This is a genomic window from Faecalibacterium sp. An58 (assembly GCF_002161515.1).
In the GTDB taxonomy this organism is placed as follows: Bacteria; Bacillota; Clostridia; order Oscillospirales; family Ruminococcaceae; genus Faecalibacterium; species Faecalibacterium avium.
In genome coordinates, this window is the sequence record NZ_NFHX01000008.1 from 1 (window position 1) to 57,367 (window position 57,367).

48 protein-coding genes, 1 tRNA gene and 3 riboswitches (1 of these 52 cut by a window edge) are annotated in these 57,367 nt (G+C 63.0%); of the genes, 29 read left to right on the plus strand and 20 right to left on the minus strand.

The features are described 5' to 3' along the window. Positions 1-387 precede the first annotated feature (387 nt). A complete protein-coding gene (locus tag B5G12_RS07100; RefSeq protein WP_087324407.1) occupies positions 388-2,637 on the minus strand; it encodes a glycoside hydrolase family 3 N-terminal domain-containing protein in 2,250 nt (749 codons plus the stop codon). A 368-nt stretch (positions 2,638-3,005) separates the two neighbouring features. Here B5G12_RS07100 and B5G12_RS07105 point away from each other — a divergent pair, with 368 nt between their 5' ends. The 12 genes from B5G12_RS07105 (at position 3,006) to B5G12_RS07155 (ending at position 16,487) form a co-directional block, all read left to right on the plus strand. Next, entirely contained in the window at positions 3,006-4,301 is a 1,296-nt protein-coding gene (locus B5G12_RS07105; protein ID WP_087324408.1) for a helix-turn-helix domain-containing protein, read from the plus strand. 53 nt (positions 4,302-4,354) lie between these two features. Beyond that, a tRNA-Thr gene (locus B5G12_RS07110) sits at positions 4,355-4,430 on the plus strand. Positions 4,431-4,561: 131 nt separating this feature from the next. Continuing rightward, a riboswitch (cyclic di-GMP riboswitch) is annotated at positions 4,562-4,658 on the plus strand. A gap of 112 nt (positions 4,659-4,770) precedes the next feature. Then, complete coding sequence (locus B5G12_RS07115; protein WP_144064112.1) at positions 4,771-5,490, plus strand: hypothetical protein; 720 nt, start codon at positions 4,771-4,773, stop codon at positions 5,488-5,490. Continuing rightward, positions 5,444-5,725, plus strand: coding sequence for a PqqD family protein (locus B5G12_RS07120; protein ID WP_242955967.1), 282 nt, complete (start codon positions 5,444-5,446; stop codon positions 5,723-5,725). Before B5G12_RS07115 ends, B5G12_RS07120 begins: the two co-directional genes overlap by 47 nt. Further along, the gene (locus B5G12_RS07125) at positions 5,709-6,167 is read left to right on the plus strand and encodes a S24/S26 family peptidase (protein ID WP_087324409.1); all 459 of its coding nucleotides are present in this window, start codon (positions 5,709-5,711) and stop codon (positions 6,165-6,167) included. Before B5G12_RS07120 ends, B5G12_RS07125 begins: the two co-directional genes overlap by 17 nt. 226 nt (positions 6,168-6,393) lie before the next feature. Next, positions 6,394-6,558: a hypothetical protein gene (locus B5G12_RS14620; protein WP_158099689.1), complete on the plus strand. Its 165-nt coding sequence runs from the start codon at positions 6,394-6,396 to the stop codon at positions 6,556-6,558. A 132-nt stretch (positions 6,559-6,690) separates the two neighbouring features. Beyond that, positions 6,691-8,055 (plus strand): radical SAM/SPASM domain-containing protein, encoded by a 1,365-nt coding sequence (locus B5G12_RS07130; RefSeq protein ID WP_158099690.1) that lies wholly within the window; start codon positions 6,691-6,693, stop codon positions 8,053-8,055. Between the two features lie 18 nt (positions 8,056-8,073). After that, positions 8,074-9,807, plus strand: coding sequence for an ABC transporter ATP-binding protein (locus B5G12_RS07135; protein WP_087324411.1), 1,734 nt, complete (start codon positions 8,074-8,076; stop codon positions 9,805-9,807). A 123-nt stretch (positions 9,808-9,930) separates the two neighbouring features. Then, a riboswitch (cyclic di-GMP riboswitch) is annotated at positions 9,931-10,039 on the plus strand. Between the two features lie 85 nt (positions 10,040-10,124). Further along, a complete protein-coding gene (locus B5G12_RS07140; protein ID WP_158099691.1) occupies positions 10,125-11,678 on the plus strand; it encodes an EAL domain-containing protein in 1,554 nt (517 codons plus the stop codon). Next, positions 11,675-13,363 (plus strand): MSCRAMM family protein, encoded by a 1,689-nt coding sequence (locus B5G12_RS07145; protein ID WP_087324413.1) that lies wholly within the window; start codon positions 11,675-11,677, stop codon positions 13,361-13,363. Before B5G12_RS07140 ends, B5G12_RS07145 begins: the two co-directional genes overlap by 4 nt. Before the next feature lie 28 nt (positions 13,364-13,391). Beyond that, positions 13,392-15,257 carry a polysaccharide biosynthesis tyrosine autokinase gene (locus B5G12_RS07150; RefSeq protein ID WP_087324414.1) on the plus strand — a complete coding sequence of 622 codons (1,866 nt, stop codon included), beginning with the start codon at positions 13,392-13,394 and terminating at the stop codon, positions 15,255-15,257. Positions 15,258-15,281: 24 nt separating this feature from the next. Beyond that, complete coding sequence (locus tag B5G12_RS07155; RefSeq protein WP_087324415.1) at positions 15,282-16,487, plus strand: nucleotidyltransferase family protein; 1,206 nt, start codon at positions 15,282-15,284, stop codon at positions 16,485-16,487. A 148-nt stretch (positions 16,488-16,635) separates the two neighbouring features. Here B5G12_RS07155 and B5G12_RS07160 read toward each other — a convergent pair whose 3' ends face one another. Together B5G12_RS07160 and B5G12_RS07165 are read right to left on the minus strand one after the other, a co-directional pair. Next, the gene (locus B5G12_RS07160; protein ID WP_087324416.1) at positions 16,636-17,199 is read right to left on the minus strand and encodes a chromate transporter; all 564 of its coding nucleotides are present in this window, start codon (positions 17,197-17,199) and stop codon (positions 16,636-16,638) included. Beyond that, complete coding sequence (locus B5G12_RS07165) at positions 17,196-17,768, minus strand: chromate transporter (RefSeq protein ID WP_087324417.1); 573 nt, start codon at positions 17,766-17,768, stop codon at positions 17,196-17,198. The genes B5G12_RS07160 and B5G12_RS07165 overlap by 4 nt, the downstream gene beginning before the upstream one ends. A gap of 279 nt (positions 17,769-18,047) precedes the next feature. Between B5G12_RS07165 and B5G12_RS07170 the strand changes: the two genes are divergently transcribed. Continuing rightward, positions 18,048-19,832 carry an aryl-sulfate sulfotransferase gene (locus B5G12_RS07170; protein ID WP_087324418.1) on the plus strand — a complete coding sequence of 595 codons (1,785 nt, stop codon included), beginning with the start codon at positions 18,048-18,050 and terminating at the stop codon, positions 19,830-19,832. Between the two features lie 64 nt (positions 19,833-19,896). Here the strand turns inward: B5G12_RS07170 and B5G12_RS07175 are convergent, their stop codons facing one another. From B5G12_RS07175 to B5G12_RS07185, 3 genes are all read right to left on the minus strand, one after another. Continuing rightward, positions 19,897-21,870 (minus strand): oleate hydratase, encoded by a 1,974-nt coding sequence (locus B5G12_RS07175; RefSeq protein WP_087324419.1) that lies wholly within the window; start codon positions 21,868-21,870, stop codon positions 19,897-19,899. Positions 21,871-22,041: 171 nt separating this feature from the next. Then, positions 22,042-22,605, minus strand: a complete 564-nt coding sequence (locus tag B5G12_RS07180; protein WP_087324420.1) for a TetR/AcrR family transcriptional regulator — start codon at positions 22,603-22,605, stop codon at positions 22,042-22,044. A 34-nt stretch (positions 22,606-22,639) separates the two neighbouring features. Continuing rightward, complete coding sequence (locus B5G12_RS07185) at positions 22,640-23,050, minus strand: NifB/NifX family molybdenum-iron cluster-binding protein (protein ID WP_087324421.1); 411 nt, start codon at positions 23,048-23,050, stop codon at positions 22,640-22,642. Positions 23,051-23,226: 176 nt separating this feature from the next. On the opposite strand from B5G12_RS07185, the gene B5G12_RS07190 reads away from it, so the two are divergent. Both B5G12_RS07190 and B5G12_RS07195 read left to right on the plus strand, forming a co-directional pair. Then, a complete protein-coding gene (locus B5G12_RS07190; RefSeq protein WP_158099692.1) occupies positions 23,227-24,243 on the plus strand; it encodes an alpha/beta hydrolase in 1,017 nt (338 codons plus the stop codon). Positions 24,244-24,359: 116 nt separating this feature from the next. Then, a complete protein-coding gene (locus tag B5G12_RS07195) occupies positions 24,360-25,688 on the plus strand; it encodes a C1 family peptidase (RefSeq protein ID WP_087228235.1) in 1,329 nt (442 codons plus the stop codon). Between the two features lie 80 nt (positions 25,689-25,768). On the opposite strand, the gene B5G12_RS07200 is transcribed toward B5G12_RS07195, so the two are convergent. Further along, positions 25,769-27,895, minus strand: a complete 2,127-nt coding sequence (locus tag B5G12_RS07200; RefSeq protein WP_087324423.1) for a PTS sugar transporter subunit IIABC — start codon at positions 27,893-27,895, stop codon at positions 25,769-25,771. 133 nt (positions 27,896-28,028) lie between these two features. Continuing rightward, positions 28,029-28,895, minus strand: coding sequence for a BglG family transcription antiterminator LicT (gene licT, locus B5G12_RS07205; protein ID WP_158099693.1), 867 nt, complete (start codon positions 28,893-28,895; stop codon positions 28,029-28,031). A gap of 497 nt (positions 28,896-29,392) precedes the next feature. Here licT and B5G12_RS07210 point away from each other — a divergent pair, with 497 nt between their 5' ends. Next, on the plus strand, positions 29,393-29,707 hold the full coding sequence (locus tag B5G12_RS07210) for a rhodanese-like domain-containing protein (protein WP_087324425.1): 315 nt from the start codon (positions 29,393-29,395) through the stop codon (positions 29,705-29,707). A 48-nt stretch (positions 29,708-29,755) separates the two neighbouring features. On the opposite strand, the gene B5G12_RS07215 is transcribed toward B5G12_RS07210, so the two are convergent. The 6 genes from B5G12_RS07215 to B5G12_RS07240 form a co-directional block, all read right to left on the minus strand. Then, on the minus strand, positions 29,756-30,436 hold the full coding sequence (locus tag B5G12_RS07215) for a sigma-70 family RNA polymerase sigma factor (RefSeq protein ID WP_087324426.1): 681 nt from the start codon (positions 30,434-30,436) through the stop codon (positions 29,756-29,758). 136 nt (positions 30,437-30,572) lie between these two features. Continuing rightward, entirely contained in the window at positions 30,573-32,321 is a 1,749-nt protein-coding gene (gene ilvD / locus B5G12_RS07220) for a dihydroxy-acid dehydratase (RefSeq protein ID WP_522731429.1), read from the minus strand. A gap of 79 nt (positions 32,322-32,400) precedes the next feature. Beyond that, on the minus strand, positions 32,401-33,726 hold the full coding sequence (locus tag B5G12_RS07225; protein WP_087324428.1) for a 6-phospho-alpha-glucosidase: 1,326 nt from the start codon (positions 33,724-33,726) through the stop codon (positions 32,401-32,403). A gap of 19 nt (positions 33,727-33,745) precedes the next feature. Beyond that, positions 33,746-35,341 (minus strand): PTS transporter subunit EIIC, encoded by a 1,596-nt coding sequence (locus B5G12_RS07230; protein WP_087324429.1) that lies wholly within the window; start codon positions 35,339-35,341, stop codon positions 33,746-33,748. A gap of 192 nt (positions 35,342-35,533) precedes the next feature. Then, on the minus strand, positions 35,534-36,304 hold the full coding sequence (locus tag B5G12_RS07235) for a MurR/RpiR family transcriptional regulator (protein WP_087228215.1): 771 nt from the start codon (positions 36,302-36,304) through the stop codon (positions 35,534-35,536). After that, entirely contained in the window at positions 36,301-36,741 is a 441-nt protein-coding gene (locus B5G12_RS07240; protein ID WP_087324430.1) for a MerR family transcriptional regulator, read from the minus strand. Before B5G12_RS07240 ends, B5G12_RS07235 begins: the two co-directional genes overlap by 4 nt. Positions 36,742-36,999: 258 nt before the next feature. On the opposite strand from B5G12_RS07240, the gene B5G12_RS14625 reads away from it, so the two are divergent. Next, entirely contained in the window at positions 37,000-37,167 is a 168-nt protein-coding gene (locus B5G12_RS14625; RefSeq protein ID WP_158098302.1) for an NADPH-dependent FMN reductase family protein, read from the plus strand. 98 nt (positions 37,168-37,265) lie between these two features. Here the strand turns inward: B5G12_RS14625 and B5G12_RS07250 are convergent, their stop codons facing one another. Continuing rightward, positions 37,266-38,129, minus strand: coding sequence for a MurR/RpiR family transcriptional regulator (locus tag B5G12_RS07250; RefSeq protein WP_087324432.1), 864 nt, complete (start codon positions 38,127-38,129; stop codon positions 37,266-37,268). A 193-nt stretch (positions 38,130-38,322) separates the two neighbouring features. Here B5G12_RS07250 and murQ point away from each other — a divergent pair, with 193 nt between their 5' ends. The 4 genes from murQ to B5G12_RS07270 all read left to right on the plus strand — a co-directional run bounded on the left by murQ (position 38,323) and on the right by B5G12_RS07270 (position 42,600). Further along, a complete protein-coding gene (murQ, locus tag B5G12_RS07255; RefSeq protein WP_144064114.1) occupies positions 38,323-39,222 on the plus strand; it encodes an N-acetylmuramic acid 6-phosphate etherase in 900 nt (299 codons plus the stop codon). Between the two features lie 67 nt (positions 39,223-39,289). Continuing rightward, a complete protein-coding gene (locus B5G12_RS07260) occupies positions 39,290-40,732 on the plus strand; it encodes a PTS transporter subunit EIIC (protein ID WP_087324433.1) in 1,443 nt (480 codons plus the stop codon). Further along, positions 40,725-41,786, plus strand: a complete 1,062-nt coding sequence (locus B5G12_RS07265) for a MupG family TIM beta-alpha barrel fold protein (RefSeq protein ID WP_087324434.1) — start codon at positions 40,725-40,727, stop codon at positions 41,784-41,786. Before B5G12_RS07260 ends, B5G12_RS07265 begins: the two co-directional genes overlap by 8 nt. Beyond that, positions 41,776-42,600, plus strand: coding sequence for an HAD hydrolase family protein (locus tag B5G12_RS07270; RefSeq protein ID WP_087324435.1), 825 nt, complete (start codon positions 41,776-41,778; stop codon positions 42,598-42,600). The genes B5G12_RS07265 and B5G12_RS07270 overlap by 11 nt, the downstream gene beginning before the upstream one ends. A 55-nt stretch (positions 42,601-42,655) precedes the next feature. Here the strand turns inward: B5G12_RS07270 and B5G12_RS07275 are convergent, their stop codons facing one another. The 4 genes from B5G12_RS07275 to B5G12_RS07290 all read right to left on the minus strand — a co-directional run bounded on the left by B5G12_RS07275 (position 42,656) and on the right by B5G12_RS07290 (position 47,439). Continuing rightward, entirely contained in the window at positions 42,656-43,423 is a 768-nt protein-coding gene (locus B5G12_RS07275; protein WP_087228208.1) for an ABC transporter ATP-binding protein, read from the minus strand. Beyond that, positions 43,423-44,484, minus strand: coding sequence for a FecCD family ABC transporter permease (locus B5G12_RS07280; protein WP_087324436.1), 1,062 nt, complete (start codon positions 44,482-44,484; stop codon positions 43,423-43,425). Before B5G12_RS07280 ends, B5G12_RS07275 begins: the two co-directional genes overlap by 1 nt. After that, positions 44,484-45,509: an ABC transporter substrate-binding protein gene (locus B5G12_RS07285; protein ID WP_087324437.1), complete on the minus strand. Its 1,026-nt coding sequence runs from the start codon at positions 45,507-45,509 to the stop codon at positions 44,484-44,486. Before B5G12_RS07285 ends, B5G12_RS07280 begins: the two co-directional genes overlap by 1 nt. A gap of 242 nt (positions 45,510-45,751) precedes the next feature. Next, positions 45,752-45,969: riboswitch (cobalamin riboswitch) on the minus strand. 57 nt (positions 45,970-46,026) lie between these two features. Further along, the gene (locus tag B5G12_RS07290; RefSeq protein ID WP_144064115.1) at positions 46,027-47,439 is read right to left on the minus strand and encodes a GGDEF domain-containing protein; all 1,413 of its coding nucleotides are present in this window, start codon (positions 47,437-47,439) and stop codon (positions 46,027-46,029) included. Between the two features lie 138 nt (positions 47,440-47,577). Between B5G12_RS07290 and B5G12_RS07295 the strand changes: the two genes are divergently transcribed. From B5G12_RS07295 to B5G12_RS07325, 7 genes are all read left to right on the plus strand, one after another. Then, on the plus strand, positions 47,578-48,489 hold the full coding sequence (locus B5G12_RS07295) for an amidohydrolase family protein (protein ID WP_087324439.1): 912 nt from the start codon (positions 47,578-47,580) through the stop codon (positions 48,487-48,489). Further along, on the plus strand, positions 48,486-49,781 hold the full coding sequence (locus B5G12_RS07300; RefSeq protein ID WP_087324440.1) for an MBOAT family O-acyltransferase: 1,296 nt from the start codon (positions 48,486-48,488) through the stop codon (positions 49,779-49,781). The genes B5G12_RS07295 and B5G12_RS07300 overlap by 4 nt, the downstream gene beginning before the upstream one ends. A gap of 12 nt (positions 49,782-49,793) precedes the next feature. Next, positions 49,794-51,182, plus strand: a complete 1,389-nt coding sequence (locus B5G12_RS07305) for an alginate O-acetyltransferase AlgX-related protein (RefSeq protein ID WP_087324441.1) — start codon at positions 49,794-49,796, stop codon at positions 51,180-51,182. Positions 51,183-51,206: 24 nt separating this feature from the next. Continuing rightward, the gene (locus B5G12_RS07310) at positions 51,207-51,821 is read left to right on the plus strand and encodes a hypothetical protein (RefSeq protein WP_087324442.1); all 615 of its coding nucleotides are present in this window, start codon (positions 51,207-51,209) and stop codon (positions 51,819-51,821) included. Positions 51,822-51,823: 2 nt separating this feature from the next. Beyond that, positions 51,824-53,953 (plus strand): M15 family metallopeptidase, encoded by a 2,130-nt coding sequence (locus B5G12_RS07315; RefSeq protein WP_144064116.1) that lies wholly within the window; start codon positions 51,824-51,826, stop codon positions 53,951-53,953. Positions 53,954-54,032: 79 nt separating this feature from the next. Further along, the gene (locus B5G12_RS07320; protein WP_087228199.1) at positions 54,033-54,476 is read left to right on the plus strand and encodes a YunG family protein; all 444 of its coding nucleotides are present in this window, start codon (positions 54,033-54,035) and stop codon (positions 54,474-54,476) included. Between the two features lie 3 nt (positions 54,477-54,479). Beyond that, positions 54,480-54,686 (plus strand): hypothetical protein, encoded by a 207-nt coding sequence (locus B5G12_RS07325; protein ID WP_087228198.1) that lies wholly within the window; start codon positions 54,480-54,482, stop codon positions 54,684-54,686. A gap of 193 nt (positions 54,687-54,879) precedes the next feature. On the opposite strand, the gene B5G12_RS07330 is transcribed toward B5G12_RS07325, so the two are convergent. Then, positions 54,880-56,331: a hypothetical protein gene (locus B5G12_RS07330; protein WP_087324444.1), complete on the minus strand. Its 1,452-nt coding sequence runs from the start codon at positions 56,329-56,331 to the stop codon at positions 54,880-54,882. A gap of 197 nt (positions 56,332-56,528) precedes the next feature. Between B5G12_RS07330 and B5G12_RS07335 the strand changes: the two genes are divergently transcribed. Next, positions 56,529-57,367, plus strand: the 5' portion of a protein-coding gene (locus B5G12_RS07335) for a glycerate kinase type-2 family protein (RefSeq protein ID WP_087324445.1). Its footprint extends 394 nt past the window's final position; 839 of the gene's 1,233 nt are visible here — the first part of the coding sequence; it begins with the start codon at positions 56,529-56,531; the stop codon falls past the right edge of the window.

Genomic DNA, 57,367 nt, shown 5'->3' on the forward strand with positions numbered 1-57,367 from the left:
CAAAGTAGAATTTAAAAGTTTCTTGATCAGCATTGGTCAGGTTGCTGTAAATGTTGATCGTTTTACTATTGGAGCCGGCACCATTAAATGCATTAGGGTCTATGTTTGAAAAATTATACAAAATGAAAGATCGGATTTACTGTTTTTTACAAATTTAGTATACAGGAAAAAGCGCCGCCAATCAAGCGTTTTACCGCAAACGGGACGATTTGTCCGCAAACTGGAAAGGTATACCTTCCCAAACCCCCAAAACGAAGCGGCCCCCGGCTCTGTACAGGCAGAGACAGGGGCCGCTTTTTGCGGGTGTGGGCGCCGAAAAAGCCCTGCCCGGCCAGCGGAGGGCGCCGGCCGGGCAGGTATACGGAAGGGAATCCGCAGAGGAAGAAATCAATAACGCAGGCCGAAGTTCAGCTCGTAGTAATTCCCGGCGGCGTCGCGGTAGGCGTAAGCCTTGCCGTTCTCGTCCTTGAGGGAATCGGCCATGTACTGGTCTTTGTCGTAGCCGGGCACATCGTTGGGGCTGGCGCAGATGCCGTCGGCATTGACCGCCAGGACCTCGTCCCCGCGGGGCAGGGTGATGGGCAGCCGGCCGATGGGCTCAAAGCGGCCGAAGATGACATCCAGGGTGGCGGAGGGGTAGGTGTCGAAACCGGCGGTGAGGGCGTCGGCGTAGGGCTCCACGTTGCCCACCATCCAGGCCAGAGGGAAGTTGATGTTGGTGATCACCTTGCCGCCGTGGGCATGGACCGCCGCGGCGATGGCAGGGATCCGCTTGGCGCCGGACAGGGTGGTCTCGACGTGGGTCTGGGCCAGAGGCTTGCCGTCGGGGCCGACGTCGCAGACGGTCTTATCCTCGCAGATGTCCAGCTCCAGATAGCCGGGGGTGGCGTTGAAGTAAGCGCCCGAGGAGGGGCTGACCATCAGGATGGCGTAGTCGGCCTGGGCGGGATCGTCGGTGAGGTGGTAGTGGGCCAGCATCTCGCGCAGGGCCTTGGTGGCAGCCTCGCCCTTTTCGGCCTCCTTGGCAAAGGCTTCGGCGTAGATCTTGGCGCCCGACAGCTTGTCGCTGGTCAGGGGCAGGGTGTGATCCTGGTTTTTCAGCAGGACGACGCTCTCACGGTGCACCAGGGAAGCCTCGTTCCAGTCTTCCTCGTTGGCCACCACTTCGGCGGCGTGCTTGGGATCGGCGTAGGGGTTCTCGAACATACCCTGCTGGAACAGCTCGGTCAGGGTGCGGGTGACGGCGCGGTCCAGGCTCTCGTCGGTGAGGACCAGGTCCTCTTTGCGGAATCCTTCGGGCACCGGGTGGGTGTCGTAGTAGCCGTTGGTGGCGCGGTCGTAGGCTTCACGGCCTTCGGCGTTGTCGAACAGGCCGCTGATCAGGTCCACGCCCGACTGCGTGACGGCAAAGCCGATCCGCTCGGGCACATCCAGGGCCTCCACGCCCCAGCTCATGTTGTGGGTGATGCCGGTATCCGAGTTGATGTAGCCCGCAAAGCCCATCTGATGGCGCAGGATACCGTCGATGAACACCTTATTGTAGGCGAAGCCGTAGGGGTCCATCCGCAGGGCGTTGCCCTCGCAGTCGGTCTGGGGGCCGCTCTTGGCGGCTGCCGGCTTGGAGTAATAGGGCATGATGGAAGCCGCATGGTACTGGATGGCGGGACGGAAGGCGGGGATGTGGTATTTCTGCAAAGAGCCTTCGGTGGCGTAGACGTTCCACTGGCCGGCGGCATAGTGGGGGTCAAAGCCGTTCTCGCGGGCGCCGCCGCCGGGGAAGTGCTTGACGGTCATGGACACGCCGTCTTTGGTGACGCCGTCGGCGCTGCCCTGGATGCCGGGGATCAGATGCTCGAAGATCTTTTCGATCAGCTCGGGGTCTTCGCCGAAGGTGCCGAAGGTGCGCTGCCAGCGGGGATCGCTGACGCAGTCGGCCATGTACATATAGCCCTTGCGCAAGCCGCAGGCGGACCACTCGCGCCGGACACAGTCTGCGAACTTGTCGATGATGGCCATGTCGCCGTCCTCGCCCCGGACGGCGGCGGCAATGCCCATGGTGCCGGGCCAGGTGGCAAAGACGCCCGAAGCGTCGTTCATGCCAAAGACCACCTCGCCGTTTTCGTTGCGGGAGTTGGAGACCACCTGCACGGGAACGAAGTGCTCGCACTCCTCGGCCACGGCGTGCAGCTGGTTGAGCCAGTCGGCCATGTAAGAGGGGGTGGGGTTGGCCCGGAGGATCAGATGGCGGTTGAACCAATCCTTGATCAGGGTGGTGGTGCCGGGCAGGTGCTGTTCGCCAAAGATGGTCTTGCCGTTGAACTCGGCGTCATCCAGAACACCGGACTCATCGGGGACCACCGTGTGGCTGGCGCCGGGGGCGGGGCAGGCGGGGCCCATCCGCCAGTCCGAGATGAACAGCTGGGCGATCTTCTCGTCCACCGTCAGGGTCTTGACATAGGCGGCGGCGCGGTCGGCGGGGTCCAGACGCCAGTCGTTGACGGCTGTCAGCTGGCCGGTGCCGTCGATATCCTTAAAGGTGAGGCCGTCCTGCTCGATGACCCGGCGGGACACCGTGCCGATGGTAGGGCCGTTGGGATTGTGGTAATATGTAAGGTTGTCGGATGCTTTTTTTGCCATGAAGCGTTCCTCCTTCTGGGGGTATGGGCCGGCCGGACACAGCCGGCGGCGGGCGATATATCACTATTCCTATTATGGCACAAAAGAAGCCCAAAAGGAAAGGATTATTTTTGGAGGAATCCGTATAATTTTTTCATTCTGCCCGATTTTACCGGCTTTTGGGCAAAGAAATCGTATACTTCAGAACAAATTCGGGCCTTTGAAGTGTGAAAAATGCCCGCGCGCAAAGCCGCCTGTCTTTTCTCAAATGAACTTTTGTGCTATAATAGGGCCGTATTTACAGAAACTTGAGAGAACAACTTCCGCGGCGGAAGGGGCAATACGGAAAAGCATCGAGATCAAAGACTGAGGAAACGGAAGGTGATTGGATGAAGGTCGAGATCAGCCGCGTGCTGGAAAAGCTGACCGGCGCGCAGAATGTGGGCTTGACCAGGATGACCCCGCCCTTCGAGGGGATCGAGAACTTTGATTACGGCCTGCGCCGGGCCCTGGATGCAAAGTTCGACTGGCCGGACTTCGGGGACATGATGCTCCATCAGGTGCCCGAAAAACGGCTGGTTTTTGTGCGGGGCGTGTTCGAGCTGCGGTTCGCGTTTTTCCTTTCGCCGGACGAAAAGGATACCCTGTACTGCATTGGGCCCTGGGCCTCGGGGCCGCGCAGCAAAGAATCCATCGCCTGGTGCAGCGCTTACCTGGACGAAAAGGCCCAGAAGGTGGTGGAGGAATACCACAACCGGGTGCGGCAGATCGACGACAACGCTATCAAGACGCTCCTGTTTGCCATCATCTCTCTGCTTTTTCCCGAGGGGGAGCTGCGCACCGAGGAGTGGCGGGAGTTTATGCCCCTGCATTTCCGGCTCAGCATCGAAAGTTTCAGCGACACGTCCTTCACCGAACAGCTGCCTGCCGAGCTGATCGCCGAGCGCTATGCCAGCGAGAACCGGATGCTGCAGGCGGTGACCAAAGGCGACAACGAGGAGGCTATGGCCGCCTATGAGAATTTCCGGCGGTTCCAGCTGACGCCGCGCCTGCACAGCCCCCTGCGGGACTTCAAGAACTTTTCCATCATCCTGAACAGCCTGCTGCGCAAGGCCATCGAGCAGGCCAGCGTCCACCCGTATTACATCGACCGGATCTCGTCCCGGTTCGCCATCGAGATCGAGGCGCTGGCCAGCCTGGAGGAAGGGGAACGGCTGCGGATGCGGATGGTGAAGGAATACTGCCTGTATGTAAAGAAATACTCCCTGCAGCAGTACAGCCCCCTGATCCAGAAGGTGATCAACGAGGTCAACCTGCACATGGACTCCAGCCTTTCCCTCAAGAGCCTGGCGGCCCAGTGCTACATCAGCCCCAGTTACCTGTCCAATGTGTTCAAGCAGGAGACGGGCCAGACCCTGACCGACTACATCAGCAGCCGCCGGATGGAGCGGGCCGCCCGCCTGCTGCTGACCACCAACGCCCGGGTAGCCGTGGTGGCCGAAAAGGTGGGCATCCTGGATGTGAACTACTTTACCAAGATGTTCAAGAGTGCCACCGGCCAGACCCCCACCCACTACCGCAGGGATCAGCGGGCCAAGGCCGCTCTGGAGGTGGCTCCCGACGGCGCGCCCCCGCTGCCCCAGACCCCGGAGCGGGAAAAACGGGAAAAAACCAGAAAATCTTGAAATTCCCTCTTGCAAAGCTGCGCCCGGTGTGCTATAATACACCTCGCAGCTGTGCTGCTATAGCTCAGTTGGTAGAGCGCATCCTTGGTAAGGATGAGGTCTCCAGTTCAAATCTGGATAGCAGCTCCATATGCAATGCAAAAAGCCTCGAAGGTAGGAACCTTCGGGGCTTTTTGGCGCAAAAGCGGCGTTTGCCCTTGACAACCGGCCCGGGAAAGATTAAAATGGATACAAAGAAGTGACATACTTCTGTAAAAAGAATATCTGTTTGGCAAACCTGTAGAAATGCAGGGGCGCAAAGCATGAAGCCTGACGTGTCCGCAGCTGGCTGCGGCGCAAGGTGGTTCGGCTGCAATGACCTGGTTATCCGGGTGCCATTGCAGCCTTTTTTCATCCGCCGGGCCATGTGCGCCGGCCAGGAAGTGGAGCGTGTGGGTTTTTGAAGTTCTGTATCAAGCTGGCGGGCGTTGTGGTGGAGATCCGGTGCAGGTATTCCTACATTTGGCAGATGTGCGAGGGATATCGTGTAGAAGAAGCTCCGGCTTTTGCCGTATGTGCCAGTGCAGACGAGATCGAAACGGAGCGTGCTTCCATGCCGGCGGCTTCGCTGGGATACTGTGAAAGCCTCTGCATCTACCGGGCTATTTGCTGCCGGATGCCGCAGTATGGCGCATTTCTGATGCACGCGGCGGTGGTGGCTGTGGACGGCGAGGCATATATTTTTGCTGCACCCAGTGGTACAGGCAAGACGACCCACATCCGGCTTTGGCTGGATCTGTTTGGTGACCGCGCCCAGGTGGTCAATGGCGATAAGCCGTTGATCCGTGTGGAGAAAGAGGGGGTCTATGCGTGCGGTACCCCCTGGCAGGGAAAAGAAAGGCTGGGCTGCAATATCATGCTGCCAGTGCGGGGCGTTTGCTTTCTGGAGCAAAGTCCCCAAAACAGCATCCGCAGGCTGACCATGTCGGAGGCGGGCAGGCGTATTTTCCAGCAGGTGCTGATCCCCAAAAAGGAGCCTTGCTTCGATTGCTTCTGGACCTTGCTGGAGCGTATGATGACGACCGTGGACTTTTACCTGCTGCAATGCAACCGTGAACCGGCGGCTGCACAGCTTTCTTATGAGACGATGAGGAGGAAACAAGATGCTGAAAACCAAAAAGGGGTTTTTGCTGCGTCATCTGGGGGATGAGGCCATGGTGGTGGCCATCGGCGAGGCCAGCAAGAGCTTCAACGGGATGATTCGGCTGAATGAGACCGGCGCTTTCTACTGGAAAGAGCTGGAGCAGGGCGCCACCCCCGAGGAGCTGGTGGCCAAGACCCTGGAGCGCTATGAGGGCGTGGACGCAGAAACGGCCCGCCGGGACGTGCAGGCGTTCCTGGAGAGCATTGAGGTGGCACTGGAGAGCGATGGAGCGGACCATTGAACAGCAGCTGGCCGCCGGAGACCGTGCCCTGTCCTGGACGGTAGGGGTGAGCATGGAGCCGCTGCTCCACGCCCGCAAGAGCACCGTGGTGCTGGAACCGCCCAAAGGACCGCTCAAGCGGGGAGACGTGGTGCTCTACCGCCGTCCGGCGGGGGAGTATGTGCTGCACCGCATCGTCAAGGTACTGGACGGCGCTTACCGCATCCGGGGCGACAACTGTTATCGGTCCGAGAAGGTGCCTGCCGGCTGGGTGATCGGCGTGATGACCGGCTTCTATCAGGATGAACGGGATACATACACCAGCTGCGACAGCCCGGCTTATCAGAAATATGTCAAAACCGTCCCTTTGCGCTACACGGCCTTGTGGCTGCGGGCCTTTCCGGGACGTGTTTATAGAAAACTGCAACGCATTGTCAACCGAAGGAGGGGTGAAGGCATATAGATAAGAAAAGGAATACCGCAAAGCGGCTGCCGAGCTGATCTTATTTGACAACAGCGATGTGGTGGTGACCTCGGATGGTGAAAATGGCGGTTGCACACATGGACAGAGTAATGGTATGTGCAACAATGCAGTGGGAAACCAGTACGGGCAACACTAAAAATGACATGCTGCTGACACAATACAATGCTTTGGATGATTCTATTTCGATGAGTAAGGAGGAATTGCAATGGATTCGAAAAAGGGTTATACGCAATATGAGCCGGCCGCTGCTGAGTTGGTGTTATTTGATAACAATGATGTAGTGGTGACCTCGGGTAGTGAAAATGGCGGTTGCGTAACGTGGTCTAACCAGAACAATGTGTCTTGTCATTATGGTTTGACAGTATCATAAAAACAAACAAATAAATGAATCGGCAAACAGATTTTTGATCTGTTTGCCGATTTTTGTAAACTGCATTTACGAAAGGAACGACCTATGTTTTATAGACTAAAATCCCCCTATGCGCTGCGTGGCTGGGAGGGAATGGCCTGGGTGCTGGTCAAACAGCCCGAAAATCAGGTCGATCAGCTGTCACAAGAAGCATTTCAGACCCTGCTGCTCTGCGATGGAGAAACAGAGCTGCCTGGCGGCCTGTTGGATGACGCAATGGAAAAGGCGCTGAAACAGTATGAGGAAAACGGCGTTGTGGAATCTTGCGAAGAGCCGCAGCCAATAGAAAAACGACAGTATTACAAATATTACCATAACCGGTATGTACGAAGCATCTTCTGGTCCATCACAGGAAAATGCAACTATCGCTGCCGTCACTGCTTTATGGATGCGCCGGAGGGAGCGCTGGGGGAGCTGTCCACCCAGCAGGCTTTTGACCTCATTGACCAGATGGCGGAATGCGGTGTGCTGCAGGTCGATATCACGGGCGGCGAGCCCTTTGTGCGGAAGGATTTCTGGCAGCTGGTGGACCGGATCCGTTCCTATGGGATGGTAATAGGAAAGATTTATACAAACGGCTGGCTGTTGCATGAAGCGATTCTGGATGCATTTGAGCAGCGCGGGATAAAACCTGCTTTTTCCATCAGTTTTGATGGGGTAGGCTGGCATGACTGGATGCGGGGTGTTCCCGGTGCAGAGGAAGCAGCGCTGCGTGCACTGCGCTTGTGCAGCCAGCGAGGATTTTATACCGATGTTGAAATATGCATTCATCGTGGCAATGTGGATACCTTGCCGCAGACGATCGAAGCACTGAAAAAAAGCGGTGTCCAAAATGTAAAAGTGGGCAATGTTGCAATGACAGACCTTTGGTGCCGCAACTGTGATGGCAATGCCATGACAGACCAAGAATTCGTCGAAGCGATGATTCCTTATATCACCTGGTATTATCAAGCAGGACAACCTATCGAGCGTTTGGTTCTATGCAATGTGGCAGACCTTGGTCGGAATAGGCCCTATAAAATTGTTGCAGAACCTCATGATGGAACTGAAAAATGCTTGAACTGCTATATGTGCGGTGCGGCCCGGATGTCCTGCTATATCACCCCGGAGGGCAGACTGCTGCCCTGCATGCCCATGACGGCCAGTCCCCAGCAGGAAAAATTCCCGCTGGTGCAGGACATTGGTCTGAAGCAGGGCCTGAGCGACAGCTATTATATGCAGTTTGTGAACGGGCGCATCAGGGACCTTCTTGCAGAAAATGCAGAGTGCAACGCCTGCCAGTATCGCTATAAGTGCGGCGGCGGGTGCCGGGCAACGGCATTATTGGACGGAAACCGCCAGCTCATGGGCTGCGACCGTACTATGTGCCTGCTGTGGAAAGGCGGCTATGTAGACCGTATCCGGCAAGTGGCGGACGAAGCCGAAGCCAAATACGGCGCTGCACAGAACACACTATAATAAGGTAGGGGACGGGGCATGGAGCAAAACCACAACAGGCGCAGCCAGGGGGCTGCACGGTGGCTGTGGCGGGTGGCCGGAAAATACAGAGGCTGTGTTGCGGGCCTGATGCTGATGGAAGCGGCCCTGGGGGCCAGCGGGGTGGCCTATGCCATGCTGTTTCGGGAGATGATCGACGGGGCGGCGGCAGGGCGGATGCGCACCTTCGTGTGGGCGGCCGTGCTGCTGGCCGGACTGACTCTGGCGCAGATGATCCTGGACGCACTGGGAAGCCTGCTGGCCGAGTGGACCCGGGCCACCGTGGAAAACCGGCTGAAAAGCCGGCTGTTCGACTGCCTGCTGCACAAGGACTTTGCCACCGTAAAGGCCAAGCATTCGGGGGAGTGGGTGTCCCGGTTGACGTCGGATACGGTGGTGGTGGCAAACGGCCTGGTGAACATCCTGCCGGGGCTGGCAGGGATGCTGGCCCGGCTGGCGGGGGCACTGGGGATGCTGCTGTACCTGCAGCCCGCCTTTGTCTATGTCGTGCTGCCGGCCGGGCTGGCGGTGCTGGCGGTGACCACCCTGCTGCGAAAGGTCCTCAAGCGGCTGCACAAGCAGATCCAGGAGGCCAGCGGGGCGGTACTGTCCTTCCTGCAGGAGCGGCTGGAAAGTATGATGATCGTCCATGTTTTTGCCATGGAGGAGCGCACCGGCCGGCAGGCCGCCCAAAAGATGGAGGCCCACAAGGCCGCCCGGCTGCGGCGCAACCATTTTTCCAATCTGTGCTATTTCGGCTTTGGAGGGATCGTCAACGGCGGGTATCTGCTGGCGGCGGTCTACTGCGGCTATGGGATCATGCAGGGGACCATCTCATACGGCACCTTTGCGGCGGTGCTGCAGCTGGTGGGACAAGTGCAGTCCCCGGTGGCGGGCATCACCGGAGTGGTGCCCCAATACTATGCCATGACCGCCAGCGCCGAGCGGCTGATGGAGGCTGAAGCTTACCCCGATGACGGCGGAGAGGCGCCGGTCCCCGCCCGGGAGATCGCCCGCTTCTATCGGGAATCCTTTGAGAGCCTGGGCGTGCGGGGCGCCAGCTTCTCCTACCGCACCTTTGAGGGGGAAAGCCACGTCTCGGAGCGGCTGGCCGTCATCGACGGGCTGGACCTGGAGGTGCGCAAGGGGGAGTATGTGGCCTTTACCGGCCATTCCGGCTGCGGCAAGAGCACCCTGCTCAAGCTGCTCATGTGCCTGTATCCCCTGGATAAAGGGCAGCGCTACCTCAAGGCCAGGACCGCCGCCGGCCCGGCGGAGTACCCGCTGACAGCGGCATGGCGGGGGCTGTTTGCCTATGTACCCCAGGGCAATCAGCTGATGAGCGGCACCATCCGGGAGATCGTGGCCTTTGGGGAGCCGGCCGCCATGCGCCAGGAACAGCGGCTGTGGCGTGCTTTGGAGGTGGCCTGCGCCGACGGCTTTGTACGGGAGCTGGAACACGGCCTGGACACCGCCCTGGGCGAACACGGCAGCGGCCTGTCCGAAGGGCAGATGCAGCGGATCGCCATTGCCCGTGCGGTGTTTTCGGAGCGCCCCATTTTGATCCTGGATGAGTGCACCAGCTCGTTGGACGAGGACACCGAACAGAAGCTGCTGACCAACCTGCGCCGGATGACCCAAAAGACCGTGCTGATCATCACCCACCGGCCTGCGGCCCTGTCCATCTGCGACCGGCAGGTGGAGATGGCCCCCGAGGGCCGGAACCATGCATAAAGTTCTCGGAAAATGTATATTTCTGAAATGAGATGCAGGAAACGCTTCCAACCGCTTGACAAAAAAGAAATGACATTATAAAATGTTTTCAGGAATAAGCACAATGGTGCACCCATAAATTGGATATCGTTTTGGCAAACCCATAGAAATGTGGGGACGCAAAGTTGGAAGCCTTAAACGACGCAGATCAAGCGGGACTGGAGATGCGGCGAAAGGTGGTTCGGCCGCAATTCTTGTCTGGATTGCGGCCATTTTGTTTTTTGGTGAAAGGCCTTGCCCGCCAGGGCCGGGGTATGTTGCAGGAGGTGGACGACGTCGTGAGACGACTTTCGTATCTGTTCATTGTTGTGATCATCGTCAGCAGTCTGCTGCTGGCGGGTTATTCCCCCGATCTGTTGTCCTTGATCGTCGTCGGGGGAATGTGCATCATTTCCGTTTTGGGCAGCATCTATTGCCTGGCGCCGGTGATCTCATTCACCAACGGCCTGCGCAACGGGCAGGAGAACATCGCCCAGGCGGCCAGCTCGGAGGGCAACTCCGCCTGGATCGCGGCGTTCCAGATCGACCGGTTCTTCCGCCAGAAGCGGCTGGACCTGCTGTTCCAAGAATACCGCGAGAAGGTGCGCCAGCAGCGGGACAGCGGCCTGATCGTCAGCGACCTGGATGACAGTATGAACGAGGACGTGCTGGGGCTGTACAGCTGGCAGAGCGTGGCGGCCCAGATCCCCGGCGTTATGACCGGCCTGGGCATCTTGGGCACCTTCATCGGCCTGCTGATGGGCCTGCAGGGGGTCAGCTTCACCACGGTGGACGCGGCTTTGAACAGCGTGGAGAACATCCTTTCGGGCATCAATACCGCCTTCTATACCTCCATCGCCGGCGTCATCCTGTCCATCCTGTTCAACATCGCCAACAATATCCTGCGCAATGTCATGAACCGGGAGATGTCCCTGTTCCTGGAGGAGTTCCACAAGACCATCATCCCCACCACCGAGGAACAGAGCCGTTACAGCGACCGGCGGGAGTCCCGGCAGATCGTGGAGCTGCTGGAGCGGCTGCCCAAGCGCAGCACCATGGTCGGAGCGGCGGCGAGCCGCCCGTCGGGCAACGAGCAGATCCTGATGCCCCAGATCCTGGACGGCCTGAAGCGCAACGAGTTCGTATTCTTCCTCCAGCCCCGGTATGAGCTGAACACCCGCAAGGTGATCGGGGCGGAGGCTTTGGTGCGCTGGAACCACCCCGCTCTGGGCGTGATCTCGCCGGCGGTGTTCATCCCTGTGCTGGAGGGCAACGGCTACATCACCAAGCTGGACCAGTACATATGGGAAAAGGTGTGCCAGCAGGTGCGCATCTGGATCAACGGCGGGCTGCACCCGGTGCCGGTGTCGGTGAACGTCACCAAGACCGACGTGCTGGCCATGGATGTGGCGGACTTCTTTTTGGATATGCTCAAAAAGTACCGCATCCCGCCCAAATACCTGGAGATCGATATCTCGGAGCACGCCTATCTGGAAGCCTACGGCGTGCTGACCGACGTGGTGGCCCGGCTGCAGCAGGCGGGCTTCCGGGTCATTTTGGACGGCTTCAACGGGGATTACATCAAGCTGAGCAGCGTGGGACAGATGAGCACCGACCAGCTCAAGCTGGACCTGCGCAGCGAAGGGCTGGACGGCAAGCCCGAGGCCCTGCCCCCGGTGTTTGAACAGGCCAAGACCCTGCATCTGAACCTTCTGGCCGAAGGGATCGAGAGCATGGAGCAGCTGACCATGCTGCGCAAGTGCGGCTGCACCGAAGGCCAGGGATACTTCTTCTCCCAGCCTTTGTCGGTGCAGGAGTTTGAGAAGATGCTGAAAGTGGGGCAGAATCGATGAGGCCCAGAAAGAGACGGGGAGATTCCAGATACAATTTCTGGCAGCCCGCTACCGATATGATGAGCGGCCTGGTATTCGTGCTGATCCTGGTCATCGCACTGCTGGGCCTGTACATCCTCAGCGACTACACCGGTTATCTGGAGGACTACGGCGCCTCCAGCGGCGCTTCCAGCTACCCCAACGGGGACGAATGGGAGGGCGACAGCTGGGACGACTGGGACGGCGGCTGGAACTGGGATGACTGGGACGGCGGCGGTGGCGACGACGAGGAGGAGATCGTCGCCGGCGGCGGAGGAGCCTACCCCGACGAAGGGGTCAAGTCGGCGGTGTATGTGGAACTGGTGGACGCGGAGACCGACCGCCCCATCCAGGAGGAAAACATCCGCTTTGAGCTGTACCGCACCGACATCACCCACCTGCAGGAGGGTTCCCTCCAGATCCTGAACACCTATTACCCCGAAAAGATCTCTTACCGGCTGTACGCCACCCGGGAGGACGGCACCTTCTATCTGCCCGAAAAGATCTGGCAGGGGAACTATTATTTCCACGAACTGAACGCGCCGGAAGGCTATGACCTGGCGGCGGATACCTACTTTGATGTCAATGAGCTGTTCGACTGGCCCGAGCCCTATGTGGTGCAGATCCGCCTGTCCCCGGCCAAAAACATCATCCGGATCCAGATGAACGACGCCGACACCCAGCTGCCGGTGGGCGGCGGCACCTTCTGGGTGATCGCGGCGGAGAACATCATCACCATGGACGGCACGGTGCGCTACACCACCGGCCAGGTGGTGGATACCATCTACTGCGACGAGGAGGGCTACGGGGAGAGCGACGAGCTGTACCTGGGCGCCTATACGGTGCAGCAGGTGGGAGCGCCCGAGTACTACGCCTCGATGACCGAGACCTTCACCGCCGAGGTGGAGCAAAGGACCGGCGCGCTGCCCGAGGTGCACGAGGTGGAGGCCGAAAAGACCCAGATCGTGCTGCACGTGGCGGATGAGCTGTACGCCGACCAGAACATCGGCGGAGCGCGCTTCACCGTCACCAACCAGCGCACCGGCCTCACCCAGCAGCTGACCACCGACAGTGCCGGCAACGCCGTGCTGACCAACCTGGAAAAAGGCGTCACCTACACCATCCAGCAGAGCCAGACGGTGGGGGACTACCGGCCGGACAGTGACACCTATGAAATGGTGGTGACGGCGGACGGCCGGGTCAACGGCGAGAGCAGCGCTCAGCTGGAGATCACCAACCGTGTGCTGCGGGTGGTGATCCACCCGGTGGACGCGGTGCTGCGCACCAACACCCTGGACCAGCAGTTTGCCCTGTACGACAGCCAGGACAATATGCTGGAATCCTGGACCTCCGACGGCCAGGACCTGGTGCTGACCGACCTGCCCGAGGGGGATTACTACATCCTGCACAACGGCGATGCGGAGCAGAGATACACCTTCCGCGTGACCGATACGGCCAGCGTGCAGACCTGGACCATCTCGCTGTTCACCCTGCGCAGCGTCGTGGCTCTGGTGCTGGCGGCCCTGCTGACGGCGGGGGTCATCGTCCTGATGGTGTTCCTGATCCGGCTGGCCGCCCGCAAACACGAGGAGGCCCGCAGGAAAAAGCAGGAGGAGCCCCCCAAGGAAAAGCAGGAGAAGGAAACACCCCCTGCGCCCAAGCATTGACAGGCAGAAAGGACGGAGGTGAACGGATATGAATCAAGACGAGATCCGGATCGGGGATCTGCTGAGTACCCTCCTCAAGCGGTGGAAACTGCTGGTGGGACTGACGGTGCTGGGATTTGTCATCGGCTTTGTGCTGAACAGCATCTCCTTTGTGCGGGGCAATTACACCAGCTATGAGATCTACTGTTCGGTGGCTGTGACCTCAGAGGACGCCACCACCGGCGGCCACGATTTCAACCTGGCCGAGGATATGACCGAGGCCACCGCCTATCTGATGACCAGCTACCGGGTGCTGAGCGCCGCCATCGACGAGGCCGAGGTGATCTCGGTGACGCCCCAGGATGTGGCCAGCAACCTGAGCATCCGGCGCTACAACGACACCCAGATCCTGGAGATGACCCTCTGGTGGACCAACGCCGACGCCGGCGTGGAACTGATGAATTCCATCCTGAACGTCACACGCCGGATGATGCCCCTGACCCTGATGCAGGGCTCCCTGATGGAGATCGACGCGCCCGCGGCCTACTTCACCCCGGGCGGCGGCGGATACGTCAGCATCCGGTGGTGGATCACCGGCCTGATCGGCCTGGTGCTGGGCCTGGGCATCGTAGGCATCGAATTCCTGGTGCGGCCCACCCTGATGGATCCCAAGAGCGTGGAGGATACCCTGGGACTGGAGATGCTGGGCATCATCCCCCGGGATGTGCCCTATTTCCAGAGCACCAAGGAGCTGCTGAGCAGCGAGCCCACGGGCAACTCCTCCATCGAACAGAACTTTGCCGCCGCGGCATACATCCTCTGCAACCGCCTCAGCGGCAAAAACAAGAACCACTGCTTCTATATCACCTCCGCGGAGGATGGTGAGGGCAAGAGCACCGTTGCGGCCAACCTGGCGGTACAGATCTCCAACCTGGAGCGCCATGTGCTGCTGGTGGACCTCAACCTGCGCAATCCCAGCCTGGGCGGGATGTTCCTCCAGACGGTGGACTACAACCGCACCCTGAACGCGCTGTATAAAGGGGAGGCCACCGTACAGGATGCGGTGGTGTCCCTGACGGGGTATCTGGATCTGCTGCCCGCCGTGCTGGAGCGCAACGCGGTCAACCTGGACGGCGCCCTGTTCGAGTTCCTCAAACAGATGATCCCCCATTATGAGTACATCATCGTCGATACGCCCTCCATCGGCCAGTCCTCGGACGTGCTGCGTCTGAACGAGATCGCCGAGGCGGCGCTGATGGTCATCCGCTACGACACGGTGCCCATGCCCGCCATCCAGGAGGCCATCGACAAGCTGGATAAGTCGGGCATCCGGATCCTGGGCTGCATCGTCAACGCTTCCAAGCAGATGCGGGGCTTCCGCTCGTGGCAGTCGCCCCCGCCTCCGCCCCCGGCGGATACGGCCATGGAGGCCGACGAGCAGCGCCCGGCCATTCCCCAGCAGAGCGACGCGGGCTGGTCCACCCCCGGCCAGGCTCCGGAGGAGCCCCGCAGTGTGCTGGATGAGCTGATCGGCGACCAGGACGGCAAGGATAAGGTGCTGTCGGACGACGAGGCCATCGACGCGCTGCTCCAGATGGGCGCCGAGGGCAGCTGGAAACAGCCCCAGGAGGACGCTCCGGCACAGGATGAACCGGAACCGACCGACCGTCCCCAAGAACAGCCCGAAGCCGCCCCGGTGCAGGAGCCCGAGGTGAAGGAGGAACAGCAGGTGTACCAGACCGTGGGCGCTGCCCCCGAGCCGGAACAGGCCCCGCCTGCCGCGCCCCAGCCCGCCCCCGAGCCGGACGAGGAAGCCCGGCGGGCCGAGCGGAAGAACGCCCTGCTGGAAAAGCTGAACGGCACCAAAAAGACCGGCCGGAAAGCCGGCGGCAAGAGCAAGCCGAAGCACGGATGAGGGTATGAAAGGAACGAGGAGGATTTGAAGCATCTCAATGAAACGGGACTGCTGCTGGCTCTGATGCGGGCTGCCCTGCACCAGGACTGGCAGGCGCAGCTGCCCTGGCCCGCAGGGTGCAGCACCCAGAAGCTGGAGGATCTGATCTTGCGGCAGAGCCTGGTGAGCATGATCTACCCGGTGCTCAAAAACCAGAAGGGCGCGGCCTGGGCGCCTTTGCAGCAGAGCATGAAGCGCCCCTATGAAAAGATGATCCAGCTGGGGGTCATGCAGGAATATGAGATCCAGGCCCTGCTGGACAGCTTTGAGCAGGAGGGCATCGACTGTATGCCCATAAAGGGCTGGATCACGCGCACTTTTTATCCCGACCCGCTGATGCGCAGCATGGCGGACCTGGATGTGGTGATCCGGCAGATGGACAGCGGACGGATGCGGACCTGGATGGAAGCCCGGGACTATGTCTACGACGACACCGAAAAGAGATTCCACGATGGATACTGGAAGCTGCCCTTCATGTATGTGGAGCTGCACCAGTGCGCCACCGACCGGCGCAGCCTGCCGGCGGACGAGGCCGCCTGGGTCGAGCAGAAGGAACAGAGGCTGTGGGACCCGGAGAACCTGCTGCCGGGCAAAAAGCACATCTACCGCATGGGGATGGAGGACTTTTATGTCCACAGCCTGCTGCACTTCCGCAAGCACTTCACCGGCTCGGGGGTGGGCATCCGCTTTCTGGCGGATATCTATGTGTTCCGTCAGCAGCGGCTGCCCCTGGATGCCGCCCGCATCCGCAGCCAGCTGGAAGCGGTGCACATGACCGCCTTCGCCCGCCAGATGGAGCGGATCGCCAACGCCTGCTTTGACGGGACGGGTACCCCCGCCCTGGACCGGGACGCCGCACTGGTGGTGGACTACCTCGTCAACGCAGGGGTACACGGGGGCCGGGAGGTGCAGCGGGCCCTGCAGGTACAGCAGAGAGGCCAGAGAACCTATCTGCACAATATGCCCCGGGAGGTGCTGCGCCAGTGCTTCCCCTCCGCCGAGGTGCTGCATAAGCGGTACCCCCGCCTGGAAAAGGCGCCCTGGCTGCTGCCCGCCTACTGGGCTGTCCGGGCCGTCCGGATCGTGGCGCAGGAGCGGTATAAGATCGGCCAGGCCCGCCGCAGCAGCTCCAAAAAAGCCTACGACCAGCTGCGGGAGGTATACCTGGCTGCCGGCGTGCTGGAAAAATAAAAAGAAAGGGACCGCTGCAGAACGAAAGCCGTTGTGCAGCGGTCCTTTTTTGCGGGAAATCGTAAAATGATGCTATACGAATGGTTGTATGCTGTATGACGTAATGCTGTTTGTATAAAAATGGGAGGCCCCGCGCTCCGGAAAGCGGTCAGGAGAGGCCCAGAGCCGCCGTAACCAGCTTGAGCACCCCCGCCAGCACCATGACAAGGATGGGGTCCAGCTTGCACTTCATGAGCAGGAAAACGCACAGCGCGAAGATGGCTGCCATCACCCACTGGGTGGAGGCAAGGGAGATGGCCGAGGAGCCCCAAAAGGCGGTGACCAGGATGGAAATGCCCGCCGAGGCGATCATGGCCACCACCGCAGGCCGCAGGGAACCCAATACACCTTGTAGAACCACCAGGTTGCGATACTTGAGGTAGAGCCTGGCGATGAGGGTGACGATGACGCAGGAGGGCAGGATGCACCCGAGGGTGGCTACGGCCGCCCCCGGCAGCCCCGCGATCTTGATGCCCACAAAAGTAGCCGAGTTGATGGCGATGGGGCCGGGGGTCATCTGGGAAATGGTGATCAGGTCGGTGAATTCGGCCATGCTCAGCCAGCCGTGCTGGTCCACGATCTGGCCCTGGATCAGGGGAATGGCCGCATAGCCGCCCCCAAAGCTGAACAGCCCGATCTGCAAAAAGCTCAGAAACAGCTGAAGGTAGATCATTGCCCTGCGCCCCCTTTCCGGCGGGCCAGCAGGACCCGCAGCACGCCGATGCCGGCGCACACCAGCACCACCGCCACCACATTGACCCCCAGGAAGCAGGTGGCCGCAAAGGCCCCCGCCATGATGGCCATGGAGGAGGCGCTTCTGCTGTGGACCACGTCCGCCCCCATCTCCCACACCACCGAGGCGATGACGGCCCCCACCCCGGCCTGCATCCCCGCCAGCATCTGGCTGACGATGAAGTTGTGCCGGAAAGCCTCATAAAAGACCGAGATCACCGAGATGATGAGGAAAGGCGGGATGATGGTGGCCACGATGGCCACCACGGCCCCCAGCATCCCTGCCAGCTTGTAGCCCACCACGATGGCCCCGTTCACCGCGATGGCGCCCGGGGCGGATTGGGCGATGGCCACCAGATCCAGCATCTCGTCCTCGCCGATCCAGTGGTATTCGTCCACAAATTTTTTCTTGAGCAAGGTGACGATCACATAGCCGCCCCCAAATGTGAAGGCGCTGAGATACAGCGTAGAGAAAAAGAGCCTGGTCAATACCGTTTTTTTATCATTCAATGCGTAACCCTCCCTGCAAAGGCGAATGTGCCAGAGGAATCATAACACGCTCTGCGGGGGAAGTCAAACCCTGTCTGTCCCCAAAAACGGCCCGCCAGGATCAAAAGGGAGCTTTGGGAAGATTTTCCGGTCTTTGGTGGCATGGGCAACGTAAAATATAGGTTTTGGCCATACCGTTGCAAAAATGGAGTGCTATACTTAGGATGGTTTTGGGCGCCCGGCGGCAGCGCGGGGCGCCGGTTTCTGAAAGATTTGGCGATCCAGAAAGGATAGATGCAGATGAATACAAAACCAAAAAAGAAAAGGCGCATTTGGATACCCATTGTGGTAGTGCTGGCGGTGCTGCTGGCCATAGCGGCCCTGGTGCCCGTCGTGGCGCCGGCCGTGGGCAAGTGGTTCACCTCCCAGGAGACTGCCATACGGGACGGCTGGGCCGTGGATGTGGGAGATCTGATCGGCGTGGAGGAAGAACACCAGATCGAGATCCGCACCGCCTCGGCGGATGCCAGCATCACGGTGCTGCAGCTGGTCCCCACCGACATCGACCAGGAAGGTTTTACTTATTATGACACTGCCGTCCAGCAGCGGATCCGGGCTGTGCTGGACAAGGGCCAGACCACCCAGAACCTCAACTGGACCGCAGAGACCCCTCTGGCGGTGCTGAATCCCTTCGGCACCGGTGCCAATGGTCTGTATCTGTATTTTGAGACGGATTTCCCCACCCAGGTGGAGTATACCATCCGGGTGGAGGATGAGCGCATCCCGGATTTCACCGCCGTCGCCGCCGACAGCTCGGGCCGGGAGTATTCCACCCGGCATGAGTTCCAGATGATCGGCCTGGTGCCCGGTGAGGTGAACGAGGTCACCATGACACTGCGGGGCAGCTGGGGCAACGTCCGGCAGACCGTCCGCTTCACCATCGAGATGCCCGAGCCCTATTCCGGCTACGACACCGTCCTGGAGGTGACCGACGGGACGAGTACCGAGCCGCTGGACGAGGGCCTGTTCACCATGATGCGCACCAACGGCCATCTGGGATACGGGTTCCTGTTCGACAACGCCGGCGTCATGCGCTATGAGATGGTGCTGGAAGGCTTTGGCATGGACCGCATCCTGACCTATGGGGATGAGATCGTCACCTGCGTGTCGGCCAACAAGCTGGCCCGGATCAACGGGCTGGGCGAGGTGGAACAGGTGTACCCTCTGGGCGAGTATGAACTGCATCACGACATCAACTATGGCCGGGACGGCACGGTGGTGGCTCTGGTGGAGCAGACCGGCGCGGTGGATGTGGAAGACCTGGTGGTGGAAGTGGACCTGGCCAGCGGCGAGGTGGATCTGCTGCTGGACTTCAAGGACCTGATGGCGGACTACCACAGCCAGACCCGGCCCATCGGCGCCACCGATCCCTTCTTCTGGCAGGCAGGGGAGCAGGACTGGATCCACCTGAACACCATCCAGTACCTGCCCGACAGCGACAGCCTGGTGGTCTCCTCCCGGGAGACCTCCACCGCCATTAAGGTAGGGGACGTCCATGGCCAGGCGGCCATCGACTGGTTCTGCGGCGATCCCGCCTTCTGGGAGGGCACCGGCTATGAAGAATACTGCCTGGAGCCGGTGAACGACTTTACATGGCAGTACGGCCAGCACAGCGTCGAATACGCCCCCGCGGAAGAAGAAGGGGTGTGCTACCTGCGGATGTTCAACAACAACTATTGGGCTCTGTCCTCCCGCAGCGACGGCTACCAGCCCGACCTGCCCGACACGGTCAGCACCGAGATGTACGGCGGGAACGGGGACGCCAGTTACAGCTACACCTACCGCATCGACGAAAACGCAGGCACGGTGGAGCTGGTGGACTCCTTCCCGGTGCCCTATTCCAGCATCGTGTCCAACGCTACCCTCAACCCGGACACCGGGCACTGGGCGGTCAACAGCGGCGTGGCCATGGTGTATGGCGAATACGACAGCCAGGGCAATTTGATCCGCCAGTATGCCTACGAGTGCACCATGCAGGGCTACCGCACCTTCAAGTACGATTATAAGGGCTTCTGGTTCCAGTAAGGACCGGCCCTGGTACCAGGACAGCCCCTCGGCCTGACCGCGGCCGGGGGGCTTTTTGTGTGGCTTATTCCATCATGCCGGGCCGCAGGATGTTGTAGCGGCGCAGCAGCTGTTCGGCCACGGTACCCTGCACCAGACGCAGCAGAGGCTTTGCGGCCATCTGGACCGGCCCGGGCAGGGCGTCCAGCGGGCTGCGCCCGTCCATCAGACAGACGGTGCTCTCCAGCAGGGTGCGGATGTCGTAGACGCTGCCCCAGACCTCGGGCACGCCGCGGTCCACTCCCAGCAGGCCGTAGACGGCCTCCATGGCGGTGCGCACCGAGTATTCGGTGGTGAACACCGTATCCCGGGGGGTGTCGGCAAACTGGCCCAGGAAGGCAAAATTGACGCAGCCGTCGGGGATGACGTCGGGGCGGTCCCCCTTGGCGCGGGGCATAAAGAAAGCGGTGATATAGGGCATCATGGTGGGGACGCAGACGGCGCTGTGGGCAGCCAGCTGGGGGATCTGGTCCACCGGCACCCCGATGTGGTAGAGCCACTCCTGGGTGATCTCACAGCCGGTGCAGTCCTTCATGGGCTTTTGGATGTAGTCCCCGGGCACATCGGTGAACAGGCCGTAGACCCAGACGCAGACCTTGCCGGGGTCCTGCTCTTTGAACTGGCCCTGGCGGTTGATGGTCCAGCTGAGCAGCCAGCTGGAGTCCTGGCAGCTGACGATGCCGCCGGTAACCACACGGCCCGAGCGGGGGTCCCGCTGGCAGATGGCCTCGATGTAGGGCAGGATGCGGCCGTCCAGGGTGGTGATGGTGGCCGACTCCCAGTTGGTCTTGGAGATGTCGGAGCAGAATTTCTCGGGATGGCCAAAGGCGGGGTCCTGCCGGGCGATGTTTTTCCACAGGCTCCAGCAGCCGCTGGTGCGCACCTCGGCGTCCCCGTTGGGGGCGTGGTCCTGGTCGCCGTAGATGGTGCCCTCGGTGCAGCTGCCATTGGTGACAAAGACCAGGTCGTTCTCGGTCAGGGGGATCCCCTGCTCCTTGCCGTCGCAGCGGCATTCCAGGGCGGTGGCCGTCTTTTTGCCGTCCCGGTGCTCAAACAGCACGTTGGTCACCTCCACCCCAAAGCGGAAGTCCACCCCGGCGTCCTCCAGGTATTTCTGCATGGGGAGGATCAGGGACTCGTACTGGTTGTAGCGGGTGAATTTGAGGGCGCTGAAATCGGGCAGACCGGCGATGTGGTGGATGAACCGCTGGAAATAGAGCTTCATTTCCAGGGCGCTGTGCCAGTTCTCAAAGGCGAACATGGTGCGCCAGTACAGCCAGAAGGTGGACTGGAACACCTCGTCGTCAAAGACGTCCTCGATGGTCTTGTCGTAGAGGTCCTGGTCGGGGGTCATGAACAGCTTGACGATCTCCATGCAGCCCTTCTGGCTCAGGTTGAACCGGCCGTCGGTGTGGGCGTCCTGCCCCCGGCGGACGGTGGCCCGGCAGAGGGAGTAGTTGGGGTCGTGCTTGTTCAGCCAGTAGAATTCGTCCAGAACCGAGGCCCCCGGCTTCTCGAGGGAGGGGATGGAGCGGAACAGGTCCCACAGGCACTCGAAGTGGTCCTCCATTTCCCGGCCGCCCCGCATGATGTAGCCCCGGGTGGGGTCGAAGATGCCGTCACAGGCCCCGCCGGCCACGTCCATGGCCTCCAGGATGTGGATGTGGTCCCCCGGCATCTGGCCGTCCCGCACCAGGAAGCAGGCGGCGGCCAGGGCGGCCAGGCCGCTGCCCACGATCCAGGCCTGCTTGTCCTCCACCCCGGCGGGCTTTTCGGGCCGTGCAAAGGCCTCGTAGTTGCCGCTGGTGTAGTAGATGCCCTTGGCGTTTTTGTGCTGTTTGCCCCGCTCGGTGTTGCGGTAGCCGGCCAGCTGCCGGGCCTGGCGGACTGCGCAGGCCCGCTGCTGCTGTTGGTATTTCCGGCGCAGCAGCACGGCGGTGCCGGCTCCGGCGGCCCCCAGGGCTGCGGCTGCGGTGAGCTTGGAGAGATGGTTCGACATAAGATAGACCGTCCTTTCCGGGTGATGTGTAGGTGTTGCCTGAATGGTAGCATAAAAGGACGGCGGGGTGCTATGGGCAGAAAAGCCCCGGTGCGCAAAAACTGCACACCGGGGCGGGTTTGTAAGGGGGCGCAGGCCCGTTCCGGGCCAAAAGGCGCGGCGGACGGGCCGTCAGCGGCCGGCCTGGGCGAAATTCTGGATGGCAAGGGAGACGCTGCCCTGGACCGTCAGGGTGATATCCTGGACCAGGAGGCGGTAGTCCTGGGTCATGCCGCGCTTGATCCAGTCCAGCATCAGGCCCACAAAGCTGTACTTGTAAAAGCCGGCGATGAAGGCTTTCTGCTCCTCGGTGATGGGGACGCCCTGGCTCTTTTCGTCCACCACGCCGCGGATCAGGCCGTAGGTCATCCGGAACAGGAAATTCTCCATCTGCTCCCGGCTGATGCAGCGGTAGGCGTTCATCACAAAGGGCTTGTTTTCCAGCACGGCCTCAAAGACCTGCAGCAGGCCCTCGCTCCAGGTGTCATAGGTCTTTTTGCCCTGCAATGCCTGGGTGGCGTCCTCGATGCAGGACCATTCGATCAGGTCGTAGATGTCCTGGAAGTGGTAGTAAAAGGTCATGCGGCTGATGCCGCAGTCGTCGGTGATGTCCCGTATGGTGATCTTGGCCAGCGGCTTTTTCAGCATCATCTTTTTCAGGGATGCCTCCAGCGCTTTTTTGGTGATATTGGACATAGCCTCCTCCTTGCAGCCCGGGCTGGATAGCGGGTCAGCGGCCGCAGCCGCCGTTGCCGGCGCAGCCGTGCTTTTCCTCGCTGTGGCAGTTGTGCTGGCCGTGCTCCTGGCCGTGATGGTCGCAATGGACGGCGGGGTCATAGGCCAGGGTGCCCGCCAGCAGGTCCTGGACCGCCTGGTCGGCCGGGCCGGACACGCCGCCGTACAGCCGGATGCCCACGGTGGACAGGGCGGCCTGCGCTCCGCCTCCGATGCCGCCGCAGATCAGCACGTCAACGCCCGTCTGCTCCAGCAGGCCGGCCAGAGCGCCGTGGCCCTGGCCGTGGGTGCCCAGAATCCGGGTGGCGGTCACCTGGCCGTTTTCCACCTCGTACAGCTTGAACTGGACCGTGCGGCCGAAATGAGGGAAGATATTGCCGTTTTCATAGGGAACTGCGATTTTCATAGCTCGATTTCCTTTCCTGGTGTTGTGCAGGGCCGTACCCGCAGGCGCGGCGGTGTCCTTTTTCTGTATTGTATCACGCTTTGCCGCAAAGCGCCATCCCCGGCGCGCCGAAACACTGCGTCTTTTCAGATGCGGCCCGGACTGCTATAATGGAAACAGCGAAGGGAGGAACTGCCATGCATCAAAAGATCCGATGGGCGGCGGCCCTGACACTGGGGGCGGCCGCCTGGAAATTCTGCCGGGACCGCAAATATCCTCTGGCCAGGGGCTGCCCGCCTTTGCACCTGTTTGTAGTGCCGGGTGTGCTGCTGGGGCCTCGGACGGCGGCCCTGGGCAACCGGGTACTGGCCCGGATGCCCCTGCCGCCGGTGAGCCCCGGACTGCGGCGGACCAGGCAGACGGCGCGCGGCCGGGACGGACGGAAAGTGCCTCTGACGGTCTATGAGCCGGTGGGGGCGCAGGGGGAGCTGCCCTGTCTGGTCTACTTCCACGGCGGCGGGTTCTGCTTTGCTGACGCGGGCTACATCCACCAGAACGTCATGGATTACAGCCTGGGCGCAGGGTGCAAGGTGGTACTTGTGCACTACCGCACCAGCGAACAGGCCGCTTTCCCGGCGGCCTTTGAGGACTGCTGCGACGCAATGCGGTTCGTCTGGGAACACAGCAGCCGGCTGGGGGTCTGCCGGGACCGCATCGCGGTGGGAGGCGACAGCGCCGGGGGAGACCTGGCCGCGGCCTGTGCCCTCTGGGCGCGGGATACGGGGGAGGTTCGGCTCTGCTTCCAGCTGCTGATCTACCCGGTGACGGACGCCCGGATGCAGACCCTTTCCATCCGGCAGTTCACCGACAGTCCCTGCTGGAACGCCCGTCTGAACCGGAGGATGTGGCGGCTGTACCTGCGCGACGGCTGGGGCAGCCGCCGGGCTTACGCCTCGCCCATGGAGGCGGACAGCTTTGCAGGGCTGCCCGACGCCTATGTGGAGGTGGAGCAGTTCGACTGCCTGCGGGACGAGGGAATCGCCTATGCCGCGGCCCTGGCCCGCGCCGGCGCCAGGGTGCAGCTGGAAAAGGTGGAAGGCACCTTCCACGGTTTCGATTTCTTCCGGGATTCGCCGGCGGCCCGGATGCAGATCGCACGCCGCACCGATGCGCTGCGCAGGGCCTTTGGGGCGACTTTGGCCAAAAAAGATTGACAAGCCCGGCGGGACGTTATAGTATTACGATGGACCGCAGCCGATCCGGTTTGGAACAAAAAAGCACGCCGGCGCTCTGCCGGCTGCGGATGAAAAAACAAATGAGGTAAAAAGCAATGGAACACGCAAGATCGATCACTCCTGCCATGATCGCCGCTTTCAAGGCAGACTATGACGCAGACAGGGAGGCCCGGGTGCTGACGGCAGCCGTCACTCACAGTCCGCTGGGCAAGGCGGCCATGGACCCCATGGCGGCCGCCAAACTGGAGGACAGCTTTTCGGTCGAGGTCAAGACCCGGGGCATCACCGCGCAGCAAAAGAGCGGCCGCTGCTGGCTGTTCGCATCCATGAACGTGATGCGGGAGATCGTGGCGGAAAAGTGCGGCCTGGACAAGTTCGAGCTGTCGGGCAACTGGCTGGGCTTCTGGGACAAGTTTGAGAAGATCAACTTCTTTCTGGAGAGCGTGCTGGACTGCGCCGAACGGCCGGTGGCGGACCGGACCCTCGACTGGGTGCTGAACGGCATCAGCGACGGCGGTCAGTGGGATATGATGGTCAGCATCGTCAGGAAGTATGGCATCGTGCCGGCCAGCGTCATGCCCGAGACGGCGCAGTCCTGCGGCACGGCCGAGCTGATGCGCCTGCTCAACACCAAGCTGCGCAAGGACGCCATCGAGCTGCGGGCCCTGGCTGCCGCCGGCGGCGACACGGCCGCCCGCAAGGACGAGATGCTGGCCGAGCTGTTCAAGGCCCTGTGCATCTGCTTTGGACGCCCGGTAGACCGTTTCGACTTTGCCTACACCGACAAGGAGGGCGTCTACCATGTGGACCGGGATCTGACGCCGGTGGACTTCTATGAAAAGTACATCGGGCTGGAGCTGGAGGACTACGTCAGCGTCATCCACGCCCCCACCCAGGACAAGCCCTTTGGCAAGACCTACACCGTCAAATACCTGGGCAATGTGGTGGAAGGCCGGGTGCGCCATCTCAACCTGCCCATGGAGGAGATGAAAGCCCTGGCGGTGGCCCAGCTGAAGGCGGGCGAGCCGGTGTGGTTTGGCAGCGACTGCGGCAAGTTTGGCAGCCGCGACGACGGCATCTGGGATCCCGACAGCTTTTTGTACGGCGAGCTGCTGGGCGGGCTGGACCTGAGCCTCACCAAGGCCGAGCGCCTGGACTACCGTGACAGCGCCATGAACCACGCCATGGTGCTCTGCGGCGTCAACCTGGACGCAGCCGGCCGGCCCGACCGCTGGAAGATCGAGAACAGCTGGGGTGAGACCGCCGGCCGGAAGGGCTACTTTGTGGCAAGCGACAAGTGGTTCGACCAGTTCGTTTACCAGGCCGTGATCCACAAGCGCTTTTTGAGCGATGCCCAGCGCCAGGCCCTGGAAGGCGAGCCCATCGAGCTGGCCCCCTGGGACCCCATGGGCTCTCTGGCATAAAACCAAAACCGGAAACAAAAGACCGGGCCTCCCTGTAAAAGGGAAGCCCGGTTTCTGGTTTCGGGGTGTAACGGAAGGGGTCACTCGAGATGCACAAGGTCCTGGCCCGGCTGGACGGCGCCGCTGGTCAGGACTTTGACGGCGGCGTAGTCGTCGGTGTTGCAGACGATCATGGGGGTGGTGCACAGATAGCCTGCGGCCTTGATGGCCTGCTGGTCGAAGCTGATCAGCAGATCGCCCTTCTTGACCTTCTGTCCGTTTTGGACATGGGGGGTGAAATACTGCCCATTCAGCTTGACGGTGTCGATGCCCACGTGCAGCAGGATCTCTGCGCCGGTGGAGGTCACCAGGCTGACAGCGTGATGGGTGTCAAAGAGGTTGTCCACCAGGGCGTCGGCGGGGGCGTAGAGCTTGCCCTCGCTGGGCTCGATGGCCACCCCCTCGCCCAAAGCGCAGGAGGCAAAGGCCTCGTCCTGCACCTCGTTCATGGGCACCACGGTGCCGGCCATATGTGCGCCCAGGGTGGCCGGCGCGGCTTTGGCCGGGGCGGCCTTGGCAGGCGCCGGCGCCGGAGCGGGAGCTGCGGCGTAGTCGGGGGCAGCCTCCAGCTTGTCGGCGGCGGGGGTCTCCATGAAGTCCACCAGGTTGGATTTGATCACCGCCACCTGGGGTCCATAGATGACCTGGATGCCGTTGCCCTTGTGGACCACGCCCGAGGCGCCGCTCTGCTTGAGCAGGCCGTCGCTGACCTTGTTGGAGTCCACCACCGTCACGCGCAGACGGGTGGCGCAGCAGTCCACATCCGAGATGTTGGCCTTGCCGCCCAGGCCCCGCAGGATGGTGGCCGAGACGTTGTCGCCGGCGGGAGCAGCGCCGGGGCCGGCGTTCTCCTTCATATCGCTGCGGGTGTAGAGCTTGGGCTCCTCGTCGTCCGGCTCACGGCCGGGGGTCTTGAGGTCCATCAGGCGGATCATCAGGGTGAAGGTGATGTAGTACAGCACAAAGTAGCCCACACCCACGATCACGACCCAGATCCAGTGGGTCTTGGCGTTGCCCTGCAGGATGCCAAAGAGGGTCAGGTCGATCAGGCCGCCCGAGAAGGTCATGCCCACGCAGACGTTGAGAATGTGCATCAGCATATAGGCCAGGCCGGCATACACGCAGTGGACCGCGTACATCAGGGGGGCCACAAAGAGGAAGGTGAATTCCAGCGGCTCGGTGATGCCGGTGACCATGGAGGTCAGGGCAGCCGACAGCAGCAGGCCAAAGACGACCTTGCGCTTTTGGGGACGGGCGGTGCGGTACATGGCCAGAGCTGCGCCGGGCAGGCCAAAGATCATCAGGGGGAACTTGCCGGCCATAAAGCGGGTGGCGTCCACCGAGAACTCGGTGACCGTCTTGGAAGCCAGCTCGGCAAAGAAGATGTTCTGCGCGCCCTGGACGGTGACCCCGTCGATGACGGCGGTGCCGCCCACGGCAGTCTGCCAGAAGGGCATATAGAAAACGTGGTGCAGGCCGAAGGGGATCAGGGCACGCTCGATCAGGCCGTAGATGAAGGTGCCCGCATAGCCCGAGCTGATGACCAGGTTGCCCAGCAGGCCGATGCCGTGCTGCACCACCGGCCAGACATAGAACATGGCGATGCCCACCAGCAGGTAGACCGCAGTACAGACGATGGGCACAAAGCGGGTGCCTCCGAAGAAGGAGAGCACCTGGGGCAGCTGCGTCTTATAAAAGCGGTTGTGCAGAGCCGCCACGCCCAGGCCCACGATGATGCCGCCGAACACGCCCATCTGCAAAGAGGTGATGCCCAGCACCGAGGTGGTGGTGTTGGCCGCCATGGCTTCCACGCCGCCGCTGGCGTTGATCATGGCGCAGATGGCCGTGTTCATGACCAGGTAGGCGATGGCGCCGGAGAGGGCGGCCACTTCCTTCTCCTTTTTGGCCATGCCGATGGCCACGCCCATGGCGAACAGCAGCGCGAGGTTGTTGAAGACCACGCTGCCGCACTGGTTCATGATATCCAGCACCGTATAGGGGATGGTGCCGGGGTGGATGACGCCGGTCAGGCCATAGGCCTCCAGCATGGTCTCGTTGGTGAACGAGCTGCCAATGCCCAGCAGCAGGCCCGCCACGGGCAGCAGGGCGATGGGCAGCATGAAGGAGCGGCCGACACGCTGCAATACGCCAAAGATCTTGTCTTTCATAAAAATCCTCCTTTGGTCTGTCGGTATAAAAAAGACCTGTACACATTGCCGGCGCCGGCAGGGCGCACTGCCGCGGCAAAATGTACAGGTCTAGCCTACATAACAATCGATGCAGTCACTATCCTGTGCGGCTTTACGGGGTGGCTGGCCGCAGGCCCCCGGCCACCCGTTTGAGATGGATGGTCAAATAGACAAGTTCCTCCTGGGAGAGGTCCTTGTGCCAGGTGTTTTTGATGTAGGCCGCAATGCACAGGGCACATTTGTAGTGCTCGGCGCAGCTGCGGGCGATGGTGGCCCGGAAGGCCGCGTCCTCCTCGCTGGAGCTGTCGGGGATCATCTTGTCCTGGAACAGCCGCTGGGCAAAGTAGCGCAGATGCACCACAAAGCGGCTGAAATCCAGAGATTCCCGGTCGAACACGCCCCGGTCGCGATAGAAGTATTCCACCACCTCCACCGCGCCGTCGATGAGCCGGGTGATGTCGTACATCTCACTCATGTCGGTGTTCAGCTCGGCGTTGACGATGTGCAGCGCGATGAAGGCGGCCTCGTCGGGGTTGAGCTCCACACCGCAGGTGTCGCGGATCATGTCCAGACATTTCTGCCCGAGATGGTATTCGGTGGGGTAATAACAGAAGATACTGCCGGCCAGCGGGTTCTTGAACTCGATGCCCTGAGCCTTGCGCTGGATGGCGAAGCTGATGTGATCGGCCAGGGTGATCAGCAGGGACTCGTTCAGCGGCTGGCGAACGGCGGCCCGGATCTCCTCGATCAGGCTCTCGGTCAGGCGCAGATGTTCCAGGGGGATCTGCTCCACCAGCTCCCGCAGACGGTGCTGAACGGTCTTGTCCTCCATCCGGTAGACCTTTTCCACCGCCTCGGGGTCCACAAACTGCCCGACCTTGCGGCCAAAACCCAGTCCCCGGCCTGTGACGATGCTCTCGATGCCTTTTTCGTCGATGACGCATAGGATGTTGTTGTTGATGACCTTTTTGATGCGCACCCCGCTGCCTCCCTTTGCACCGCCAGGCAAAAAGAAAAGACCAAACCCCTCAAACACTCTTTATCCAAAGCCAAGAGCATCCACGGAGTTGGTCTAGCCCGCACGACCGGTAACAATCCAACCAAAAGCCTGCTGTGCAGGCTTGCCTTCTTTTATGTTCGGTTCTACAATACCATGTCGTCTGAATCTTGTCAATCATTTTCCGCACAATGCAGAAAGTTTTGGCACACTGCCGAATTTGAGGGTGTGATTTTAGACAAATTTAAGGATGGGAGGGAAGCGCTCTGGGACGGAAACGCCTGCTTTGCGCCCCGCATACAGCCATAGGATAGCACCGGGGCAGGGAGACTACAAGGCAGGCGGAGCGGCGGAATGGAATCAAATGGCCTTATTGTATAGAATAAAACAGGGATAGAGATCGCAAAGGAATTTGCAAAATGAAACGGATCGTGTCAACACGGTTCACTGCTTTACTTTTATGATTTGGAGGGAAAACCATGGAACATGATCAGAAGATCAGCCAGGAAGAAGCCAGGGAGAGGATGGAGGCCGGGGACGTCATCGTCCTCGATGTGCGGGAGCAGGAGGAGTACGACAGCGGCCATATCCCCGGCGCGGTACTGCTGCCGCTGGGCGCCATCGACGGGGAGAGCGCCGCCGAAGTGATCCCGGAAAAAGACGCTGCCGTGCTGGTTTACTGCCGCAGCGGCAGCCGCAGCAAGAAGGCGGCCAAGGCGCTGGCCGAGCTGGGGTACACGGGCGTTTACGAGTTCGGCGGGATCATGACCTGGCCGTATGACGTGGTGAAATAAACAAGCAAGGGCGGGGCCAGGCGGCTCCGCCCGGTTTGCAGTCCGGGTTCAGGTCTGCCAGTTCTGGCGCAGCAGCTTGAGGGCGTGCGTTTCCAAACGGGACACATAGCTGCGGCTGATACCCATCAGCCGCGCCGTCTCCAGCTGGGTGAGAGGGGGCCTGCCATCCAGGCCGTACCGCAGCCGGATGAGCTGCTGTTCCCGCTGGGGCAGAGCGCAGATCAGGCCGCGCAGCCGGGCGGCCTCGTCCTTTTTCTCGCAGTTCTCCTCCATGCAGGCAGTGTCCTGCAGCAGATCCGACAAAGTCAGCGCCGAGTCATCCTTGCCGGTATCCAGGGCCTCCTGGAGCGAGATGGATGGCCCGGTCTTTTTCTCGCGCCGGAACTGCATACGGAGCTCGTTTTCAATGCACCTGCTGGCATACGTGGAAAAGCGGGCCTGGCGGGAACAGTCGAAGGTGTTGACCGCTTTGATCAGGCCGATGGTGCCGATGCTGATGAGGTCATCCTGGTCGCCGGGCAGGGAATAGTACTTTTTTGCGATGTGGGCCACAAGACGAAGGTTGTGGCGGATGATCTTCTCCCGGGCGTCGGGGTCGCCATCGCGCAGGGCCTGAAAGGCTGCGGCTTCCTCCCGGGGGGTCATGGGACGGGGAAAGCTGCCGGATTCGAGATGCAACGCGAGATACAGAAACTGGGCGGAGAAAAACCGAAGCAGAGCCAACAACATACCAAAAGCCTCCTTGTGCACAGAGCGGAACGCATTCGTTTCAGTCTATGTGCACAGGGAGGCAAATTTGCAGGTCCGAACGGCTGCTGCCTGCGGCAGAAGCCGTCCTTCGGGCTGCGGGCCGGTGGGGTTTGGTTCAGCGGGCGTCGTAGTCCAGATAGGCGCCCTTCATGGGGCTGGCGGCCAGCTCGCTGAACAGGCGCAGCACGCCTTTGGTGTACTTGCGGGGCTTGGGCTGCCAGTTGGCGCGGCGCTGGGCCAGGATGGCGTCGATCTCCTCGGGGGTCCTGCGCTCGCCGCGGACGCCCACGATGTTCAGCTTGCGGGCAAAGACGTCGATCTCAATCAGGTCGTCCTGCTCCACCAGGGCGATGGGGCCGCCGTCCACGGCCTCGGGGCTGCAGTGGCCGATCACCGGGCCGGTGGACGCGCCCGAGAACCGCCCGTCGGTGATGAGGGCGATGCTGCGGCCCAGCTCCTTGTCGGAGGAAATGGCCTCGGAGGTGTAGAACATCTCGGGCATCCCGCTGCCCTTGGGGCCTTCATAGCGGATGAACACCGCGTCGCCTTTTTGCACCTCGTGGTGGAGGACGGCCGCCAGGCATTCCTCCTCGCTGTCGAAGGGGCGGGCCCGCAGGACGGCCTTATACATTTCCTTGGGGCAGGCGGTGTGCTTGATGACCGCGCCCTCGGGGGCGAGGTTGCCCTTGAGGATGGCGATGGAGCCGTCGGTGCCGATGGCCTTGTCGTAGGGGCGGATGATGTCCTCCCGGGTGATATGGATGCCATAGCGCGCGTTGAATTCGTCCAGCCACTTCTGGCAGCGCTGGTAGAAGCCATTGGCTTTCAGCTCGTCCAGGTTCTCGCCCAGGGTCTTGCCGGTGACGGTCATCGCATCCAGGTGCAGGTGGTCACGGATCTCCTCCATGATGGCGGGCACGCCGCCGGCGTAGTAGAAGCACTCGGCGGGCCAGCGGCCGGCGGGACGGACGTCCAGCAGGTACCGGGCGCCCCGGTGCAGCCGGTCGAAGGTGTCGCCGGTGATCTCGATGCCCAGTTCGTGGGCGATGGCGGGCAGGTGCAGCAGGCAGTTGGTGGAGCCGGAGATGGCGGCATGGACCAGAATGGCGTTCTCAAAGCTGTCCATGGTGACGATGCGGCTGGGGCGCATGGCGTCGCAGCCGGCCATTTCGACGGCGCGGCGGCCGGCCTGCCGGGCATAGGCCAGCAGGTCGGGGCTGGTGGCGGGCATCAGGGCGCTGCCGGGCAAAGCCAGGCCCAAAGCCTCGGCCATGATCTGCATGGTGGAGGCCGTGCCGATGAAGCTGCAGGCGCCGCAGCTGGGGCAGGCGTTCTGCTTGGCCCAGTTGAGCCTGTCCTGGTCAATCTCGCCCCGCTCAAATTTGGCGCTGTACATCCCCAGCTGCTCGAGGGTGAGCATCTCGGGGCCGGCGTTCATGGTGCCGCCGGGCACCACCACCGAGGGGATGTCCACCCGCAGGCAGCCCATGAGGTTCGCGGGCATTCCCTTGTCGCAGCTGGCCAGGTAGACCCCGGCGTCAAAGGGGGTGGCGTTCGCGTGGATCTCGATCATGTTGGCGATGATCTCCCGGCTGGCCAGGCTGTAATTGATGCCGTCGGTGCCCTGGCTCTCGCCGTCGCAGATGTCGGTGCAGGCATACCGGGCGCCATAGCCTCCGGCTTCGGCCACCCCCTTGCGCACCTCCTCCACCAGGATGGGCAGGTGGCCGCTGCCGGGATGGCTGTCCCCGGCGGTGCTCTCGATGATGACCTGGGGTTTTGCAAGATCCTCCGGGGCCCACCCGGTGCCGATCCGCAAGGGGTCCAGCTCGGGGGCCAGGGTGCGCATTTTCTGACTGATCAGTTCCATCTTGTTTCCTCCTTTGGTACGCACAAGCCGCCGCAGGGCAACGGGCACACTGCGGCGGCGGGCGATGGATAGTTTAGTGCAGCTCGGGCCAGTAGTCCTTGTTGGCCTCGATCAGATCGTCCAGGATCTCTTTGGCCACCTTGGCGCTGGGCACCGTCTTGCTCAGCGTCAAAGCCTGCCACATCTTCTGGTAGCTGTGCTCGCAGTAAGCCTGCACCACCAGCTTTTCCACGGCCACCTGCTGCTGCATCATGCCCAGCTGGAAGGTGGGGATCTCACCCTGGCACAGGGGCTCGGGGCCTTCGTTGCCCACCAGGCAGGGCACTTCCACCATGGCGTGGGGGTCAAAGTTGGAGATGGCGCCCTTGTTCTCCACGATGCACAGCATCCGCTCGTGGGTGTTGTAGGCGATGGCCCGGGCCAGGTCCACGATGAAGCTGGCGTGGTTGTCGATGGAGAACTCGTCGCCGTTGAACCGGCCCGAATCCACAATGGCCTTGGCGGCGCCGAACACGGTCTTTTCGCGGCCGTTCTCCACCTCATTGGCGCGGGTGTAGTTGGGGTCGCTGTGGGCCACCACATAGTCGGGGTAGAGGTAGTATTTCAGGTAGGTGTTGGGCAGGCAGTCGGGGGTCACCGCCAGCAGATCGGCGGCCTTGCGGTGGGTCTCCTGCCAGCTGGAATCCATGTGCTGGGTCTCGATGGCCTTGGCGGTCAGGTAGCCGTTCTTGCTGACATAGTCGATGAGCTGGGGGGTGTAGTCGGTACCGTCCTTGCCCTTGACGCTGGTCCACCAGCCAAAGTGGTTGAGGCCGTAGTAGCGCACATCCAGGTCTTTGGGGTCCTTGCCCACGATGTAGCTCATCCGCCGCAGGGTGCCCACAGGCATATCGCAGATGTTGATGATCTTTGCGCCGGGACGCAGGACCCGGCAGGCCTCGGCCACGATGGAGGCGGGGTTGGAGTAGTTCAGCATCCAGCAGTCGGGGCTGTACGCCTCCATATAATCGATCAGCTGCATGATGTCGGGGATGCTGCGCATACCGTAGGCGATGCCGCCGGGACCGCAGGTCTCCTGGCCCACCACGCCGTGAGCCAGCGGGATCTTCTCATCCTTTTCCCGCATGGGGTAGCCGCCGCTGCGGATGTGGGCCATACAGAAATCCACATCGGTGAAGGCTTCCTTCGGGTCGGTGGTGTAGGAGAACGCCACATCCGGCGCCACCTTCTGCATGGCCAGCGCGATGGCTTTGGCCAGCTTTTCCTGGCGCTCGGCGTCGATGTCGTACAATTTCAGGCTGCGGATGGGGAAGCGGTCCAGGCTGTTCATCAGCATCATCACGATGCCGGGGGTGTAGGTGCTCCCGCCGCCGGCGATGACGATCGAAAACTTTTTCATCTTCAAAACCTCTTTTCGTTTATTCCTGGTCGGCAAAGCCCAGTTCCTGGTCCACGGCCTTGCGGACGGCATTGACCTTGAGGCCATAGACCACCTGGACGTTCTTGCCCTTGCGGATGACGGCGTTGGCGCCGGTCTGGTTTTTCAGCACGTCCTCCTGCACGAGGTCGGGGTTCGCCAGTTCGGTGCGCAGACGGGTGTAGCAGTTGGTGACCTTGAGGATGTTGTCTTTGCCGCCCAGCGCGCTGACGATGAGGGCGGCGTCCACGGCGCCGTCCGCAGCAGGACCGGCGGACTTGCCCGCGGCCACCTTGGCCTTGTACTCGGCTTTGCTGTGCAGCTTCATCTCCATGCCCTCGCTCTCACGGCCCAGGGTCTTGAGGTTCATCTTGACGATCAGGACGCGGAAGATGACGTAGTACAGAACGAAGTAGATGACGCCCACCAGGATGTAGACGGGCCAGTGGGTCTTGCCGGTGCCCAGGGGCACATTGTACAGCAGAAAGTCGATGAAGCCGTTGGGGCCGATGGCGCGGCAGCCCAGCACGTTCAGCAGCACCATGCTGGAGCCGGCCAGAACGGCGTGGACCACGAACAGGATGGGAGCCACGAACAGGAAGCTGAACTCGATGGGCTCGGTGACGCCCGCGATGAAGGAGGTGGTGGCGGCGGTGATCAGGACGGCCTTGATCTTGCCGCGGTTCTCAGGACGCGCGGTGTGGTACATGGCCAGGCAGGCGCCGATCAGGCCGAACATCTTGGAGATGCCGCGGGCGTCCCAGATGACCGACTGGCTCAGGACTGCCACAGAGGGGTCTGCGATCTCGGCGTAGTAGATGTTGCGGGCGCCCTCGTAGATCTGGCCGCCCACCTCAGCGACGCCGCCCAGGGAGGTGTACAGGAAGGGGGTGTAGACCAGATGATGCAGGCCGGTGGGGATGAGCAGGCGCTCCAGCATACCGTAGACGAACAGGCCCAAGTTGCCGGAAGCCTGGATGAAGCTGCCCAGAGAGTTGATGCCCGCCTGGGCGAAGGGCCACACATAGGTCAGGACGACGGCCAGCACCACCATCAGGGGGATCAGGACGATGAACACAAAGCGGGTGCCGCCATAGATCTGGAAGGCGTTGTTGAACTCGGTCTCACAGAAGCGGTTGTGGATCCAGGCCACGATGATGCCCAGCATCAGGCCCAGAAAGACGCCCATATCCAGCACCTGCACGCCCAGCACGGTGGTCTGGCCGGTGCCGCTCAGGTTGCCTTCCACCAGGATGCCGGTCAGGCCCATGAAGCGGTTCATGGCGTTGATGAACACCAGGAAAGCCAGAAGGCCGATGAAGCCCGCCTCGGACTTCTTCTTGTTGGCCAGGCCCACTGCCAGGCCCACGCAGAAGATGACGCCGAGGTTGGTCATGATGGCGTTCAGCGAGCCGGACAGCAGGGTGCCGAAACCGGTGGTGACGGGGTTGTTGAGGAAGGGCAGCACTTCCATCAGACGGGTGTTGGTGAACAGGTTGCCGACCGCGATCAGAATACCAGCAATAGGCAGGATCAGGACGGGGATGAACATCGCTTTGGAGAAGCGCTGCATGGCGTCCATGACTTTTTCTTTCATGAGAAATGATTCCTTCTTTCCATTGTGTTTTCCGCGGGGCGCGTCCGCCCGGTTTGCGCGACAGCTGTCTTTACACACAATATGCCAAAAAAGTTGCCCTGTGTAAACTCTTTTTGGGCAAAAGAAAACCTGTTACCTCAATCGGTAACAGGTTGCGGCCAGCGCGCGAAAATGGTTGTGCGGAATACACAATCACACCGGAAGGTCGTTGTCGGACTTGCACAAGCGGCGGTATTCATACGCGATCAATTCCATCAGCATCAGGGTCTGGGGGAAAAAGGTGTTGGGCATGACGTTCAGATCGTCCAGCTTCCACAGATCCTCCACCCGGAACCAGATGTCGGCGAACTGGCCCACGCTGTTCTCGTGGTCGCCGGTGATGGCCACCGTAAAGACGCCGTTCTCCTGGGCGGTCTTGATCTTGTCCCGCACCAGGGAGGTCTCGCCCGACTTTGAGATGCCGATGAACATCCCCATCCGGTCCAGGGAGTTCTCGAAGATGCCCACCGAATCGCCGCCGCTGGCAAACAGACAGTGCTTGCCCATATTCAGCAGCTTATGATAGAGGTATTCGCCCGCCGTGCCCGAAAAGCCGGTGCCATAGATGAAGATGGTCCGTTCGGTCTGCCGGATGATCTGCTGGGCGCAGCTCTTGACCTGGGTGTAGGTGTTGTAGTTGAGCAGGGAGACGGTGCCGAAGCTGCTGAGAAAGTCCACTTCCTCCTGCTCGGTCTTTTGGGGCATCTCCACCAGCGAGCGCAGCTTGTAGCACATATCCACAAACCCGCCATAGCCCATCTTTTTGGCCAGCCGCATGATGGTGGAGGTGGAGGTGAAGTTGGCCCGCGCCACCCCGCGCACCCCGTCGCGCAGCACATGGTCCAGGTTTGCCACGATGTATTCCAGCACGGCGGCTTCGGTGCCCGTCAGCCCCTTGTCCTGGATCAGTTTTTCAAGTTTCATAGATTCGGGTCCCTCCCCGTCTTTGTGCATTCTGTCTGGCCGCCGGCCGGGATGAGGTTGCTCTCGTAGGGGCGCTTGCCCGCCAGCACCTCGTCGTAGAAGGTCTGTTTCCAGTCGATGTAGGCGACGCTTTCTTCCAGCTGTTGGATGGTGCTGCGCAGGGCCTCCTGCTTGCGTTCCAGCATCTGCTTGCGCTGGGGGATGCTGGACGGGCCCTGCAAACACAGCTCCAGGTATTCCTTCATCTCCTGGATGCTCATGCCGCACCGTTTCAGGCAGACCAGGTCCTTGATCCATTTCAGATCCCGCTCATCAAAGACCCGGCGGTTGTTGTGGTCCCGCTTGACATAGGGCACAAGGCCTTCGTTGCAGTAAAATTTCAGGGCCTGATAGGTCATATCCGCCTCTTTGCACACCTGCATCATGGTATAGATCATGGCAGCCTCCCGGTTCATTCACAAAAAATTTAAAATGGGGGGCTTGACCGGTTGTTACAACCGGAGTTTATAATCGGAAGCAGCAAACGGTCCTGCCCTCTGCATTATAGCAGGAAACTTCCCGTTCCACAAGTGACCAAACGAGCCGGGCGGGACACAGCTGTTCATTCGAATGTGTACAGGAGGCAGAAACCATGCAAGCATTTACGTATTCGTATCCCACAAAAGTCTATTTATGACCTGAGCGGCAAGACCATCGTGCCCTTTACCGTCCACGGCGGCAGCCGGTTTGCCGGCACCATCCAGACCATCCAGCAGCTCCAGCCGGGCGCTGCCGTTTGGGAGGACGGGCTTTCCATCTCCCGCAGCAGCGTGCTGGACGCCCCGGCCGCAGTGACCGAATGGGTCGGCGGCCTGGAACTGTAAGGCCCGGCCCAAACCGTGACAGGCCGCAGTCCGGACAAGAAGCCTGGCGCGCCCGCCTCTTTGGCGGGCGCTTTTTTCGCCCTGACGCATATACAGCTTTATGGCGCGGCATCTTCCGGCTCGCCGGGCTTGTAGATATGGGTCAGAGTCAGTTTGCGCAGGGTGTCCTCGTAGTGGAGGCTGGCATAAGTGGTGTACAGAATGTCCACCACGTTGAGCTGTGCCAGACGGGAGGACATGGCCCCATTGCGGAAAAGTGACTCGTTGGCCGCAATGTAAAGATTGTAGTCGGCCAGCTTGGCCACTTCGGAGGGGTAATAGCGGGTGACGGCAATGAGGGGCGCGCCGTTTGCCTTCATGGCTTTCATGCACTCGATCACTTCCACCGTCTGACCCGAATAGGAAAAGACGATCCCCACGTCCCGGCTGGTGGCATAGCGGGCCGAAAGGAGCTGGGCGTGCCAGTCCTCGTTGATGACACAGGGCTTGTCCAGCCGCAGGAACTTGAGATAGGCGTCCCGGGCCACACACAGCGAGGACCCCAGCCCAAACAGCAGTACGCTGCGGCAGTTGTCCAGCAACTGTGCGCACTGCTCCACCGTGTCGGGCGCCAGCAGACGCTGGGAATCGGACAGGGACTGGATATTCTTTTGGGTCACCTTCTTGATGATCTCGTGGACGCTGTCCCCGGCGGTCAGCTCCTGCTCGGGGTGACGGCCTGTCTCTCCCAGGGCGGCCAGTTCTCCCACCAGAGCACGGCGCAGCTCCTTGTATCCCTCAAAGCCCACCGACCGGCAGACCCGCACCACGCTGGAAGGGGACGTGAAGGTCCGCTGGGCCAGCTGCCGGACCGAGAGCAGGGTGGATTCCTCGGGATTTGAGATGATATAGCGGGCGATCTGCTGTTCGGCAGGACTGAGGGAGGCGCAGCTCTCCCGCAGCCGGAGCAGTGCATTCTTCATAAAAACCTCCTCGATTATGGCTTTTGCACAAAAAATATCTAAAACATGGAGAAGAATTTCAGAAATCATCCTATCGTGAAACATTATACCACAATTGCCGGAAAATGTGGACATTTTGTTTTCAAAGGTCTATAATGCAGTCACACGAACGCTCCATCAGGGTGTATTTAACAGCAGAAAGGCCGGGTAAGAAATGAAACTGAATCTGAACGGAATGACCACCGAGCGGCGCAACCCCCGTACCATGAATCTGGATACCATGACCGAGCTGGAGATCGTCAGTGCCATCAACGAGGAGGATGCCCGGGTGCCTCTGGCGATCGCCAAAAAGCTGCCCGAGATCGCGCAGGCAGCCCACTGGGCGGTGGAAGCCTTTGAACAGGGCGGAAGGCTGTTCTATATGGGCGCGGGCACCAGCGGCCGGCTGGGCGTACTGGATGCAGCCGAATGTCCGCCCACCTTCGGAGTGGATCCCGGGATGGTGGTGGGGCTGATCGCCGGCGGCGAGAAAGCTTTCCTCAAGGCCATCGAGGGGGCAGAGGACAGCCGTGAACTGGGCCGCAGCGACCTGGAGGCCCATGGCCTGACCGCCAAAGATTTTGTGGTGGGGATCGCGGCATCGGGCCGTACTCCCTATGTACTGGGAGGTCTGGAATACGCCAAAAGCGTGGGCTGCCGCACCGCCGCCATTGCCTGCAATACAGGCAGCGCCGTGGGGAAAGCTGCTGACCTCGCCATTGAGGTGGAGGTAGGGCCCGAGGTGCTGACCGGCTCCACCCGGATGAAATCGGGCACCGCCCAGAAGATGATCCTGAATATGATCTCCACCGCGTCGATGGTGCGGATCGGCAAGGCTTATCAGAATCTGATGGTGGATGTGATGCAGACCAACGAAAAGCTGCACGTGCGGGCCGAAAATATCGTCATAGATGCCACCGGCGTGGAGCGGCAGGAAGCGCGCAGGGCCATCGATGCGGCAGGGGGGAGCGTCAAGTGCGCCATCACCATGCTGCTGGCCGGCTGCGGGGCAGAGGAAGCCGCCCGCCGCCTCGAACAGGCCCACGGCCATGTGCGGGCCGCCATCGAGGGATGATTGTGGACAATGCGGCGCGAGCCGCCTGTCGAATAAAACCATGCGGATCAAAAAGGAGGACTAAGCAATGACCAATGAAGAACTGGTCCGGCAGTCGCTGGAAAACCTGGGCGGCAAACAGAATGTCGTCTCTGCCACCAACTGCATGACCCGACTGCGGATCGAGGTCAAGGATGCAAGCAAGATCAACGAGGAAGCCATCAAGAAGATCGAGGGCGTCCTCGGGGTGGTGCACGACAGGCCCGGCTATGTGGAGATCGTGGTGGGCCCCGGCAAATGCCGCAAGTGCGCCGACATCTGCCGCAGCATGGGCATCCCCGCTGCGGGCAGTGCCGATACCAAAAACGACTGGCAGGCCAACAAGGCGGCTGTCAAGGCGGGTCAGAAGCAGAGCAAGGTCAAGAGTATGCTCAAGACCTTCGGAGACATCTTTGTGCCCCTGCTGCCTGGCGTCATCGCGGCCGGCCTGTGCTCGGGTCTGGCTACCCTGATGACCCAGGTGATGCCCAACTATGCCGAAAGCTCCTTCTGGAGCATCGTTTACAACCTTCTGGCCCTGATCAACGCCGCATTCCTGAGCTACCTGACGGCATGGGCTGGCTACCGGGCCGCCGAGAAGTTCGGCGCTACCCCCATCCTGGGCGGTATGCTGGGCATGATCACCGGCCTTGGCAACATCGACACGATCTCCCAGATCCTGGGTCTGTACGATGAAGTGCAGCCTCTGGATTCCATCCTGCGCGCCGGCCGCGGCGGCGTCCTGGCCGCTGTCATCGGCGTGTGGTGCCTGAGCTATGTGGAGAAGTTCATCCGCAAGTATATGCCCGAGTCGCTGGACATCATGTTCACCCCGCTGCTGACCCTCATCGTCTGCTCGGTGCCTTACATCCTGGTGGTCATGCCCATCACCGGCTACATCTCCACCGGCCTGTGCTGGATCGTGCAGCAGGTCTGCATGAGTGAGAGCCTCATCATGCGCATCGTGGCCGGCTACATCTCCACCGCCCTGTTCCTGCCCATGGTGGCCATGGGCATGCACCACGGCCTGGTGGCCCTGTACTCGGTACAGCTGGAAACGCTGGGCTATGTCACCCTGTACCCCGCGCTGGCCATGGCCGGTGCCGGCCAGGTGGGCGCGGCCATCGCCATCTACCTCAAGGCCAAGAAGGTGGGCAACACCCGGATGAAAGAAGTCATCACCGGCGCTCTGCCCGCAGGTATCCTGGGTGTTGGCGAGCCCCTGATCTACGGTGTCACCCTCCCCATGGGCCGTCCCTTCATCACGGCCGGTCTGGGCGCAGGCTTCGGCGGCGCCTTCGTCATGGCCATGCAGGTGGCTGCCACCACCTGGGGCCCCTCGGGTCTGCTGGCCATCTTCGTTATGACGGCCGGGCCTTCCGGCGCCACCCTCAGTGTGGGCTGCTATGTGGTGGGTCTGCTCATCAGCTATGTGATGGGCTTCCTGATCACCAACGCCATGATCAAGCCCGAGGAGGTTGCCGATGCCTGATTTTCTCGGACGGTCGGCTTACCTGACAGAGTTTGAGAAACAGAAAGCACCGCTTGCCGCCTGCCCGGCAGGCGGTGCGCCTGTTTTTATCTCACTGCATATCGGGGAAGAATTTGCCCCCGACTACCCCACCCGCGTGGGGGAAATGTGCGGCTGGCTGCGCCGGCAGGGCTGGCGCATCCTGGCGGATGTGTCCGAGGTGACGGCCCGGCAGCTGGGCTGCCGGGACATCGCGGAGCTGGCGCAGCGGCTGGGCCTGTGGGGCCTGCGCCTGGATGACGGCTTCACCCTGGAAGAGGCCTGCGCCCTGGCCGCCCGGATGCCGGTGGCGGTCAATGCCTCTACCACCACGGAGCAGCAGGCCAGGGTTCTGGCGGCGGCGGGACCGGATGTCATCGCCATCCACAACTTTTATCCCCGCCCTGAGACCGGCCTGGACCCCGATTTTCTCCGCGAGAGCACCCGGATGCTGCAGGCGGCCGGCATGAAGGTCTATGCCTTTATCCCGGGGGATGAAGGGCTGCGGGGGCCTCTCCACGCCGGATTGCCCACCCTGGAAGCCCACCGCGGGGCCGCCCCGCTGGCCGCCTTTGCCGACCTGGCGGTCAATTATGGAATGGACGGCATTTTTGCCGGTGACCCGGGCGTCAGCGCATACCAGCTGGGCCAGATCGCCCGCTTTTGCACCGAAGGGGTGCTGCCGGTGCCGGTCCGCCTCACAGCGGATTGGGAGGAGCTGTATGGAAAGGTGTTCACCTGCCGGCCGGATTCGCCCCGCTGGCTGGTCCGCTTCCAGGAGTCCCGGGCCTATGCCAAGGCCGGTCCGCCGGTGCAGCCGGACCGCTGTGAGGAGCGCAGGCGGGGGAGCATCACCATGGACAATTGCCTTTACGGCCGCTATTCCGGGGAGGTGCAGCTGATCCGCCAGGACCTGCCCGCCGATGAGAAAGTGAACGTCATCGGCCATATCCAGCCGGGGTATGAGCTGTTGATGGACTGCATCCGCAGGGGCAGCCGGTTCTGCATGGTAAAGGAGGACACCTGTGAACTATAAACTGTTGGCTCTGGATCTGGACGGCACCGCTCTTGGCGGCGACCCAGACCTGTTTGCGCCCGGTCTGGCCGAGGCGGCGGCAGGAGCGGCGGCAGGAGGGTGCACCGTGGTGGTGGCCACAGGCCGGCCTGCCGCCTGTCTGCCTGCAGCGATGGACCCCATGCCGGACTGGGTCGGATGGCTGATCCTCTGCGACGGAGCCGAAATACAGGACGCCCGGACCCGCGCCTGCCTTTGGCGCAGAGCCTTTTCCGCTGCCTCCCTGGCCTGTGTGGAACAGGCCGCAGCGCGCTGGGACCTCCCCGTTGAGTACATAGACCGCAGCAGCTGCTACCACCTGACAGCGGCTGCGCGGCGCTGGGTGGAGGCCTCGGGCCCAAGCGCGTTCCATAAGAATGTGGTGGCCCGGCATGGCCGCCTGCTGGACGCCCCGGCGGCCTCACTGGCCGGCCTGGACGTGCTGAAGATCAATATGCCCTTTGTCCCGCAGGAGCTGCGGCCGGGCTTTGCCGCTGCCGTCGGGGATGCGGCCCTCATCCTGGACTGCGGCCCCGGGGGCCTGGAACTGACCGCTCCCAGGGCAGGCAAGCTGGCTGCGGTGCAGGTCCTGGTCCGGACGCTGGGCCTTGGGATGAAGGATGTGATGGCCCTGGGGGACAGTGGCAACGACGCTGCCCTCCTGCAGGCCGCCGGACTGGGGGTGGCCATGGGCAACGGACAGGCGGAAGTCCTGGCAGCTGCCCACACCGTGACAGGCCGCAACACCGAAGGCGGCGCCGCAGACGCCATCCGCCGATTTCTGCTGAACGGCTGAAACCAAACACAAAGCACCCCCGCTTTTCCTTGTGGGAAAGCAGGGGCGCTTTTATTTATTGTGTGTGTTTGGTGCGGTAGAGCACCGTCAGCTGGCCGTCGATCTCGAGGACCCGGGCCTCCACCTGGTAGACCCTGCGGATGAAGGCGGGGGTCAGGAGGGCGCGGGGCGGGCCGCTGCCCACCAGGCGGCCGTCCTGGAGGGCGTACAGCCAGTCGCAGTAGGCCGCCGCGATGTTCAGATCGTGCAGGGCGGCCAGCACCGTTTTGCCCAGCCCCCGCACCAGGTCCATCATGCCCAGCTGATACTGGATGTCCAGGTGGTTGGTGGGCTCGTCCAGGATCAGGCAGGGGGTCTGCTGGGCCAGGGCCCGGGCCAGGATGACCCGCTGCTGTTCTCCGCCCGAAAGGCTGGAAAAGCTGCGCGTTTCAAACCCGGCCATTCCCACGGCGGCCAGCGCCCGGGCGGCGGTCTGCCTGTCCTGGGGCGTGTCCCGCTCCAGGGCGCGCTTGTGGGGCGCGCGTCCCATCCGAACCATCTCCTCCACCGTCAGATCAAAGGCGCAGGCGTTGTGCTGGGCCACTACGGCCAGCTTTTGGGCCCATTGGCGGGGGGAGCAGCTCTCCTGCGGACAGTCGTCCAGCAGCACGGCGCCCCCGGTGGGCCGGAGGGTGCGGTAGACGCACTTGAGCAGGGTGGATTTGCCGCTGCCGTTGGGCCCGATGATCCCCACGAACTGGCCCTTGTGGGCGGCCAGGTCGATGCCGTGAAGGATCTCCTTGCCGCCGGGCGCGGCTTTCAGTTCCCGGATCTCCAGCTTCATCAGGCGTTCCCTCCAAATCCGTACCGGCTGCGGGCCATCAGACACAAAAAGACCGGCGCCCCCAGCATGGAGGTCAGGATGCCCACCGGCAGCTCGTTGCCGGGCAGCACCACCCGGCACAGCACGTCGGCCCAGAGCAGGAACAGTCCCCCGGTCAGGGCTGTCAGGGGGATCAGCCGCCGGTGGCCGGCCCCGAACAGGATCCGCACCACATGGGGCGCCACCAGACCCACAAAACCGATGATCCCCGCCGCCCACACGGCCAGACCGGTCAGGAGGGCGGACACCGCCAGATAGATCATCCGCAGCCGGTGCAGGTCGGTCCCCAGGGTGATGGCGGCATCGTCTCCCAGCAACATCCGATCGAGGGTGCGGCTCTGGGTCAGGAAAAAGACGGCGCCCGCCAAAGCCGCCGGCACCAGCACCCCGTTGGAGGGCCAGCTGGCCGCGGCCATACTGCCCATGGTCCAGCGGGCCACCTGGCTGGCTGCGTGGTCTGCGTCGGCCTGGTAGATCAGGAAGTTGGAGAAGGCCCCGCACACCGCCGCCAGAGCAGACCCTGCCAAAAGCAGCTTGACCGTATTGGGACGGCCGCCGAGGCCTGCCAGGAACATCACCGCCCCGCAGGCGCCCAAAGCCCCTGCAAAGGCCATGCCGCCCACAAAACCGCCCCCGATGCCCAGCAGCAGGGCCAGAGAGGCTCCCAGGGACGCCCCCGAGGAAATGCCCAGCACATAGGGGTCGGCCAGGGGGTTCTGGACAATGGCCTGCATCACCGCCCCGCTGAGGGCCAGGCAGGTCCCTACCGCCGCCGCCAGCACCAGGCGGGGCAGGCGGATCAGCCAGACCACGTCGTGCAGGGGAGTGCCGGGGCCCCACCCCTCGGGGATGGGGACGCCGGCCAGACAGTGGGCCAGCTCATGCCGCAGGACGGTATAGACCTGTCCCAGCGGCAGGGAAGTGGTGCCCAGGCTCACCGCCGCCAAAAGGGACAGGGGCAAAGCCGCCCCCAGCACGGCCAGTGCGGCCAGGAAGGCCGGGCGGCTGCGCAGCCGGGCCATCAGGCTGCCTCCTCGCCATACATCCCGGCGGCAATGGTGCGGATGCCGTCCAGGGTGCGGGGGCCTGCGGCGTAGATGTCCCCCAGCATGACGGGGTACACCCGCCCCTGCTGCACGGCGGACAGGCTGGCCAGGGCGGGGTCTTCCCGGATGGCCGCCAGCTGGCTGGCGATCACCGTTTCGGGGTCATCGCCGGAGTAGGCCATATACACCACAAAGATCACGTCGGGGTCAGCCACCACCAGCGTCTCTTTGCTCATCTCGCTGCCCTCGGGCTGGACCAGCACGCCCCCCAGCTGGGTGACCATGTCGCCCGCCAGCGAGTTGGCGCCGTAGTTGGTGACGTTCCCGCCGATGGGTTCCACCACCGCCACCCGGACGGGGTCTTTGCCCTCCACGGCGGCCAGGGTGTCCGCCACCGCAGACTTCATCCCGTCCACCAGGGCCTGGGCCCGGTCCTCCACATCAAAGATCCGGCCCAGGCTGAGAATGTCGCTGTACTCGTTCTCCAGGGTGCGGGGATGGCCGCCGGCCCGGGTGTTGGTGTTGAGATAGGTGGCCACCCCCTTGACGTTCCAGCCGGTCACGTCGCCCAGCTTTTTCTCCCCGAACAGCGATCCCCAGGAGAGGATCAGATCGGGCTGCAGCAAAGTGACCGTCTCCTTGTCGGGGGCGAACACGTCCTCCTGGTAGTTCATCCGGGCAAAGCCGTCCTGCCATTCTTCCTTGACGGCATTGTCCAGCCCGTAGGAGGCGATGACGTGGTCCTCCAGGCCCAGGGCGATCATGGTCTCGATGGAGCCCTGGTACACCGCCACCACCCGCTGCGGGGCCTGGTAGTAGGTATAGGCGACTTCGTTGCCGGCGTAGTCGTAGTTGGTGATGGTCACAGGGTAGTGGCCCGTCTCCCGGGCGGCGGGGTCCGCCGGGGCCTGGGATGCGCCGGGGGCCGTGCTGCCGCAGCCGGCCAGCTGCAAAGCCAGGGCCAGGGCCGCAAGGGATGCCAAAAAGCGGGTGCGTTTCATACGTTCATGCTCCTTTCGCCTGCCGGTCCGCTGCCGCGCTGCAAAAAGAAAGCGCCCTCCTCACCCTGTGAGAAAGGCACTTGACAAAGCGTCTGCGAGGGGCCCGGCCCCTCCAAAAAACAGCGCACGACCAAAGCGCAGCGCGCACAACGGCCCTGCGCCATGATTTTCCGCGCCGGCGTTTGGTCCGTCCGCGGCGCGTCTCCTGCCTCCCCGCCGCCCCGGCAGGCAGCCGGGCGGCGCGCAGTATGAACCGCAGGGCAGGTCTTCCGGCTCGGGGATGGGGGCAGACATCTGCCCTGCGCGCCGGCCCGTCTTCCCACGTCATGGACGCAGTGACATCCTTGGCCGGAGCTCTCCCCCTACGGCGGCGGTCCCGCACAGGCTTTGCACCTGTTTCCCTATTCTCCCGGCCGGCCTCTGGCAAAAGGCCCCGGGCACCCTGCGGCGCTTTGTTATGCACAGAATAACACAAATGCAGCCGCAGCGCAAGAACAAAAGGCAGCGTCCGTCGCCTCTACCGTGCCCGCCGGTCGAAGGCGGCGTTCTGGTAGAAGGAGCGTTTGGCCTCGTACATACGCTGTTCGGCGGCCTGGAGCAGCGGCGCAAGGTCCCGGGCGGGGGCGGGCGTCCAGGCGACGCCGGCGGAGATGTAGTAGCCTTTGCGCTCCAGCTCCCGGGTGGCGGTCCGGGTGCGGCGGAGGATCTCCTCCCGGTCCCGGTCCACTGCAAAGATGACGAACTCGTCGCCGCCCACCCGATAGGACCACTGGGTGCCGAAGTCCTGCCGGATCTGCCGGGCTACCTCCTGCAGCATCCGGTCGCCGGTCTGGTGGCCCTGGGTGTTGTTCAGCTCGTGCAGGCCGTTGACGTCCACAAAGATGCAGCACAGTTCCCGGCGGCCCTCCTGCGCCAGGATGGGCAGGTCGTGCTGGTAGCGGTTGCGGTTGTACAGCCCGGTGAGGGCGTCCTCCCACCCCTGGCGCTCCATTTCCCGCGTCTCGCGCCGGATGTAATAGACCATCCAGCACAGGTAGAGCAGGAAGGCCGCGCCCTCCGCCGCCAGCATCCGGTCGAGCAGGCTGCGGACGTACTGCGCCCTTGCAAAGACCAGGTGCTCCGGCACCGACAGCGCCACCCGCCACTGGTTGACCGCGAGGGGGGTGTAGTAAAAATAGAGGTATTCGCCGGTGGTCTGGGAGCGAAAGACCACAAAGTTGCTCTCTCCGTTCACAAGGCCCTGGCGCAGCTGGGCGTCGTTGTAGCCTTCCGCCATCGGGCGGCTGCCCAACGCCCAGATGTTGCCGGGCTGCTGGCCGGTGTGCCAGGTATCCACCAGGAAGTCGCCGGTCGCGCCGTCGATGAGATAGACCGCCGTCTGGCCGCCGTAGGGCTGGTAGGGCAGCTCCTGCGCCAGCTCGCCCAGCTCGATCACCCCGCACAGCAGGGCCGCCGTCTGCCCCTGGCGGACCACCGGCACATAGTGGCGGACCACCGGGCTCTGACCGTCCAGGTCGGTCTCCCGGTCGGTGACGTGGGCCCCCCGGGCGGCCTCCTGCGCAAAGGAGAGCCGGCCCGCCGCGCTGACCTCCTCGCCGTCGGCGGTGACCACCCGGTCCCCGGGCAGCAGCAGTTCCAGCCGGGAAAAGAAGCTGCCGGTGTCCTGGTACAGCGCCAGATATTCCGCCGGAGCCTCCTCGCCCATCGCCAGGATCTCGGCCAGCAGGGTCAGCTTCTCCCGGTCGCTGTCCACCCGCTCCTCGATGCTGCGGGCCAGCTTGTCCGCTTCTTCGGCCAGGGAGGTAAAGCTGGCCTGTTCCTCCTGCCGGTTGACCTGTTCGGTGACCCAAAAGCTGGCGACGGCCACCCACAGCACCAGCACCATCGCCGCAGCCAGCGGCCTGCCCCAATGGACTCGGTCGTTTCGCATCCTGCATTCCCTCCGCCTGTTCGGTTTGCGTTTGTCGAGACTATTGTACACAGCCCGTGCGCCGGCTGTCAAGCGCTGCGGGCTGGAAGTTGCGCCCGGTCCGTTGTATACTATAAGAAAAACCAAAGGAGGACTCTTATGAAGATCATCGACGCCCATGTCCACCTGGTGCAGTGCATTGCCGGCACCGGTGCGGGAGGGGAACTGCGCAGCTGCGGCCAGGGCCGCGGGATGTACGCCGACGGCTCGGTCTGCCAGCTCCTGCCCGCCGCGTGGAATACCGATCAGGCCACCCCCGAGCGCATATTGCAGCTGATGGACGACCACAACGTGGAGCGCGCCGTGCTGCTGCAGGGCGGGTATCTGGGATTCCAGAACCTGTACAGCTGGCAGGCCCAGCAGAAATGGCCCGACCGCTTTCTGGCGGCGGGGGCCTACGACCCTTACAGCCGCAGCCGCGACGGCATCGTCCGGCGCCTGTTTGAGGAGCTGGGGCTGCGGGTGGTGAAATTCGAGGTGAGCACCGGCTCGGGTCTGATGGCAAACCACCCGGTCTTTCCCCTGGACGGGGAAGTGATGGAGCGGGAGGCCGCCTTCGCCCAGGAGCACGGCCTGGTCTTTGTCATCGACATCGGCAAGCTGGGCAGCCCCAGCAGCCAGATCCAGGCGCTGCGCCGCCTCATCCGGCGCCATGCCGGGATGAAGTTCGTGGTCTGCCACCTGCTGGCCCCCAAACAGAACGAGCTGGAAGAAATGTCCGCCGCTCTGGACAGTCTGGCCGGGCCCAATGTCTGGTTCGACCTGGCCTCTTTGCAGCACAACGTCCGCCCCGATGCGCCGCCCTACCCGGTGACGCGGCGCTTTGTGGCCCGCGCGGTGGAGCGAGTGGGGGCGGAGCGGCTGCTGTTCGGCACCGATACCCCCCAGAACCTGTGTTCGTTCCGCTACGAGGACCTGGTGGATACCATCGCCCAGGACCCCGGCCTTGCCGCCGAACAAAAGCAGGCCATCCTTTACCAGAACGCCCGAACCGTCTTTTGGGGAGAATGAGGCGGAGGGCGCGTTTTGCAATCGGCGACCCCTTCAATCTGGTGCTGCTGCTGGCGTCGGTGCTCTGCAACTACACCGCCGGCCTCCTGGTCACCGGCCGCAGGCGCAGGCTGTTTTTGGCGCTGGCGGTGGCGTTCAACCTGGGGCTGCTGGCCTTTTACAAGTATCTGGGGTTCTTTGCCGCAAACCTCAACGCCCTGCTGGGCGCGCAGCTGCCGGTGCCCCAGATCACACTGCCCATCGGCATCTCCTTTTTCACCTTCCAGGGCCTGTCGTACGTCATCGACGTCTACCGGGAGCCCGATTTGCAGACCAGCAGCTTTTTTGACGTGCTGCTGTATATCTGCCTGTTCCCCCAGCTGGTGGCGGGCCCCATCGTCAAATACCGCGACATCGCCCGGGAGATCCGGGTGCGCCGCGCCACATTGCCCGAGACGGCCCAGGGCCTGCGCCGCTTCGTGCTGGGCCTGAGCAAGAAGCTGCTGATCGCGGACACCATGGCGGGGGTGGCCGACACCGTCTTTGGCCTGGACGCGGCTTTTCTGGATATCCGGCTGGCCTGGCTGGGGGCGGTGGCCTATACGTTGCAGATCTACTTCGATTTCAGCGGATACAGCGACATGGCCATCGGGATGGGGTGGATATTCGGGTTCCACTTCAAGGAAAACTTCGACCATCCCTATGCCAGCACCTCGGTCAAGATGTTCTGGCGGCGGTGGCATATCTCCCTGTCCAGCTGGTTCCGGGATTACCTTTACATCCCCCTGGGGGGCAACCGCCGGGGCCGGTGGCGCACCTACGCCAACAAACTGCTGGTGTTCTTCTGCACCGGCCTGTGGCACGGCGCCAACTGGACCTATGTGGTCTGGGGCCTGTGGCACGGGGCGTTTCTGGTGGCGGAGGACCGCCTGCTGCCGGTGCAGCGGCTGGGCCGCCGCTGGCGCTGGGTGGGGTGGCTGTACACCCTGCTGGTGGCGGTGGTGGGCTTTGTGTTCTTCCGGGCCGCCAGCCTGGAACAGGCGGGCGCCATCATCGGGCGGATGTTCACCGGCTTCACCTTTACGGCCCAGAGCAGCGCCGCCCTGGCCGGCCTGATCGACCCGCTGCACCTGGCGGTGCTGGCCCTGGGCTGCGTGGTCAGCCTGCCCGTGCTGGACAAGCTCCGCGCCCTGGCGGCAAAGCATCCTGTGCTGGAGCGCCTGTCCTATCCGGCGACGCTGGCCCTGTACGGGCTGGACGTGATGCACCTGGCGGCGGCCAGCTTCGTGCCCTTCATCTATTTCCAGTTTTAAAGGAGGCGCCCCATGAAACGCAGTGCAAAGCCGGGCCTTGCGGCCTTCATCGGCCTGTTTCTGGCGCTCAGCATCCTGCCCAGCGCCGGGATGCTGGCGGCGCCCACCACCCGGGCTGTGGGCAACGAGCAGCTGGCCCTGTGGCCCCAGCTCCACACCGCCGACGGCGGCTGGAACCGGGCGTATCTGAGCGAAGTCTCGGACTACCTGGCCGACCACATCGCCTTCCGGCATTCGTTTGCCACCCTCTATGCCCGGCTGTGCAGCGGGGTGTTCGGCACCCTGCCCGGGGAGGACGTGGTGCTGGGCCGCGAGGGCTGGCTGTACTACGCCGAGACCCTCCCCGACTACCAGGGCACCGCCCAGCTGACCCCGCGCCAGTGCTGGGCCGCAGCCCGCGCCCTGGCCCTCATCCAGGAATACTGCCAGGGGCAGGGGGTGGACTTTGTGTTCACCATCGCGCCCAACAAGAACAGCATCTATCCCCAGTATATGCCCGCGCGCTACCGCCCCGCTGCCTCTCCCGGCAACGCCAGCCGTCTGGCGGACTGCCTGCGGCAGCAGGGGGTGGCCTATGTGGACCTGTTTTCGGTGCTGCGGCAGGAGGCCGGGCAGACCCAGCTCTACTTTGCCTGGGACAGCCACTGGAATAACCTCGGCGCGGCCCTGGCAGCCGACGCCCTGGCCGATGCGCTGGGCCGGGGTCCGGAGGATGACAGGGGCGGGTACAGCCTCCAGCCGTCCCACCTGGGGGACCTGTATGCCATGGCCTATCCGGCCGGGACCGAGCTGGAGCCGGACGCCGTCTTTGAAAAGGAATTTACCTTCACCTATCCCAACGGCCTGCGCTCGGCGGAGGATATCACCATCCGCACCCAGAACCCCGATGCCGGCGGCAGCCTGCTGCTGTTCCGGGATTCCTTCGGCAATGCGCTGTATCCCTTCCTGGCGCAGCGCTATGGCGCGGCCTGCATCTCCCGGGCCATGCCCTACAACCTGACCTATCTGGAACGGGAACAGGCCGACACCCTGGCAATCGAGCTGGTGGAGCGCAACCTGCGCTGGCTGGTGGAGCGTCCTACCCTGATGCCCGCCCCGGTGCGGCAGGTGGACCAGAGCTGGCAGCCGGGGGACTTTGCCGCATCCGCCGTCTGTACCGAGGCCGCCGGCCTGGAGGGCTATGTCGAGGTGACCGGCAGCATCCGGTGCCCGGGCCTCGACCCCGACAGCCCCATCTATCTCCAGGGAGCCGACGGCCTGGTCTACGAGGCCACCCCCGCCGGGGAAGGGGAGGAGCCCTTCACCCTCTATCTGCCCGCCGCTGCAGCGGACGGCAGGCTGGAACTGGCCGTCCGGGCCGGCGGCGTCTGGCAGGCCGCCCCCCTGGATCTCACACGATAGCAAGACAGAAAGGAAACCAAAACCATGCGCAAACGCAATCCCATCGCCGCAGTCCTGATCCTGGCCTGCGCCCTCAGCGCCTGCGGAGGAGCCGCCGGCACTGCGGCCTCCCCGGCCCCGAGCGCCGCCCCTTCGGCTGTGTCCGCCGCGCCTTCGTCCGAGGCGGAGCCGGCGGCCGAGAACGACGCATCTTCGTCCGAAGCGGAACCGGCAGCCGAGAGCGCCGCACCTTCGTCCGAAGCGGAGCCGGCAGCCGAGAGCGCCGCACCTTCGTCCGAAGCGGAGCCGGCAGCCGAGAGCGCCGCTCCTTCGTCCGAGGCAGAACCGGCAGCCGAGAGCGCCGCATCTTCGTCCGAAGCAGAACCGGCTCCCGCCCCGGCGGCTTCCGCTCCGAGCGAGGCCGCTCCGGCCCCTGCCCCGGCGGCTTCCGTCCCGGCGGCGGACCCCAAGCAGACCGCCCTGAGCTATGTGGGCCGCAGCGCCGCCGAACTGGCGGCTGCCATCGGCCAGCCCAACTCCACCGAGTACGCCTCCAGCTGCATCGGAGACGGGGAGGACGGCATCTGGTATTATGACGGCTTCACCGTCTACACCTATCGGGGCACCGACGGCTCCGAGCGGGTGGAAGACGTCTTTTGATCATGCGGGGCAAACGCAAACGGTGGCTGCTCCTGCTGCTGGCGGTGCTCATCGCGGCGGCAGGAGCGCTGTTGCTGCACCGGGGCAGGCCCCGCTTTGACCCGGACGCCCAGCTCACCGTAACACGCCAGGAGGACGGCTGGCGGCTGGCCTGGCCCCAGGTGCAGGGGGCCGAACGCTACCAGGTCCAGGCGGAAAGCCAGGGCCAGACCCTGCTGGAACAGACGGTGGACCAGCCCGGCTGCACCCTGCCCGCCGTGCAGGACGGGCGGGTGCGCATCCGCATCCGGCCGCTGAACGCCCGGGGCCGGGGCGCGGCCCGCACCTGGCAGGTGGAGGACGCCGGCGCCATCCCCTGGCCCAGCCTGACCGGCTTTGAGGCCAGGGCAAACGACGACGCCTGCGCCATCGACTTTGCCTGGCAGGGCGAGGGGGCCGACCGCTATCTGCTCTACCGTCTGGGCGAGGACGGCACGGTCATGGAACGTCCGATGCCCACCTATACCATGTATCTGGGACAGGAGGGGCAGATGCCCCTGCCCGCCTATGGTCAGCAGATCCAGTTTGCCGGCAGCCTGGGCCGCCTGCAGGGGGATATCCTGTTCTGCTGCTCCGTGTCTGCGCCGCACACCTTTGTGCGGGAGGACTTCCTGGGCACCGAGATCCACCTGAACGCCGTCCAGCAGGAGGACAACTGCTACACCTTCCGCTGGAACGAGGCCAAGGGCAGCGGCTACATCCTGCAATACCAGACCGGCCAGACCCGGCAGTGGACCGACCTGGCCCGGGTGCAGCCCGCCGAACAGCCCAGCTGCCAGGTCAAGCTGCGCAGCGGCACCGATTACAGCCTGCGCGTGGTGGCGGAGGGGGCGGCGTCCCGGTCCGAGCCCATCCGGCTGACCACCGGCCTTTCCACCCTCTACGCCACCGTGTGGCCCATCCAGGACCTGGAGGTGTACGCCGATACCGGCCGCCAGCAGGTGATGGGCACTTTGCCGGCTGTCTGTGCCTGCTGCGTGCTGGAGGAAACGGAGGGCCTGTTCCGGGTCCGCACCCCGGAAGGGGAGGGCTACATCGACGCCGATCTCTGCCTCATCAATCTGCCGGATTACATCGGGGAATTGTGCTTGTACGATATCACGAACAGTTATGACTCCCGGTATATGGTCCACGGCTACGGCATCCCCGAGATCACCGGCACCGTGATCGTGGGGTATGAAAACGTCTGCCTGGCGCAGGGGGAGTACCTGGCGCCTCTGCTCTACCCTTCGGCGCAGAAGCTGGCCCAGGCCGCCCAGGCGGCGCTGGAGGACGGCTACCGGCTCAAGATCTACGATGCCTACCGGCCGCGGCAGGCCACCCTGGAGCTCTACCGCATCACCGGCGAGCACCTGCAGGACCCCATCCCCGAGCAGACCTACACCGGCCAGCCTGTGGACGACCTGCCCGAGGGCATCCCGCTGCTGCATGAACTGCTGGCCGGGCAGGAGGCAGACCCGGCCGGGGCGGACAGCGCCGCGCCTGCGCCGTCCGATGCGACCAACGGCTGGCTGCTGGACTGGGCCGTGGGCGGCGAGACGTCCGCCGGCAGCGAGGCGGCCTCCTCGGAGGCGGCTGCGTCCAGCGAGGCCGTGCCGCCGCCCGTGCCGGAGGAAGCTGCGCCGCAGCCCGACGCCCCCGCCGAAACGCCCCCGCAGCCCGAGAGCTACCTGACCTATTACCAGCTGATGACCGGCGGGCGCTACCATCTGGGCAGCTTCCTGGCGCGGAACGGCTCCACCCACAATCTGGGCATTGCCATGGATCTGACGCTGGTGGATGCGGACACCGGGGAAGAGCTGCAAATGCAGACCGCCATGCACGATCTGAGCTGCTACGCGGTGCTGGCCCGGAACAACCAAGCCGCCGAGCTGCTGGCGGATTATATGATGGGGGCGGGCTTTGCGCCCCTGACCAGCGAGTGGTGGCATTTCCAGGACGACGACACCCGGGACGCGCTGGGCCTGGAAGTGTACCAGGAAAAGGGGGTCAGCCTGGAGGGCTGGCGCCGGGACCTGGAGGGCTGGTATTACTGCGGCAGCGACGGTAGCCGGCTGTCCGGTCCGGCCGCCGATACCGACGGCGGGAACTGAACATGGGCCATGGCACGGCGCGGCGATTTGTGGTATACTGATGGGCAAAGACCGTTTCGTGCAAAAGGAGGCAATACCGATGCAGGAATATCACTTTTATGGGTGGCAGCAGGCGGATGTGCCTGCGGCCGGCGGGGCGTACCCGGGCATCCGCACCCCGCGGGACCTCTACGACAAGCTGCGTGGGATCTGGTGCGCCGAGACCTGTGCGCCCCGGCTGCGGGACGGCTGGTCGCCGGCGAATCCCACCCTGGGCCAGTGCTCCATCACGGCCTTTCTGGCGCAGGACATCTTCGGCGGGCAGGTGTATGGCATCCGCCGCCCCGACGGCAACTACCACTGCTACAATGTGGTGGACGGCCATGTCTTTGACCTGACCAGCGAGCAGTTCGGCGGCGAGAAGCTGTGCTACGAGGGCAACCCGGAGCAGTCCCGGCAGGTGCATTTTGCCAAAGAGGAAAAGCACCAGCGCTATCTGCTGCTGTGCCGGCGCCTGCGGGAAGAATGCGGCGGGGAGGGCTGAACCATGGACCGTCTGGAAGCCTTTGAAGCCATGCTGGCCGGCCTGCAGAAACAGGCCGCCTATGAGAAAGAACAGATGGAAAAGCTGAAGGCGGCCGGCAAAGAGAAGTCGGCCACCTACCGCCAGTACCTGGGCAACCGCCTGGTATACAACCAGATCTTTGGGTGGTATCAGCAATACGGCCTGCTGGACGGCTCCGGCCGGCCGTAAGAGAAGCGTTTCCTCTCCGGCGTGCGGCGCCGGAAAAAGAAAAGGCCCCCGCTCGGAGCACAGCGCACGCTCCAGGCGGGGGTTTTGTGCTGTCTGGTCAGTCTGCGGCTAGCCGGGCTGCGGCCAGCCGGGCTTCGGTCAGCTGTTCTTTTGTGTAGTCCATGGGGGCCTCCCAAAACGCTGCGGGCCAATGTCATGCTTCATCGTCTGCGCCGTCCTCCTCGCCGCTGTCGGGGGGAGAAGTCAGGTTGCCGTCGCTGTCCAGCCACACCTGGAAGAACTGGTCCTCTGCGCCGTCCACCTTGTAGATCAGGCTGACGGTCCGGCCCAGATCGATCAGGACGGTGTCCAGCGTGCCGGTGACGTCCAGCCGGGCGCGGCGGGTCAGCCAGCGGCCATCGTCCAGGCGCTCCTTCTGGAGGCGCAGCCAGTCGGGGTCGATCTTGGAAATGGCCGCCTCGTTCATCCGGAACACCAGGTCCACCGGATACTTCCGCCGCACCTTATAGTGCAGGGTGCAGTAAGGGCAGTTGCGCTCATAGTCGGTGGGCTGGCAGCGGAACAGTTTATAGAACTGCCGCAGCCGCTTGGGGTCGGTGACGATGCAGGAGATGACGCGCATCTTCTCGTCCGCGTCCTCCTGCGGGCCCTGGCCGTCCTGCAGATCGCCGTCCGCGGTGGGATCGATCCAGTGGTACTCCATCTGTTCCAGGCTGGCCCCGGCCAGGATCTCCTGCTGCAAGGTCAGGAATTCGTAGTCCCCGGGCACCAGGGCCAGACCCTTCTGCACCGCTTCCAGGGCCTGCGTCTTGCAGCCGTCGTGCGCCCGCAGCTTGCCCAAAAGCAGCCAGGTCCAGGGATAGCCGGGGTCTTTCAGGGCGCCTGTCTCGGCATAGCGGCGGGCCTCCGACAGCCGGCCGCAGTAGACCAGCGCACAGGCATAGCGGTAGTACCACATCCCGCAGCCGGCGGCGTCGGCCGCAGCCTCCGAGTCGGGCATCCACATGGCGGCCTGGTAGTAATATTCATAGGTGTCGGTGTTGTTGCACGCATAGCAGAACCAAAGGGCCAGCTGGAGATCCTGCCGGGCCTGCACTTCGGTAAAGCGGCCTTCCTCGATCCCGCGCTGGATCAACTCGTACAGGTGGTGCAGCATCTTGTAGAAATAGCCGTAGGTTCCTTCATGGCAGGACCGCAAAAAGTCGATGTCCTCCCGGGTCAGGATGGAGCCGGTGTCGGGGTCCAGCTGCGGGGGAGGCGGGGTGACGCAGCCGTCGATCATCTCCCGCAGCTCGCTGACGGTGTTGACGCTGGGGTCGTCCCCGGGATGCAGGGCCAAAGCCCGTTCGAGGTACGGCCGCGCCGCGTCCCCCATGTCGAGGTAGTAGTAGGCGTAGCCCATCCGGAAATTCCAGCTGTACGTATCCTGCAGCTGGCTGCGGTGGGGCTCCATCCGGTGGATGGCCCGCCACAGCAGGTCGCGCGCATTGACCTTGCCCGGGTCGGCCAGGTTGTTGTAGGCCCGGGCCAGCTCCATGTCGGTCTCAGCGGTGCGCTGGCTGTCCGGCAGGGCTTCCAGGGTGTTGACGATGGCGTTGTGTTTGTCTTGTTCGTGCCACGCCTGGCACTGCTCCAGTACGGTCATACGGATTCCTCCTCTTGGTTTTGGGGCGTATCTGTCTCTATGGTACAGGAACAGGGCTCGAAATGCAAGAGGTTTTGGATAAACTGCGCAAAAAAAGCGGGAGGGGCGGTTTTTCACAAAAAAATCACAAAAAAGGCCGGACGACCCCGCCCGTTTGTGTTACGATAGAGGCGGATCGGAAGGAGGAGGTTTGGGATATGGATCGATCGCTGCGAAAGACAGCCGACGCCATCGTCCGGGCCGGTATCGAGGCGGTCCTGCCCGATGCGGCGGTGGCTCGGGCATTGGAGCGGTTCGACCCCGGCGGCGGCCGGGTGGTGCTGGTGGCCGCAGGCAAGGCCGCCTGGCAGATGGCCCGCGCCGCCCTGGACTGTCTGGGCCATGTGGATGCGGGCATCGTCATTACCAAGTACGGCCATGTCAGGGGGGAACTGCCCGGGGTGGTCTGCTGTGAGGCGGGGCACCCCGTGCCCGACCAGGCCGGCTTTGACGCCACCCGGCGGGCGCTGGCGCTGGTGCAGGGCCTTGCGGCCCGGGACCGGGTGCTGTTTTTGCTTTCGGGCGGGGGCAGCGCCCTGCTGGAACAGCCCCTTCTGCCCGCCGGCCAGCTGCAGGATATCACCCGGCAGCTTCTGGCCTGCGGGGCGGATATCGTGGAGATCAACACCATCCGCAAGCGTCTGTCCGCCGTCAAGGGCGGGCGGTTCGCGCTGGCCTGCGCCCCAGCCCGGGTGTTCAGCGTGGTGCTCAGCGATATTTTGGGCGACCCTCTGGACATGATCGCCTCGGGGCCGGCCTGTCCCGACCGCTCCACCTGCGCCGAGGCCGCGGCCATCGCCGCAAAGTATGCGCTGCGCCTTTCGCCCCAGGCCCGGGCCCTGCTGGCCCGGGAGACCCCCAAGTCCCTGGACAACGTCACCACCTGCATCACCGGCAGCGTGCGGCAGCTGTGCCGGGCCGCCGCCTCGGCCTGTGAGGCCCGGGGGTATCAGCCGGTCCTGCTCACCGACTGCCTCTCCTGCGAGGCCCGGGAGGC

What these genes read in the sequence shown, in the direction of transcription:
- B5G12_RS07100 (WP_087324407.1), bottom strand. Translation starts at nt 2,637, where the DNA reads ATGGCAAAAAAAGCATCCGACAACCTTACATATTACCACAATCCCAAC.
- B5G12_RS07105 (WP_087324408.1), top strand. Translation starts at nt 3,006, where the DNA reads ATGAAGGTCGAGATCAGCCGCGTGCTGGAAAAGCTGACCGGCGCGCAG.
- B5G12_RS07120 (WP_242955967.1), top strand. Translation starts at nt 5,444, where the DNA reads ATGCTGAAAACCAAAAAGGGGTTTTTGCTGCGTCATCTGGGGGATGAG.
- B5G12_RS07125 (WP_087324409.1), top strand. Translation starts at nt 5,709, where the DNA reads ATGGAGCGGACCATTGAACAGCAGCTGGCCGCCGGAGACCGTGCCCTG.
- B5G12_RS14620 (WP_158099689.1), top strand. Translation starts at nt 6,394, where the DNA reads ATGGATTCGAAAAAGGGTTATACGCAATATGAGCCGGCCGCTGCTGAG.
- B5G12_RS07130 (WP_158099690.1), top strand. Translation starts at nt 6,691, where the DNA reads ATGGCCTGGGTGCTGGTCAAACAGCCCGAAAATCAGGTCGATCAGCTG.
- B5G12_RS07135 (WP_087324411.1), top strand. Translation starts at nt 8,074, where the DNA reads ATGGAGCAAAACCACAACAGGCGCAGCCAGGGGGCTGCACGGTGGCTG.
- B5G12_RS07145 (WP_087324413.1), top strand. Translation starts at nt 11,675, where the DNA reads ATGAGGCCCAGAAAGAGACGGGGAGATTCCAGATACAATTTCTGGCAG.
- B5G12_RS07150 (WP_087324414.1), top strand. Translation starts at nt 13,392, where the DNA reads ATGAATCAAGACGAGATCCGGATCGGGGATCTGCTGAGTACCCTCCTC.
- B5G12_RS07160 (WP_087324416.1), bottom strand. Translation starts at nt 17,199, where the DNA reads ATGATCTACCTTCAGCTGTTTCTGAGCTTTTTGCAGATCGGGCTGTTC.
- B5G12_RS07170 (WP_087324418.1), top strand. Translation starts at nt 18,048, where the DNA reads ATGAATACAAAACCAAAAAAGAAAAGGCGCATTTGGATACCCATTGTG.
- B5G12_RS07175 (WP_087324419.1), bottom strand. Translation starts at nt 21,870, where the DNA reads ATGTCGAACCATCTCTCCAAGCTCACCGCAGCCGCAGCCCTGGGGGCC.
- B5G12_RS07180 (WP_087324420.1), bottom strand. Translation starts at nt 22,605, where the DNA reads ATGTCCAATATCACCAAAAAAGCGCTGGAGGCATCCCTGAAAAAGATG.
- B5G12_RS07185 (WP_087324421.1), bottom strand. Translation starts at nt 23,050, where the DNA reads ATGAAAATCGCAGTTCCCTATGAAAACGGCAATATCTTCCCTCATTTC.
- B5G12_RS07190 (WP_158099692.1), top strand. Translation starts at nt 23,227, where the DNA reads ATGCATCAAAAGATCCGATGGGCGGCGGCCCTGACACTGGGGGCGGCC.
- B5G12_RS07195 (WP_087228235.1), top strand. Translation starts at nt 24,360, where the DNA reads ATGGAACACGCAAGATCGATCACTCCTGCCATGATCGCCGCTTTCAAG.
- B5G12_RS07200 (WP_087324423.1), bottom strand. Translation starts at nt 27,895, where the DNA reads ATGAAAGACAAGATCTTTGGCGTATTGCAGCGTGTCGGCCGCTCCTTC.
- B5G12_RS07210 (WP_087324425.1), top strand. Translation starts at nt 29,393, where the DNA reads ATGGAACATGATCAGAAGATCAGCCAGGAAGAAGCCAGGGAGAGGATG.
- B5G12_RS07215 (WP_087324426.1), bottom strand. Translation starts at nt 30,436, where the DNA reads ATGTTGTTGGCTCTGCTTCGGTTTTTCTCCGCCCAGTTTCTGTATCTC.
- B5G12_RS07225 (WP_087324428.1), bottom strand. Translation starts at nt 33,726, where the DNA reads ATGAAAAAGTTTTCGATCGTCATCGCCGGCGGCGGGAGCACCTACACC.
- B5G12_RS07230 (WP_087324429.1), bottom strand. Translation starts at nt 35,341, where the DNA reads ATGAAAGAAAAAGTCATGGACGCCATGCAGCGCTTCTCCAAAGCGATG.
- B5G12_RS07235 (WP_087228215.1), bottom strand. Translation starts at nt 36,304, where the DNA reads ATGAAACTTGAAAAACTGATCCAGGACAAGGGGCTGACGGGCACCGAA.
- B5G12_RS07240 (WP_087324430.1), bottom strand. Translation starts at nt 36,741, where the DNA reads ATGATCTATACCATGATGCAGGTGTGCAAAGAGGCGGATATGACCTAT.
- B5G12_RS07250 (WP_087324432.1), bottom strand. Translation starts at nt 38,129, where the DNA reads ATGAAGAATGCACTGCTCCGGCTGCGGGAGAGCTGCGCCTCCCTCAGT.
- murQ (WP_144064114.1), top strand. Translation starts at nt 38,323, where the DNA reads ATGAAACTGAATCTGAACGGAATGACCACCGAGCGGCGCAACCCCCGT.
- B5G12_RS07260 (WP_087324433.1), top strand. Translation starts at nt 39,290, where the DNA reads ATGACCAATGAAGAACTGGTCCGGCAGTCGCTGGAAAACCTGGGCGGC.
- B5G12_RS07265 (WP_087324434.1), top strand. Translation starts at nt 40,725, where the DNA reads ATGCCTGATTTTCTCGGACGGTCGGCTTACCTGACAGAGTTTGAGAAA.
- B5G12_RS07275 (WP_087228208.1), bottom strand. Translation starts at nt 43,423, where the DNA reads ATGAAGCTGGAGATCCGGGAACTGAAAGCCGCGCCCGGCGGCAAGGAG.
- B5G12_RS07280 (WP_087324436.1), bottom strand. Translation starts at nt 44,484, where the DNA reads ATGGCCCGGCTGCGCAGCCGCCCGGCCTTCCTGGCCGCACTGGCCGTG.
- B5G12_RS07285 (WP_087324437.1), bottom strand. Translation starts at nt 45,509, where the DNA reads ATGAAACGCACCCGCTTTTTGGCATCCCTTGCGGCCCTGGCCCTGGCT.
- B5G12_RS07290 (WP_144064115.1), bottom strand. Translation starts at nt 47,439, where the DNA reads ATGCGAAACGACCGAGTCCATTGGGGCAGGCCGCTGGCTGCGGCGATG.
- B5G12_RS07295 (WP_087324439.1), top strand. Translation starts at nt 47,578, where the DNA reads ATGAAGATCATCGACGCCCATGTCCACCTGGTGCAGTGCATTGCCGGC.
- B5G12_RS07300 (WP_087324440.1), top strand. Translation starts at nt 48,486, where the DNA reads ATGAGGCGGAGGGCGCGTTTTGCAATCGGCGACCCCTTCAATCTGGTG.
- B5G12_RS07305 (WP_087324441.1), top strand. Translation starts at nt 49,794, where the DNA reads ATGAAACGCAGTGCAAAGCCGGGCCTTGCGGCCTTCATCGGCCTGTTT.
- B5G12_RS07310 (WP_087324442.1), top strand. Translation starts at nt 51,207, where the DNA reads ATGCGCAAACGCAATCCCATCGCCGCAGTCCTGATCCTGGCCTGCGCC.
- B5G12_RS07315 (WP_144064116.1), top strand. Translation starts at nt 51,824, where the DNA reads ATGCGGGGCAAACGCAAACGGTGGCTGCTCCTGCTGCTGGCGGTGCTC.
- B5G12_RS07320 (WP_087228199.1), top strand. Translation starts at nt 54,033, where the DNA reads ATGCAGGAATATCACTTTTATGGGTGGCAGCAGGCGGATGTGCCTGCG.
- B5G12_RS07325 (WP_087228198.1), top strand. Translation starts at nt 54,480, where the DNA reads ATGGACCGTCTGGAAGCCTTTGAAGCCATGCTGGCCGGCCTGCAGAAA.
- B5G12_RS07330 (WP_087324444.1), bottom strand. Translation starts at nt 56,331, where the DNA reads ATGACCGTACTGGAGCAGTGCCAGGCGTGGCACGAACAAGACAAACAC.